Genomic DNA, 57671 nt, shown 5'->3' with positions numbered 1-57671 from the left:
ATGGGAGATGATAGCTTCCAATTGGGCAGGGTTCATTTGGAATAACAGCCCAGCAGGAATAAGGATGACAGGTTTGAAAATCCCATACACCATCGGCATGTCAGAATGCCTGCTGGAAAAGATTTTTACAGATTTGGTAAGGGATAGTTGAAGGCTTATTTGTTCAACAAACCTTAATAATTCATCAGGGACAGGATCGTGTTTTTTCCGATGGAGAGATCTCAGGTCAGCCAGGCCGCTTACAGTTTTGAAGAAAAAAAGGAAAGCTCCTATCATCCATAAATTGACTAAGGTAGGGATGTATTTTTCAATTCTTCCACTCATTATCTGCCAATCTGCTTTGGTTTCATTTTGAAATTCCACTTGATGAATCAGATCAGGATGGGAGTTCAGGTAAGTCCATTCAGCTTCATTTAGTGCCCCCTGTTCAACTGGCAGTCTGGTATCCAAGTGCCAGATGAAAGTAACTAGGGCTGCAATCGGGATCATGAACAGCATTACCACACTTAAATTATATTTGAAGGCGGCTGATTTTTGCTTTAAAATGCTAAGGCCTAGCCACAGCATCAGGCCTATGCCTGCAATCTGCCAAAGGGCATGGATGATCATCCAGCCAAGGGCATAGAGGTAGGGTTCGGGAACCAGGTTTTCGAAGAGTTCCATTATTTGTCTTTTTCCAATTGGTCCAAAAATGCACGGATTTCATCTAATTCATCCTTAGAGGGATTGCTCTGTCCCAAGGCCTGTAAGACCAGGTTTTTGGCAGAGCCACCAAATGCTGTAGCCATAAAATTGCTGACCAGGTTCTGTTGCGTAGCTTTCTCTTCTATCAAAGTATAATACACATGGGTGCGGTTTTGCTCATCCCTGCCCAGCATTCCTTTTCCGTGCATGATCTGCATGATCTTTAGGGTAGTGGTGTACCCTGTATCCTTAGATTCGGCCAATTTCTCGTGAATCTCCCTTACGGTGGCCTTCTTCATTTGCCACAAAAGAGATAAAATTTCCAATTCGGATTCCGTCGGTTTGGTATTCATAAATCTTAGTACGATTCTTTTCGTATAAAGTTATACGAAGGAAATCGTATTTGCAAAAAAAACTTACGATTTTTTTCGTATTTGTTTCCCGTTTAAAGTTCTTTCAAATTAAGACGAAGTATTTCGGAATTTTCTTAATTTGGCAACATGTGTTTACTAGCGTTTAATTGGAACAATCATTCTGAGTACAAATTCATCTTAGTGGCCAACAGGGATGAATTCTTTGAAAGGCCATCGGCCCCTTTGCAATTATGGGATTCGGGCTTTTATGCAGGGAAAGACCTCCGTGCCGGTGGCACCTGGCTTGGCATGCATCCCAGTGGCCGTTTTGCTGCCATCACCAATTACAGAGACCTGAAAAACAAACAGGAGTTTTCCAAATCCAGAGGAGATCTGGTGAAAAATTACCTGGAAGGAGAGATGGATCCCAAGTCCTACTTGGAGGAAATTGAAAAGGAGAAAATGGAGTATGAGGGCTTCAACCTGCTTGTAGCTGACCAAGAGGGACTCTTCTACCTTTCCAACAAAGTGGAGGGAATCCAAAAACTCGGGTCAGGTATTTATGGCCTGAGCAATGCCATATTGGAAACTCCATGGCCTAAATTGATCAAAGCAAAAGAAAATCTCGCCCAACATATTGCAGCTGATTCTTTTGAACCTTTGAGCTTGATGAAAGGTCAGCATTCCAGGGAAACAGATCCTCAGGAAATCCTGCCAGATACCGGAGCTACCCCGGAACAGGAAAAATTGCTTTCTGCGCAGTTTATCAATGTAGGTAATTATTACGGAACGGTAAATTCAACGGTCTTGCTCTGGAAGCATTCGGGGGAAGTGGAGATGATGGAAAGGAAGTTCGATCAAGTGGCAGGAAGCCATCAGGATACCAAAGTCAGTTTTAAAGTGGAAAACTTTTTGGAACAGAAGCAGTCCTAAACCTGTTGTAAAAACATGGAAAATCAAGAGATTTTAGATGTTTTTATCGTGGGAGGCGGCCCAATTGGTCTTGCTTGTGGGATTGAATGTGAGAAAGCTGGTCTCCATTATATTATTGTGGAAAAGGGGGTGTTGACCAACTCCCTTTTTAATTATCCGCTGAACATGACTTTTTTTTCCACTTCGGAGAAGTTGGAAATGGGTGGGATACCCTTTATGTCCATTGCCCACAAGCCTACCCGTACTGAAGCCTTGGAATATTACCGTAGGGTTGCCAAAACCTGGAAACTTAAGATCAGACTTTATGAGGAAGTCCAAAAACTCCGAAAAGAAGAGGGGCTTTTTAAAATCAAAACTTCAAAGGGAGAGTATGTTTCCAAAAATATCATCCTTGCTACAGGATTTTATGATTTGCCTAACTTGATGCATGTGCCAGGAGAGGACCTGCCGAAAGTGACCCATTATTACAAAGAGCCTTGGCCCTACATCGGGCAAAAAATCCTGGTGGTGGGAGGGGGGAATTCTGCCGTGGATGTGGCCCTCGAAACCTGGCGGAAAGGGGCTGAAGTGACTATGGTACTCAAAGACGAAGGTGTAGATCCCAATGTCAAGTACTGGGTAAAACCGGATATTGAGAACCGGATCAAGGAAGGCTCTATCAAAGCCTACACCCATTCTTTGGTCAAGGAAATCCGGGAAAAGGAAGTGGTGATCCAAACTCCAGATGGGGAGGTTACCATTGAAAATGACTTTGTGTTGGCCATGACGGGTTATGTACCCAATTTTGCCCTTTTGGACCAATTAGGGGTACAGTTAAGCCTAGATGAAAAGCGGCAGCCCTGCTACGATCAGACGAATCAGGAGTCCAATGTTCCCGGGGTTTATCTTGCGGGTGTAGTCTGCGGAGGATTGAATACAAGGGAATTTTTTATTGAGAACTCTATCGTGCATGCAGAGCATATTGTGAAGCATATTATGGGGAAGACCGCTTGATTAAACCACAGATGTTTTTTAATAGATAATAATTGTATTTGATTATGGGTGAATTGATTTCCAGAATAACAATTGATCCGAATATATGTAACGGAAGACCTACCATCCGAGGGAAAAGGATTACCGTGCAAACCAGCCTAGAATTTTTGGCTGCTGGAGACTCAAATGAAGATATTTTGTATCAATTTCCAAGTTTAGAACCTGAAGATATCAAGGCATGCCTGGAATTTGGTTCAAATCTTTAATGGTCAATCCGGTAAAGCAAAAGCCACATAAGCATCCCCGGATTTGGTGCCTTTTCCACCCCCACAGGCAATGACCACATATTGTTTCCCATTCACCTCATACACCGCCGGGGTCGCATGACCGGCAGCAGGGAGTTTGGCCTCCCATAAAATTTTACCGGTATCTTTATCAAAAGCCCGGATTTTCTCATCCTTTGTAGCAGCGATAAACACCAGTCCACCTGCTGTGGTGACCGGTCCCCCATAATTTTCAGTTCCGGTTGGGGCAAAACCTTTTGCGGTCAATTCATCAAATTCTCCCAATACAGATTGCCATTTTATTTTTCCGGTATTCATGTCAATGGCGGTCAGGGTTCCCCAAGGGGGCTGTATTCCAGGATAGCCATCTTCAGTCAGCAAGCGGGAATAACCTTGCATGTAAAATTGGGGAGTCAACATCTCTTTACCCCCTTCCAGTTCTTTTTTTGCTCCGGGATCTTCTTTTTCCTCTCCGAATAGATAGGCTATCATGGCTTTTCTTTCATTCTCAGCAATATGGGAAAATGCAGGCATGGCCCCTTTTCCGTTTTTGATCAGATTTTCCAGGCTGTTTTCAGTGTATTTTTTATCCAAACCAATCAATGTGGGAAAGGCGGGGGGATTGCCTTTCCGGTCCATTCCATGACAGTTGGCGCAAAAGTTGGCATAGATGCTCTGGCCCAAACTGGTGGATTTAGGGTTTGCTCCCATGCGTATAACCCAAGGGATTTCATTGGCATTGACATAAAGGGTTTGGGTGAAGGGGTCAAAAGAGGAACCTCCCCATTCTGCCCCACCATCCATACCTGGAAAAAGGACAATGCCGTGTTCATGACTGGGAGGTAGCCACATATGTCCAAACTTTACATTTTCAAGTTTTGTCTTTATGTCAGCTTCCCATTCAGGAGTAAGGCGCAGGATCTCATTTTCTGTGTACACCATACGCATAAAAGGCTCCGGCAGGGTTGGATGGGGCTGTGTAGGCCAACTTTTCTCTCCAGGCAGATTGGATTTGGGAACAGGCCTTTCTTCAATAGGCCAGATAGGTTCACCTGTCACCCTGTCAAATACATACACATAACCCTGTTTGGAAGTCTGTGCTACTGCATCTATCCATTTGCCGTCCTTTTTAATCCGGATAAGATTGGGGTTGGCCGGGAAATCCCTATCCCACATATCGTGGTGTACGGCCTGGAAATGCCAGAGCCTTTTACCAGTATTGGCATCCAATGCTATAAGCGAGTTGGCAAAGAGATTGGCTCCATGCCTGTATCCACCCCAGAAATCGTAGGTGGCTGATCCAGTTGGCACATATACTATTCCCCTTTCTTCATCCAAACTCATTCCTGCCCAGTTATTGGCGCCGCCGATTTTATCCCAGTAAGACGGATCCCATGTGTCGTGTCCGTATTCACCGGGATGGGGAATGGTGTGGAAAATCCATTCTCTCTGCCCAGTCCTGACATTATAAGCTCTGATATGGCCCGGTGCAGCATCCAAACCTTCAGAGAGACGCATCCCCATGATGATTTTGTCCTGATAGATGATCCCAGGGGTATTACTTACCAGTAAAAAATCATCCAAATCCGTATCAAGCTCTTTTTTGAGGTCCACCATGCCTTTTTCTCCGAAGGACTCGATGGGAATTCCTGTCTCTGCATCAAGGGCAATCAAATAATGGGAAGCAGTGAAAAAAATACGCTTGTCATTCCCTTCCTCCCAATAGGTAAGGCCCCGGCTAACCCCTGCCCATGAATTCTCACCTCCCAGGATCTGAAAAGGATTAAATCTCCATATGGGTTTCCCCGTATCGCCCCTTAGGGCAAATACATTTATCTGTGGGCTTACCCCATAGAGAATTCCATTTACCACGATGGGCTGGGTCTGTATCTGACTCCTTTCGGTGGCATCTAAGGTATTAAAAGTCCACGCTACTTCCAGGTTTTTCACATTCTCTTTATTGATCTGACCCAAAGAAGAATACCTGGCAGCATCCTTTGTGCCTCCAAAGTGTTCCCATTTGGAATAGTCAGGGAGAGGATATTGGTCTTTGCCCGTACAGGCAATCATGGCACAGCACAGTCCTGAGAAGAGAGCGAATCGTAAAGGGTTCATCGTTTATTGTTTTAAAACTTTCCAGAAATCTTCCATTAAGGCATCCTGATCTATTTTGGAATAGACCCGAACAGTAAATGATTTGTTTTCAGGAGGGCAGTTTACCAGCAGCATCTCCGAATGTTGGGGCAAAAGATAGGCTCCTACCAAGGCCAGATCCCACATTACCCTTGTTTTATCCTGAGGATTTTGTTCTCTCCATCTGTCCGCCAGGATTTTTTCTATCGGAATATTGTTATTTGTTCTTTCATAGGTTGCTTCCCGGTCAAATTTCAAGGGAAGGGCAGTTTCTATGGGCATAACTGTGATATCCAATCCGGTAAGATCCAACAGGTAATCAAATGCATTGAGATCATTACGGATATTGAATTCGTTTTTACTCCAGGCTCTGGTTTGTTGGTTGTACCTGGCTCCCAAAGCAAAAACCCTGATTTTAGGAAGAATTTCCGGTTCCAAAATGATAGCAGACGCAATATTGGTCAATGCTCCTAGGGTAATGATGTCCAATTTTTCACCTTCGGGGAGGGATTTGACGGTTTGTATGATTTTTTGGGCTGCGGGAGAATCTCTGGGTTCTGTCCCTCCCCAAGCCCGACCGACCTGTCGGTCTGCTCCTTTTGGATGAGGTATATGGGACAAGCCCATGGTGTTAAGAATGAGTTCATTCAGTCTTTGTGAGTCCTCCAGGGTGTTGAGGTGCTTAGTATCATAGGCATTCCATTTTTCGAAAACCAAGAGGTCGGGGTTGTTGAAATGAGCAGAACTCAGTCCCATCACTTCCACAGAAGGCTCTTTCAAAAGCCTGACAATGGCATACAGGTCATCCATCTCATTGCCGGTATCTGAATCCAGCCACACCTTTTGTTTTTGGGAAAATCCGGGATAAGACAAGAAAAGCAACGATAGCAACATTACACCCAGAAAGGACCATTTGATTTTATTTTGGTAACTTTTCATTCTTCCTATTTTTTGTTTTCGATCATCAGAATACTCATTTCATACTGCCATGGGCTGATCATTTCCATCCAGCCTGACCAGTTCATTTCTCCTTTATCCCGGAATTCTCCAGTAAATGGGTTCATCCAACTGACTATGATTTTCCCGGATTCCGGTCTAGGGATGATGACATTGGTCCTTTCTGTTTCCTTAGGGATAAGCATCAGGTATTTGCCTTTATCATCATACAGTCCAAAACCATTGGTAGCCAGGTTGTCATTTCCTCCTTTATCATTGGTAGTCAGTTTAGGAACTGATGGTTTAAATTCATTAAAATTATATTTTTTAAAAAGTCCTGCCAAATGTTTGTAGTAATCATATCTGGGGGAATTAAAATCATGCTTTTCTTCCAAAGCGTCCCAGATCACAATATTCCAGGCTGCATCCTGCCAATAATATGAGCCGTAAACCCCTGCGAAAACGCATTCATAAGTCCTTTCCAAGCAGGTTTCTGCATTGGTGTAGTTACCTAAAAAAGATACATAAGGACCCTGTTCATATCCACCATGTTCAATATTGACAACCGGTTTGCTATGAAACTGTCTCCCCTGAAGCATCAATGAATAAAGATTGGGTCTCCAGCTTTGAATTGATACAAAGTCCACTTTGTCTTCATGCCTGGAGTTGTATTCATAGTCATGTACAGTAACCAGTCTTTTAAAGGCATCCTTTGACCTTACCCTGCTGATGCGTTCATGAAGATAAGGGATATCACAGCGTCCATAATCCAATGCTTCTTTTGAAATATCCCAGATAATATTGTTAAACGCTTGGTACCTACTGATCACATAATCAAAATAAAGATTGTCCGCTTTGCTGTACATGTCAGGCCAATTGACTTTTTTGTTCCAAACATAGATCATGAGGTGGGCATCCAGGCCTCTTTGCTGCATTGCCAAAAACACCCTGTCCAAATGTTGGAATAAAGCAAGATTGAGTTTGTTGAAGTCTGGTGTTTGATTACCCCCTTCAAAAATCCCGTAGTTTGGCCTGCCAAAAAAATACTCCTCAGGCACATTGTCCGCAATTTTCCAACCCACATCGTAAGCGAAAACATTCATCACCACATGGTTGAAGCCATTAGCTGCGATATCATCCAAGATTTTTTCAGTTCTCGGAATGTGCTTGGGATTATGATAGTCCAAAGCAAAAAGCCAATCAAGTTCAAAAGCCAATATAAAGTGGGAAGAGCCATCTTCGTAGACAAATGCCTGTGGGTTTTTATTATCGATTAAGACGGCTCCTTTTTGGTTGGGCCGGGTATTTTCTTTTACCATTATGGAACCCCTGAGACCGCTTAACTCCGGTCTTGTGGAGTAGGTTTCAAAAGTCCAAGCCCCTGATTTTGATGCCGAAAATCTGGAAACCCATTGATTGTTGCCATCAAAAAAACCGGGGACATCCATCTTATCTCCATCGGGACCTGTGTAGATGGCCCCAAAAGTCACATCAAAGGGGTTTTCTGAAGTTTTTGGTTTTGCTTGGAAGATGAAATCGTGAACCTGCCATTGTTCTGTCTGGGCCGTTATTCCCTGACGGTAATTGGATTTTATGACCTGGGCCTGCAAGGGGAAGGAAAAGAGCCAAATGAGAAAGGCCAGATAAATTGAACGGTAAGTCATCGGTAATCAATAGGTTTTTCCTTAAATCTAAGAAAACCCATGCATTTTTTTGTTATTTCTTTGTTCTGGATTTACTCAAAATCCGATGGATGGCAAAAATGAGTAAGCCCAACCCCGTCCACAAAAGCGTATCCCATAATTCCTCTGCCTGACTTCCGGAAAGTAGCCATAGGGTAGCTACTATACCTCCGATGGCCAGGTAATTGCCATAGGGTATCTTGAAATGGTTTCCTTCAGGTTGGATCTGACGTAACCGGATCAAAGCTGCCGATACCATGCCGTATAGGATTAATCTGGAAATCACGGATACAGCCAATGAACTCATAAAACCCCAGACGATTGCCACAAATGCTACCAAAGAAGCGAAAAAAGCAAGAGATACAAAAGGAGTTGCAAAGCGTGGATGGACCTTGCCAAAAAACTTGGGCAACTGATCTTCGAGACTCAAGGCAAAGGGAAGCCTTGAGCCGCTCAATATCTGCACGTTCAAGGTTCCCATGATGGAAATCACCGCTCCAATGGTGATAAACATGCCCCCATACCAACCCATAAAGCCAGAGGCCGCGTCGGCTAAAGGCTTATCAGAGCTGGCCAGATCCGGCAAAGTACCGATGGATACCACTTGGATCATGATATAAAATCCCGCTATAATGGCCGCAGCCGTGATCAGTCCAAAGGGTAGGTTTTTTTTGGGCTCCACAATTTCCCCACTGTTGACCAAGCCTGCTTCAAACCCTCCAAAAGCAAAAATCAACAATAAGGTTGATGCAGAAAAGTCTGACCAAGAGGGTAAAGGCCCAGGTTCAATCAAATCAAAATCGATAAAAAACAGCCCCACTAAGATAAAAACAGCCAAGGGGAAAAGTTTGGCTACCGTCAGAATATTGCTGATTCTTGCTGTGTTTTTGACTCCTATCCAATTGACATAGGTAATCAGTCCTGTGATGAATAGGATCATCCCTATCCGGACCTCTGTTTGGTTGAAGATCTCAGAAAAGAAGGAAAGATATAACACCAATAGATTGATCAAAGTGGCATAGCTAAACAGCCGGGTGAGCATCAATAGCCAACCAATAACAAATGCTGGAATGGGGCCAAAAGCTTTGAGGGTATACAGATAAGGTCCACCTGTCTGCTCAAACCTGGAACTCACCTCTGCAAAAACCAAAATCAGGACCATCATTACCAAGGCGCAGACCAAAAATGCCAGTACTGAATAAATACCGGAAAGGGCAAAGACCTTGGCAGGCAATGCAAAAATCCCTGCTCCGATAACTGAATTGATGATCAAAAATACCAAATCCCATTTCTGGATTCCACGTTTGAGCATAAGTGAAGATTAAATTCCAAAATCAACCGGCCATTAAGTTATCCAATCTTCCCGAAAAGCAAAGCTTCTTTTATCTGAGTAGTCCAGTAAATTGTACGAACCCAAAAAGTCCTGTTAAGTTTTTCGGGATTCGGTCTTGGTTTTTAGAGAGTTTTTGGGATATTTTATGTGATTTTTATATATTAGTCTTCAGATATTCAGGTATTTATGAGTGTTTATAGATTATTTTTTATTCCGGGATTGATTTTCCTTATCATGGGTTGCTCCAAGGAAGATGAGCCTATTGTACCCTCACTTGAACCAATTGAAATGGTAATTGCTGATAATGAGGGTGCGACAGGTTTGGAAATGACCAGTAATAAGGAATTACTGATTTACAACTTTAATCAATTTACCAAACTGAGTCCAAAAGCGGATTACTTGTTTCAGGTAGTACCTACAAAACATGGGATAAACAGCCTAGAGCTGGCTGGGGATATGATAGTGATTGCAGGAAAGGCAAAAGGTGGCGCATTAGGAAATTTGGGGGTATCAGCCTATACCTTGGCGGGATCCAAGTTATGGGAGCTCGAATTTGAAGCCCCAGGGAATGAGATTGTAGAGAGTGTTTCCATCGAATGGTATAATAATCGCCTTTGGCTTTTCTATGTCAGTGGGTCGGAACAAACTGCCGCACCTTATCATAAGAGTATACCCATTACCGAGATCGGTAAGGATGGCGGGGTTTTGTCCAGTTCAGTTAGCCATTTTACGACCAATGTGGATTATTTTGCCAATACTGTTTTGATCCAATCCGATAAAAAATTTCTGATTCAGGGTTCAAGAAAAATTTCACAGGGAAATACGGATGAAGGGATTTTGGTGTTCCAATTTGAAAACCAACAGCTCAAATGGCAAAATGAGTTAGGATTTCCGGGATTTGAGACCATAACCCGTGTGAAAGAAAATGCATCAGGGGGTATTTGGCTTGTTGGATCAAGACAGACAATTGCCTGGGCTGTTGAACTTGATCCACAGGGCAACAAAATTTCTGAAATCAATTTCCAATTGGAAGGTTCGGAAAAGAACTGGTTTTATGATGTGGAATTTACGCCAAAAGGCAATTTATTCTGCGGTTTTACTAGTCAAGGTGCTGATGGTTTCGACCAAGGACTACTGGTTTTGAACAGGCCGGACGGCTCCAATATCTGGCAAAGGTTTGGGGTGATAAACAATCACAATAAGCTTTATGCCATAAGGAAGCGAAACGATGAAGATATAGTTTTTGCCGGAACTTTATTGCAGGATAATTCCAATTTGAGAAAATCGTGGATATTTTCCAGGCCTCTTGATTTTTTCAAGTAATCAAAGGAAATCCACATCAACGCTAAATGGATATTTCATCAGGTATTGCAGGGCTTCTTCAATTTTCAAGTCTTCAAACAATACTTTGTAAAGGTTTTCCGTAATAGGGGCCCGCATGCCTGTACCTTCCACAAAGGCCTTCATCAGACGGATGGTATTGATACCTTCAGCTACCTCTTCCATAGAAGCTTGAATGTCTTCTAATTTTTCGCCTTTTGCAAGGCGGTAACCTACGGTGAAGTTTCTGGACAAGGTGGAATTACAGGTTGCAACCAAATCCCCGATACCTGCCAGTCCTATGAACGATTTAACACTGCCTCCTAAAGCATTTCCAAGGTAAACCAGTTCAACCATCCCCCTTGAGATCAATAATCCTTTGGCATTTTCCCCCAGGCCCATACCGGCAAGCGCTCCGGCTGCTATGGCAATGATGTTTTTTAAAACCCCACTCAATTCAACACCCACTATATCGGAGTTGCCATAGACCTGAAATTTATCTGTTCTCAGTAACCTTTGGCCTTCTAAGATGACTTCGTTGTATTTACTGGCCACTACAGTAGCTGCAGGTTGTCCTTCGTATAATTCCCTGGCCAAGTTAGGACCTGCCAGGCACCCCACCCGGATAGCTACCGTTTCTTTAAGAATCACTTCGCTCATGGTCAGGATGTTTTCACGGGTAATTTTACCTACATCTTCCAAAGTTTGTCCTTCCGGTAAATCGAGGCACAATCCTTTGGTACCGTGAATTACCAGATGATAAGGATAAAGGTAGGGGGAAAAAGAGCGGATAACTTCCTGAAATGCAGCAGATGGCACCATAAAAAAAATGATGTCACATGAATTGCACAGAAATTCCGGGTCAAATGTACCAACGATTCCGGGGTGGATGGGAAGTCCTTCCACCTGATGTTTATGGTTGATCTCATCCACCACTTCGGATCTTCTGGCAAAAGCGATTACCTTGCTTTTCTCCGCCAAAATATTGGCAATGGCAGTCCCAAAACTCCCCATGCCCACTACGCCAATGGATTTTTCTTTAGAAGAGTTTCTCGAGGTCATATCCTATCAATCTGTTGTGGTAAAAATACAATACCGATAAATCCTGTGTCTCTATATTGCCGTTCTTGTTTTTGATCAATGGTCTTTTGGCATGGTACATCCCCACATTGTCCAGACCATGGCTGATAATACTATCAATATCCTGTCTCAAATGTGGAGCTACCTGAAGTCTTCCCTCTGCTTCCAATTCGAAAATTTTATCCAAAACCATCTGACAAGCCTCCCTAAATTCAACGTAGACGATGAAAATGTCCTCTTCAGGCAATCTCAATAAGTTATACAGATCAAGTTTTTTGTTATCCTGCTTGATCATTTGGAAGGCTGTAAAAGCCACTAAATGGGAGCTGAATACCCTGTTGTTGAGATGAAATTCTTCTACTATCCTCCTGCCCAAATGATTGGTGTACTCTTCCTCGCGCTGTGTATCCACTGTAACCGCTCCATTGGAAATAAAATAATCCCTGGTATTTATTTTTCTTCCATGCCGGTCAAAACTGTTCCCAGCATTATCCACATAATTGCCAAGAACATCCATCGCCTTTCCTATTGTCACTGAGATGTCCGAACCTTTGGTAAAGAATTTGACCAGGAATTTTGAAATCTTATAGGAGGTGGAAAACTCATCCCGTTCTGCGTAATAACGTTCCTGACCGGTCATGGTGAGGTATTCCTGGATCAGGCTCGGAGCTTCCAATACAAAGTGGTAATTGATGGTCACGGGTACAATAAATACCTTACCCCCAGCATCATTTTTTGCTTTCTGGTAATTTGCCCTTTGTGCTTCAACTGCCGTGCTCAGCAAACCCAGTTTTAATTTCTTTTCTATCATTCCACTTCTGGAGCGGGTTCCGCCCGGAAAGAAAAGGCTGTGGACTCCCGCCTGAATAGCTTCAGAAGAATAGGTTTTCAGGGTTTCCAGATAAAGCAGGTTTTTCTTTCTCCTGTCTACCTTATAGGCGCCCAGTGCATTCATAAAATAGGCAAAAATGCCAATATTGAAGAGGTTCAGTCCAGCGCCATAAATGAAAGGAGGCAGACCCAACACTGAAATGATCCATCCGATCAGGATACTGTCCAAATTGGAAAAATGGGTAGGAACCATTACAATCGTTCCTTTAGAGGCTAACTCACGGATTTGATCCGTTTCTCCTACAATCTGAATTTTGTCCTGAAGTGTGTATTGGTTGCTGAATAGCGATTTGATCCCTTTGACCCTTGCTGCATTTAAGAGCCTGGCAAACCCAAAAGTAACGATCCTCCTAGTAACTTTGTAGTGCGTATGGATAAAATTACTGGCGATTTCCTCTGCATAGCGCATGGTAATATCCTCCAGAATTTCATGGTATTTTTTCTTTTTCTGCGTCTTGGTCAGTGCACTGTCCGAGCTGGTCTGTACCAAAACCAGTTTTACTTTTCTCCAGAAATCTTTTTCATCATCCGGATCCACGGCCCAAGGGTTCTGTTTCATCCTCAGCTTCTCCCGGTATAGGGTGGTTTCCAACTCCTCCTTTAGCAGGTCAACATTGTTTCCGGTAATCTCCAAAATAGCCTTTTTACTGGCTTCCGCAACCTGCCTGACAAATTCTTTCCTGTTTTTGCTCAGCTTAACCACTGGCCATTCATCCTTTTGGGGGAGAATGGGTTCATACTGATGTTTGATGTATCCTTCCGACAAGGGCAATGTTGTTTTGAGTCAAATGCAAAGATAATAAAAATAGGTTAGGCCTAAATGTGTTTCAATTTATTGCTCAAATCATAAACGATTGGGGCCGTTTCGCGGTTTGAATGTTGAATAATTGATGGTTGGGTTTTGTCCAAGCCTGATTCCATCGTATTATTGTACGCGAATTGTTCTATGAAGCCCGACCTTAAACAGATACAAGCCCCCATACAAACCGAAATGGAGGAATTCGAGAAGAAATTCCGTGACTTTATGAAAAGTAAGGTCAAGCTTCTCGATCATATCACCAATTATATTGTCAGAAGAAAAGGCAAGCAGATGCGGCCTATGTTTGTTTTTCTGACAGCCGGGGTGAGTGGAGGAATAACGGAAGCTTCTTACAGGGGGGCAGCACTGATTGAACTTCTGCATACGGCCACGCTTGTCCATGATGATGTGGTAGATGATGCCAATTACAGGAGGGGCTTTTTTTCGGTCAATGCCCTCTGGAAAAACAAAATAGCGGTCTTGGTTGGGGATTATCTGCTTTCAAGAGGCTTATTGCTCAGCGTGGACAACAATGATTTTGATTTGCTTAAGATTGTTTCCAATGCGGTAAGGGAAATGTCCGAGGGAGAATTGTTGCAGATAGCCAAAGCCAGGAAATTGGATATTACTGAGGATGTTTATTACACCATCATCCGACAAAAAACAGCCAGCCTGATTGCGTCCTGCTGTGCAGTAGGTGCTGCCACTTCTGGGGCAAGTCAGGAAATGATCGAGCAAATGAGGATCTTTGGCGAGAAGGTTGGCATGGCTTTTCAGATCAAAGATGACCTTTTCGATTACGGGGAGGACGAAATAGGCAAACCGCTTGGCATTGATATCAAAGAAAAGAAGATGACATTGCCTTTGATCTATGCTCTGAACAATGCCTCTTGGCTGGAAAAAAGAAAAATCATTTACCTTATCCGAAACAAAAATGAGGATAAGAAAGCTGTTAATGAAGTAATAGCATTTGTCAAAAAATCAGGTGGATTGAATTATGCCACAGGCGTGATGAACAGGTTCTTGGAGGAAGCATTGGATTTGTTGAAATCCTTTCCTGCCTCTGACTACAAAACCTCATTGGAAGGTCTGGTGCGGTTTACCATTGAAAGGAAGAAATGACATCCATATTGTAAGCGAATTAGGGTAGTATTATTAACAATGGGTTTGGCCATGCTGAATTGGTTTAAGCCCTATCCATATAAAAAAGGCTGTTTCAAAAACGATACAGCCTTTTTTTATCCTCAAGGTTCTTACGGCTCAAGCAATAGTTCTTTTATCAGATTTTCATGTTCTTCTACCCAACGGTGGTAATGCCCTCCTGTGCCAGGACCATTAAAACCTGTATGGATTTTTTTCACTTGACCGGACTTATCCAGATAGATCAGTGTTGGAAAAGCAATTATTTGATTCAGGGCAGGTAGAGCTTCTAAAGCTTTTTCTTTATTGCTTTCTCCTGCAATCAAAAAGGTGTACTCAGCCCCCATCCGCTCCTTGGTTTTTCTAACTCTTTCACTGGCATAATCAAAATCTGCTTTGGTTTCAAATGCCAAAGCAATAATCTCAACTCCCTTTGATTTGTTTTTTTTGTACCACTCTGCCAAAAACTTGGTTTCATCCATGCAATTAGGGCACCATGTTCCAAAAAGCTGGACCAGTACTACTTTGTTTTTGAATTGCTCATCTTCCAATGAGACCATTTTGCCATCCACATCAGGGAAGGTGAAGGTGAATTTGTCGAATCCTTCTTTCAGGTAATTCATGGAATAGGCATCAGGAAGCTCAAAAGTTTCGTTTCTTTCAGCAACAAATGTTTCCTGGTATTTTGGGCCGCTTCTGAATTTTCCGCTGATGCTGCCATTGTTTTCTGCCCTGCCTTCAAAATAATACACATGACTTCCATCAAAAGCGCTGAGATAAAACATGTTCCCTTCCACGTTTCCTTCCAAAAACCTGTAATCTCCTAGCTTGGTCAGAAAGGTGCCTGTTAATTTATTGCCTTTTTGCTCAAATAAGGCAATAGCCTCGTAGGACTTACCGTTTCCGTCATCGAATACCGTCTTCCATTTTCCACTAAAATCAAATTCAGGTGTTTGAGTAGTTGGGAACCGGGGCAGTTCCCCTTTCTCTGCAAAGAAAGGGATGCTATATCCTGAGGAAAAATTCTTTACAAACACTCCATGCAGAGTCCCGTTTTCCATCATTTTAGCTTTGATCTCTGCGTCAAATATTCCCATCACAATCCTGATAGAATCTCCCTCAACATATACTTCATCATAATTTAAAACTTCATCACCATTGAGAATTTCTGCCGCCCACTTTTCCCCACTTTTTTTCAGGTTGAGGAAAAAAGGGACTTCATCAGTGGTGATTTCAATACTTGCCCGATAAAGACCTGATAGGTCAAACGCAGTTTTCTGCTCTTTGACACAAGAAAATAGGTTCAAGGTAAGGGAGGATAATAGGATCCATCTAATTTTTTTCTGTAACATAAGGTGATAGCTTGTGCTCGGGCTGTATGGTTTTGAATAAATCTCCACAAATATGGTAGGGTAAAACGAATTCTCCTTCAAGATTTGACCAAAATGCTTAAAAAAAATGATCAATGGTAGGTCGGGGAGTGCTGATTCCCTGGTTTTTGGCTTTTTGAGAGAGAAATTTTGGGAATTTCTCCCACTTTGCTCCATAATTTCCGGGGTTCTTTCAAAAGCTTTAAGGTCACAACCTTGAATTTTGGTCGAAAATCCCCTTTTTGATGAAATTTGAGCGTTTTTTAAAAAGATTATTGCCGTTCGCAACGAACTGAAATTCAAGGAAAAATTATGTGATTTTTTTTGAAAAAAGTTGTGAAAACTCAAACTTTTGGATAGTTTTATAAAAAAGTGGAGAAAAGTGGGAAAAAGTGGTGGATCGTGTGAAACCTTTTCTTACTTTTGTGTTTAAAGCAAACTCAAGATAAGCCCATGGGAATGTTCAACAGTCGGTATGAATGTAAAGTAGATGCCAAAGGGCGTCTGGCTTTGCCTGCCAAGATCAAGGCGGCAATTCCGGAATCCAATGGCAACGAACTCATTCTCCGTCAGGGAGACGATGGCTGTCTTGCGTTGTACACCCAGGTTGAGTTTAAGAAACTTTTACACCAGATCAGTTCTCTTTCGGACCGTGATCCGGTACAAAGGCTTATCAAACGAAGCTTTTTTGAGAGCATGACTGAGGTGGAACTGGATAATGCAGGACGTTTTTTGATTCCCAAAACTTTTATGACATGGGCAGGAATCGACAAAGATGTGATTCTCATCGGCGTCGGTGGTTTTGTTGAAATATGGAGTCCTGAAAAATACCGTCAAAACATTGTCGCCGATCAGGCTGAGCTGTCAAAGTTGATGGATAAATACCTCTCATAACCCATGACAGCTCATAACTACCATATTCCAGTGATGCTAGCCCCTTGCATTGAAGGACTGGCTATTGACCCAAAAGGTATCTATGTCGACCTGACTTTTGGTGGTGGTGGACATTCCAGGGAAATCCTGAAGCATTTAAAGGAAGGTCATTTGTATGGCTTTGATCAGGATGTAGATGCAGAGGCCAATGTGCCGGATGACCCAAGGTTTACTTTTGTACGGGCTAACTTTCGGGATTTTAAAAAATACCTTAGACTGTACGGGGTGACCCAGGTGAATGGGATTTTGGCAGATTTGGGGGTTTCCTCCCATCAGATTGATGAACCCACAAGGGGTTTTTCCACAAGATTTGAAGGTGATTTGGATATGAGGATGAGCCAGACAGGTGGCCTCAGGGCGAAAGAGGTGCTTAATACTTATGAAGAGGGTCGGCTGCATAAAATCTTTGGCATCTATGGTGAGATCAAAAATGCCAAAACCTTGGCGCAGGCGGTGGTAGCGGAGAGGGCGCTTCAGCCATTTACGACTACAGAGAGCTTCAAAAGGCTTCTTCAGAAATTTGCTCCGAGAGGAAAGGAATTCAAATACTATGCACAGGTATTTCAGGCCTTGAGAATTGAAGTCAATGATGAGATGGGGGCCTTAGAGGAAATGCTCTTGCAAGCTGTGGAAGTTCTGAAGCCCGGAGGAAGGTTGGTCATCATGAGTTATCACTCTTTGGAGGACAGGCTGGTTAAAAATTTCATCAACAAGGGCAAGTTTCAGGGAGAAGTTGAAAAAGACTTTTATGGGAATTTGATCAGGCCTCTGGAGCCGGTAAACAGAAAGGCCATCACTGCAGATGCAGAGGAAATCAAAGCGAATAGTAGAGCAAGAAGTGCAAAATTGAGAATAGCGAAAAAACTTTAAGATGAGGGAAAATACATTTAGGAAAAAGATGCAGCAGGGAACTTCCTCCAAGGGAAGCAGGAAGAACATCTTTACCCTGATTGAAGAAAAGCTCAACGTAACTGGTATCCTGGGCGAGGGAATACCGGTGAAGTTTGTGCCACCTTTCCTTTATGTGGCCTTATTGGCACTCATATATATATGGAGTAACCACAGGGCCGAAAACCTGATCAGAAAAATTGAGGTGATGCAGCGTGAAGTGGAAGATTTGAGGGCAGACGTTACCACCTTGGAAGCAGAATATATGCTCAGCAGTAAGCAATCTGAGGTGGCTAAAAAAATTGCGCCTTTGGGAATAGTGGAAATCAGTGAACCGCCAGTAAAGATCAAAGCCAAAAAGTGAATATCAAACGTTCCATAGTACTGAGGGTAAGGATTGCCTTTATGGCAGTCGCCTTGATCGCGGGGGCAATCTTCTATAAGATTGTCCATTTGCAGTTTGTGGAAGGCGAGAAATGGGCGGCAAAATCCGAATCCATCAACTTCCAATACAGACAGGTCAGTGCGACCCGTGGCAATATCTATGCTGCGGATGGGAGTTTATTGGCTACCAGTCTTCCTTTTTATAGGGTAGTGATAGATCCTGTAGTGGCCAAAGAAGAAGTTTATAGGGCAGGAATAGATTCCCTGGCATTTTTACTTTCTTCTTACTACAGAGATAGATCAGCAGATTCTTACAAGAGGATGATTGCAGATGCCAGGGCCACAGGAAAGAGGTACCTGATCCTGAACAGGAAGCAGATCGGTTACCAGGATATGCAGAAAATGTCCCATTGGCCTATTTTCAGGAATGGAAGAAATGGAGGAGGGGTCATTTTCGAGAAGGTGGAAAAACGGTATCGTCCATTCAATAACCTGGCCAGCAGAACGGTTGGTTTTCTTAATGAGGACAAATATGGGGTAGGTATTGAATACAGCTTCAATGAATACTTGGAAGGAAAGAATGGCAGGGCACTTTTCCAAAGAATCGCCGGAGGTTCCTGGAAGCCTGTATTTGATGCAGAAGATGTCAAGCCGGATGATGGCTATGATATTTTCACCACTTTGGATGTCAATATTCAAGATGTGGCAGAATCAGCCTTACTGCGGCAATTGATGAACAAGGATGCGGAATTTGGCTGCGTGATCGTCATGGAAGTGGAGACCGGGCATATCAAAGCCATTGCCAACCTACAGAAAAATAAGAATGGCTTCGGTTATGGTGAAAATTACAATTTCGCCATTGGAGATCAGGGGCTTACTGAGCCTGGGTCCACCTTCAAGCTCCTGAGCATCATGGCATTATTGGAAGAGGGTAAAATAAGTCTCAATGATATCGTGGATACAGGAGATGGTACTTTCCGCTTCTATGATCGGACGATGAGGGATGTGAAACAGGGCGGGTATGGCAAGATAACCATTCAAGAAGCTTTTGAAAAATCCTCCAATGTGGCCATATCCAAATTGGTGGACCAGCATTTTGGCCACAGTCCATCCAAATTTATGGCGTATGTAGAGAAAGTGGGACTCGATCAACCCCTTGGATTCCAGTTGAGAGGAGAAGGCGCTCCCTATTTCAAAAAACCGGGTGAGAAATACTGGTACGGAACTACCCTGCCATGGATGTCAATCGGTTATGAATCCAAATTGACCCCTTTGCATACTTTGACCCTCTACAATGCCGTGGCCAATAATGGCAAAATGGTTAAACCCATGATTGTGCAGGCCATTGCCAAAGGAAATGCTGTGGAGAAAAAATATCAGACTGAGGTAATCAAAAAATCCATTGCTTCAGACAAAACCATCAAGGCTTTACAGGAATTATTGGAGGGTGTAGTGAAAAATGGGACTGCTAAAAATATCTATACGCCTGAGTACAGGATTGCCGGCAAAACCGGAACGGCCCAGAAATTAATCGATGGTAGGTATACACAAAGGTATTACACCTCCTTTGCGGGATATTTTCCTGCTGATAAGCCAAAATACAGTGCGATTGTAGTGATTGACAGTCCCAAAGGATTCAATGCTTACGGAGGAGATGTGTCCGCACCGGTTTTCAAGGAGATTGCAGATAAGATTTTTGCGCAGGATCTGAAATTGAACAAAAAAACGTCCCCTACTACCTATATGGCCCAGGGGGGTAATGAATTCCCCTTCATTCAGGCCGGTAAAGTGGATGAGTTACAATTGATCTGCAACAAGTTTGGGATATCCAATCATTATAACGGGCAAGGGGAAAATTGGGTGAAGTCTGTACCGCAGGTGAAATCCATACAATGGAAATCCAATCCTACCGAAAGTCCGACTGTGCCTGATGTAAGTGGGCTGCCTTTGAGGGATGCCTTGTATGTGCTCGAAAATAAAGGGCTAAGAGTGGTGTATCAGGGCAAAGGAAGGGTGAAAAACCAATCCATAAGCCCAGGGACACCGGTCCAGCAGAATTATGTAATCAACTTGGTTTTAGGATAAATGAAGGCATTAAAAGACATATTGTATAAAGTTTCTTTGACCTCCACCATAGGTGATATGGATGTGGAAGTGAAAGATCTTGTCTTTGACAGCCGCAAAGTCCAAGCGGGATCCGTTTTCATAGCCGTGAGAGGTACCCAGGTTGATGGCCATGATTTTATTGCTGCCGCTTTGGAAAAAGGGGCAAAAAGTATTGTCTGTGAAACCCTTCCGGATCAGCTTCTGGAGCATGTGACCTATGTACAGGTCGTTGATTCTTCCAGAGCTTTGGGTGTCATGGCGGCCAATTACTTTGAAAATCCATCTGAGAAGATGAAGCTGGTAGCGGTGACTGGTACCAATGGTAAAACCAGCACCGTTACGCTTCTTTATCAGTTGTTCAGGGAGATGGGATATAATGTGGGATTGGTTTCGACAGTCGAAAACAAAATCAACGACACTGTAATCCCCGCTACCCATACTACTCCGGATGCCATTGCCCTTCAGTCCCTATTGAAACAAATGGTGGAGGCTGGCTGTACCCATGCATTTATGGAGGCTTCCTCACATGCCATTGTTCAGGAAAGAATGGCAGGACTTCATTTGGCTGGAGCTGTTTTTACCAACATCAGCCATGATCACTTGGATTACCACAGCACTTTTGATGCATATATCAATGCCAAAAAGAAATTGTTCGATGAACTTCCCAAAGATGCCTTTGCCTTGGTCAATGCAGATGATAAGAGGGCTTTGGTAATGTTGCAAAATTGCAGGGCCACCAAACAGACTTATGCCCTTAAATATCCTGCCGATTTCAAAGCCAAAGTGCTTTCCAACACGATTGAAGGCTTAGAGCTTGATATCAACAACAAACAGATCTGGTTCAGGATGATCGGCGAATTCAATGCTTATAATCTCCTGGCAGTATTTGGGGTGGCTGTGCTTCTGGGAGAGGATGAAGAAGAGGTCCTCATGCAATTGTCAAAAGTCAAAGGGGCTCAGGGAAGATTTGATAGGATTTCCATGTACGGAATCACTGCTATTGTGGATTATGCCCATACACCAGATGCACTGGAGAATGTCCTGAAGACCATTCAAGGAGTAAGGACCGGAGGGGAACAGGTCATCACTGTAGTAGGATGCGGTGGCAACAGGGACAGGACGAAGCGTCCGATCATGGCAAAAATTGCCACGCAATTCAGTGACAAGGTGATATTAACCTCCGATAATCCCAGGGACGAAGAACCTATGGCAATACTCCGTGAAATGGAGGCCGGTATTAATCCCGTGGATTTTAAAAAGACCATGATTATCGAAGACAGGAGGGAGGCCATCAAAACTGCCGGAATCCTGGCCAAAAAAGGAGACATTATACTCATCGCCGGCAAAGGCCATGAAACCTATCAGGAAATCAAAGGGGTCAAGTATCCCTTCGATGACAGGGAAGTAGTAAAAGAAGTACTCAATCTGCTGAATAAGAATTAATATATGTTATATCCGATTTTTGAATATTTGGACAAAGTTTTGGATATCCCGGGTACGGGGGTTTTCAGGTATATCTCCTTTAGGGCAGGTATGGCAGCACTGCTGTCACTGATCATCACCATTACCTTTGGAAAGAATATTATTGAGTGGATCAGGAAAAAGCAGATTGGTGAAACTGTCAGGGATTTGGGTCTGGCAGGTCAGGCAGAGAAAAAAGGTACCCCTACCATGGGGGGACTGATGATGATTGCTGGAATCATTGTTCCTACCCTGCTTTTTGCCAATGTCAATAATGTGTACATCATTCTTTTGCTGATCACTACAGTTTGGTTGGGAGGCATAGGCTTTTTGGATGACTATATCAAAGTATTTAGGAAGAACAAAGAAGGTCTTGCCGGAAGGTTCAAAATTGTTGGTCAGGTTACGGTTGGGATTATTGTAGGGGCTACGCTTTACTTCCATGAGGGAGTGGTCGTAAGGGAATTTACCAATCCAATTTCTATTGAGGAAGGTGTGGTTGAAACTCCCGCTTACAAAGATGTGAAAGTGGCAAAAACCACCATTCCTTTCCTTAAAAACAATGAACTTAATTACGAAAACTTCTTTGGCTTCCTTGGAGAGGATTTTACCCCCGTGCTGTATATCCTTTTTGTGATTTTCATCATTACGGCTATATCAAATGGAGCGAATATCACAGATGGTATTGACGGATTGGCTGCAGGCACTTCGGCCATTATTGGCCTGACCATTGCCATATTTGCCTACATTTCGGGTAATGCCATTTTTTCACAGTATTTGAATGTGTTCTTCATTCCGAACTCTGCTGAGCTTGTGATTTTTTGCTCAGCATTTGTCGGTGCCTGTGTGGGATTCCTTTGGTACAATGCCTACCCTGCCCAGGTATTCATGGGGGATACGGGCAGTTTGATGCTGGGCGGTGTCATCGCTGTACTTTCACTTGCTTTGAGAAAAGAGCTCTTGCTGCCTGTTCTGTGCGGGATATTCGTCATCGAAAACCTTTCAGTGATCATGCAGGTGAGCTATTTCAAATACACGAAGAGAAAATATGGAGAAGGAAGAAGAATTTTCCTTATGTCTCCATTGCATCACCATTATCAGAAAAAGAATATACATGAAGCCAAGATCGTGACCAGGTTCTGGATTGTGGGGATTCTATTGGCAATCATCACCTTGGCCACATTGAAATTAAGATAAATGAACAGGAAGATATCCATATTGGGAGCAGGAGAAAGCGGTATCGGGGCAGCTTTACTGGCCAGACAGAAGGGCTATGCCGTATGGGTATCGGATATGGGAGCAATAAGTGCTTCCAGAAAAGAAATTCTTGAAAAATTCGGCATCGCCTACGAGGAAGGCATGCACACTGTGGCTAAGATCCTTGATTCTGATGAAATCATCAAAAGTCCCGGCATTCCTTACAAAGCCCCATTAGTGAAGGAAGCACTTGAAAAGGGTATTCCGGTGATCGATGAACTGGAATTCGCCTACCGCTACTCCAAGGGCAAAGTAATCGCTATTACCGGGACAAACGGAAAGACGACGACTACTTTGCTTACCTACCATCTGCTGACAAAGGGAGGACTGAATGTGGGACTGGCAGGAAATGTAGGCCAAAGCTGGGCAGGGCAACTTGTCGAAGGAGACCGTGACTGGTGGGTCATTGAAACCAGTAGCTTTCAAATTGATGGATTTAGGGAGTTCAAACCGGCCATTGCCATGTTGACGAACATTACACCGGACCATTTGGACAGATATGACTACCAGGTTGACAATTACATCCGCTCCAAAATGTCTCTTTTCAAAAACATGGATGTGGATCAGGCTGCCATATTTTATGCAGAGGACGAATTGAGCAATAAAGGTTTTGGATTGAGGCAGGTAAAAGCAGAGGCTTATCCTGTTTCCCTAAAGGAGATTCAGACTAAGGGGGCATATTTTGACGGTTCAAAACTGAATATTAAGATAGGCGGCAAGCAATTGGAAATTCCCACAGAGGAGATTATCCTCAAAGGCAAGCACAACATGCTGAACAGTATGATGGCGGTAATAGGAGCGTTGTTGGCAGGTGTAGATGAAAAAGCCATCAAAGCGGGTCTGAAGGATTTTCAGAATGCCGCCCATCGCATGGAACCGGTGGCAAATTTGTATGGGATCAGCTTCGTCAATGACAGTAAGGGTACCAATGTGGATGCTACCTTTTATGCTCTGGAAAGTTATAATCAGCCCCTGATCTGGATTGCAGGAGGGGTAGATAAAGGAAATGACTATACTGTTCTTTATCCTTTGGTAAGGGATAAAGTCAAAATGCTGATCTGCCTTGGAGTGGACAATGAAAAACTCAAGTCAGCATTCTCAGGAATCATTCCTGAAATCAAAGAGACCCAAAATATCGCTGAAGCGGTAAGATGGGGGCTGGATTATGGGAAAGAAGGAGATGTGGTATTGCTCTCACCGGCATGTGCCAGCTTTGACCTTTTCAAAAATTATGAAGACAGAGGTGAACAGTTTAAGGCAGCAGTGAACCAATTGAAATTATCAGCAGTATGATGGCATCATTCAAACAATGGATTGACAGAAACCTGAAAGGAGACCCTATCATTTGGGGAATCGTGATCCTTTTGGCGATCATCAGCATTCTGGTGGTATATTCTGCTACAGGCTCTTTGGCATATAAAAAGACCGGAGGAAATACCGAGAAGTACCTGCTTGACCATTCTATGATGGTATTTATGGGTTTGGTAGTTATGTGGGTTGCCCATAAAATACCTTATAAATATTATGGACTTATCGGAAAGTTCCTGCTTTTGGTTTCTGTACCCTTGTTGATCTTTACCTATGCCTTTGGATCTACAGTCAATGATGCCAACCGTTGGTTGACCATTCCGGGGATCAACAAGGCTTTCCAACCTTCGGATATTGCCAAGTTGGCCCTGATAGCCACATTGGCAAGTCTTTTGGCCAAGAAGCAGAGGAATATCGGGGACTTCAAGAAGGCGTTTTTACCTATGATTGTGGTAATAGGGCTGATCACCATGTTGATCGGTTTTGCCAACATGTCAACCGCCCTTCTCTTGTTCTCCACTTGCCTGCTGCTCATGTTCATTGGCAGGGTGCCTGCTAAGTTCATTATGGCGGTTATATTGGTGGGTTTTGTGTTCCTGTCAGCTTCGGTATTTTTAGGACAAAGGGGAGGAACCTTCTTCTCAAGGATTGAGAAATTTGCTTCAGCTGATGAAATCCCATTCCAGGCCGAGCAATCTTTCATAGCCATCTCCACAGGAGGAATTGCAGGCAAAGGACCCGGTAAGTCGGAGCAGCGCAATACCTTGCCCCACCCTTATTCGGACTTTATTTATGCCATAATCATTGAAGAATATGGCTTGATCGGAGGAGCTACCGTGCTATTCCTTTACCTGGCGCTGCTTTATAGAGGTATGCGGATCGTGGCCAATTCCACCAAACCATTTGGTGGTTTGCTGTCAGCAGGGCTAAGTTTTGCCCTGGTCTTGCAAGCCATGGTGAACATGGCTGTAGCCGTAGGCCTGGGTCCGATTACTGGACTTCCATTGCCTTTGTTGAGTATGGGGGGTACATCTCTGGTATTTACCGGATTCTCAGTAGGAATTATTTTGAGTGTGTCCAGAGGAGATCACAGTGACTCCATGGAAGGCTCAGGAGAAGAAAACAGACCAAGGAAAGCATTCCAAACTGCCTAAGAAGTGAAGGAGAACAACAGGACATATCGAATCATCATCAGCGGCGGAGGAACCGGTGGACATATCTATCCGGCCATAGCCATCGCCAATGCCTGGAAGGAGGCACATCCTGATGCTGAGATCCTGTTTGTCGGTGCGGAAGGAAAAATGGAAATGGCCAAAGTTCCAGAAGCAGGATATGAAATTAAAGGGTTGCCAGTGGCAGGTTTACAGAGAAGTCTAAGCCTTTCCAATCTCAGTTTTCCATTCAAGCTTTTAAAAAGTCTTAGGATGGCAAGAGAAATCGTAAAGGCTTTTGATCCAGTAGCAGTCGTCGGGGTGGGAGGTTATGCCAGTGGTCCGGTTTTGTATGCAGCCCAGAAAAAAGGGATACCCACCTTGATTCAGGAGCAAAATTCTTATGCAGGGCTTACCAATAAATTGTTAGCCAAAAGGGCCGGAAAAATTTGTGTTGCTTATCCAGGAATGGAGAAGTTTTTCCCAAAAGAAAAAATCCAATATACCGGGAACCCTGTAAGAAAGGATATTCTGGACCTTTCCGGTAAGAGGGAAAAGGCTTTAGCGCATTTTGGATTGGAAAAGGATAGAAAAACCGTACTTGTCTTGGGGGGAAGCCTTGGAGCCAGGACCATCAATAGGTCAGTATTGGCAGAAATGAAGGCTTTTGAAGATGATGGATATCAGCTTCTCTGGCAAAGTGGGAAATTCTACTATGAGGATATGGCTGAAAAAGTCAAAATCTCTGCCCTGAAACATATCCATGTTAAAGAGTTCATCAAGGAGATGGATTTGGCTTATGCAGCGGCAGACCTGATTGTTTCCAGAGCAGGGGCCTTATCGGTGTCTGAGTTGAGTTTAGTGGGAAAACCTGTGGTTTTTATTCCTTCACCTAACGTGGCGGAAGACCATCAGACCAAAAATGCCATGGCCTATGTCAATGAGGGTGCAGCAATATTGCTCAAAGACGCTGAGGCCATTGGAAAATTGAAAGAGACAGTAGATCCCTTGTTTGCAGATCTTGACAAAGCTGCAGCAATGGGAAAAAACATAAAAAAATTAGCCAAGCCGGATGCAGCAAAAGAAATCGTTCAGGCATTGGAAAGTTTGATCTCATGAATTTAAAGTCCTTACATAGTGTCCATTTCTTAGGTATCGGCGGTATCGGGATGAGCGCTTTGGCCAGGTGGTTTAACCATATCGGAGTCAAAGTAAGCGGCTATGACCGAACCCCATCTCCTCTTACTGCTGAGTTAGAGAAAGAGGGAATGGAGATTTCCTATGTGGACAAGATGGAAACTGTACCGGGAACTGTGCTTCAGGATAAAGCCAATACCCTGATTGTATGGACACCTGCTATGCCCAAAGATTCTGTACAATTGGATTATTTCAGGGACAATTGCTTCCATCTGAAAAAGAGGGCCGAGGTTTTGGGATTGATTACCTCCGGTATGCCGACCATTGCAGTGGCGGGGACGCATGGAAAGACCACAACCTCTTCTATGATTGCCCATCTACTCAAATCAGGCGGAAAGAACATTGCGGCATTTTTGGGCGGATTGACCCAAAACTATAACAATAACCTGATCCTTCATGATGAGGAAGGTGGGGAAGCCACAGTAGTGGTAGAGGCAGATGAGTTTGACAGGTCATTTTTGCACCTGCATCCCAATGTGGCCGTGCTCACCAGTGCCGATCCAGACCACTTGGATATTTACGGAGATGACTCTAAGATGATGGATGGATTTAGGGCTTTTATAGCCTTGCTCCCTGAAAAAGGCCAGTTATATATCCATTACAAGGCTTTTGAAAAATTGGGACTTTCTGGAGGCAACCCTTGGAAAACCACTATCTACGGAAAAGATAAGGGTGAAGTCAGGGCTGAAAATATAAAAGCATTCCCTGGAACTTTCCATTTTGATTATGTGGGTCAATCACAAAGAATAAATGGACTGGAATTGAGGATGCCCGGATTTCACAATGTGGAAAATGCCCTGGCAGCCATCTCCATATCTTTGGATTTTGGCCTGACAGCCTCAGAAATCCAAAAGGGTCTTTCCAGCTATAAAGGAGTAAAGAGAAGATTTGAAATTTGGATTCAGGAAGAGGACAGGGTATTTATCGATGATTATGCCCATCATCCTGAAGAGATTAGGGCCTTTTTGGGTTCTGTAAAGGCTATGTATCCGGATAAAAAGTTGACGGCGGTATTCCAGCCACATCTTTTTACCAGGACTAGGGATTTTGCCAAGGGATTTTCTGAAAGTCTTTCCTTGGCCGATGAAGTGATTTTGCTGGAAATTTATCCGGCACGGGAACTCCCCATAGCGGGTGTTACAGCTTCCATGCTTTTGGAGGGCATTACGTCTCCCCAGAAATCCTTAAAGACAAAAGAGGAGCTTTTGGATTATCTGAAACAGTGCAAAATTGAAGTTTTGGTCACTATTGGGGCGGGGGACATTGATAGATTGGTTGAACCGATTGCAAACTGGATGAAGCAACATGAAAATCAGATTTAGAAAAGGCTTTTTGTTATTTGTGCTCTTGCTGATTCTGGTGGTTTTCATCGGATTTATCGAGAAGAAAAGTGCGGGAAGAAGGCTTGCCGGAGTAGAAGTATATGTAAAAAGTGTGAGCGATGTGTATTTCGTGGACGAAAAGGATGTCCTCCAGACTTTGAAGGCTGAATTTCCCCTTTTGGAACAGGGAACGGCTCTGGCTGAGATCAACCTGTACAATATAGAAAGAAAGGTGGAAAGTCATCCATTTGTCAAAAAAGCGGAAGTATTCTCTGATCAGAAGGGTAATATCAAAGTGGAAATTGAACAGCACATACCGGTCGCCAGAATCAGTAGACCAAGGGCAGCAGATGGATATGTGTCCACAGAGGGAATCATCCTTCCCACTTCCAGTAAATATACCTCCAGGGTCTTGATTCTGTATGGAAATTATGCGGAAAGCTTATTGAATAAGCAAAATCTGGAGGAAGATGCTCCCGAAATGATGGAATTGATCCGGTTTATCCACAAGGATCCATTTTGGAGGGCACAGATCACAGAACTGGAAATACCCAGGAAAGGGGATATTAGACTCCATCAACAAGTAGGCAAGCAGGTGATCGAATTTGGGGATGCCAGTGATATAGAGGAGAAATTTAAAAAAATCAACCTCTTTTATGAGGAAATACTTCCCAAAAAAGGATGGAATACATACAGCAGAGTAAACATAAAATATAAAGGCCAGATTGTTTGTGAATAATTGATGATGCTATGGAAAACGACAAATTTATTGTAGGACTTGACATTGGTACGACCAAAATCTGTGCGGTGGTTGGCCGCAAGAATGAATTTGGAAAACTTGAAGTTTTGGGTATGGGTAAGGCAGTTTCCGATGGGGTAATCCGCGGAATTGTCACCAATATAGACAAGACTGTCAATGCTATTCAAAAGGCTGTGGCAGATGCTTCAGATATGGCAGAAGTGGACATTGCCAATGTGATTGTGGGTATTGCAGGACAGCACATCAAAAGCACCGTACAGCATGGCTCTATCATCAGAAAGTCCAATCAAGATGAAATCACCATCGAAGATGTGAGACGTCTGGCCAATGATATGGAAAACATTGTCGTACCTCCGGGAAATACCATCATCCATGTCATGCCACAGGATTATACCGTAGACTATGAAGATGGCATCAAGGATCCCGTTGGAATGTCAGGATCTAAACTAGAGGCAGATTTCCATATCATCACTGCACAGACCACTGCCATCAATAATATCAACAGATGTGTTAAAAGGGCAAACCTGGTTTCCAAGGACCTTATACTTGAGCCTTTGGCAAGTTCCTTATCTGTCCTAAGTGAAGAAGACAAAGAAGCGGGCGTATGCCTTGTGGATATTGGGGGTGGCACAACGGATATCGCCATATTTTATGATAATATCATACGTCATACAGCAGTAATTCCTTTGGGGGGCAACATCATCACCTCCGATATCAAAGAAGGCTGCATGGTACTGCACAATCAGGCCGAGTTGCTTAAAACCAAGTTCGGTAAGGCCATTGCCGAAGAAGCCAACCCCAATGAAATCGTCTCCATACCTGGATTGAGAAATAGGCCGCCTAAAGAAATTTCCATCAAAAACCTCGCAGCCATCATTCAGGCAAGGATGGAAGAGATCATCGAGCATGTACAAAATGAACTGGTTGCCAGTGGTCACTATAAAAAATTAGCCGGAGGTATAGTCCTTACCGGCGGTGGTGCTTTGCTTTCAGGAGTAGCCCAGCTATTTGAATACATGACCGGGTTGGATACCCGTATCGGCTATCCCAATGAGCACTTGGGCAAGTGCAAGATTGATGAAATCAAGAGTCCAATGTATGCTACTTCGGTAGGATTGGTGCTTGCCGGATTCAAGTCCTTTGACGAAAGGGAAGAGACCTATAGAAAGCGTTATGAAATTGAGGTGGTTGCCAGACCGGAACAAAGGCTGAAGACCAATGAGCTGGCATCCAATATTTTCACCAAAATGAGGATAAAATTGAAGGATATCATCACCAGTGATATCCAGGAAGATAATAATTACTAGGGCTTATCATACCGGGGAGATGATGGGCTTTGCCTATCATTTCCCTTCTTACTGATTTTGAACTACTATTCATTCACCAACATATTTTAAACGTCAGATAACATGAAAGATTACCAGTTCGATTTACCCAAGAACCACAAGTCAATTATCAAGGTGATTGGTGTGGGGGGAGGTGGTTCCAATGCCGTGAACCATATGTACAACATGGGCATCAAGGATGTAGAGTTTGTGGTTGTCAATACCGATGCCCAGGCATTGAAAAGCAGCCCGGTTCCTTTAAAGCTCCAGCTCGGTGCCAACCTTACTGAAGGTCTGGGTGCCGGCGCAAATCCTGAAAAAGGAAGAAGTGCGGCCCTCGAGAGCAAAGAAGATATTAGGACTTTATTGTCCGACAATACCAAAATGGTATTTATCACTGCCGGAATGGGAGGTGGTACCGGTACAGGTGCAGCTCCTGTGATTGCTAAAATTGCCAAGGATATGGATATCCTGACAGTGGGTATAGTGACTGCGCCATTTGTTTTCGAAGGAAGAAAGAAAATGCAAGCGGCCCAACAAGGAATTGAAGCCTTGAAGGAAAGCTGTGACACAGTATTGGTGATTTTGAACGACAAGTTGAGGGAAATTTATGGAAACCTGGCTATCCGTTCTGCTTTTGCCAAAGCTGATAATGTGTTGACTACAGCTGCAAAATCTATTGCCGAAATCATTACCGTACACCAGGATGTGAACGTGGATTTTGAAGATGTGAAGACGGTGATGAAGGATGCCGGTGCGGCTGTGATGGGTTCTGCCACGGAAGAAGGCGATGGAAGGGCTATCAGGGCAGCAGAGAAAGCCATTGCTTCTCCTTTGCTCAATAACGTAGATATCAAAGGCGCTCAGAAAATCCTGCTTTCCATCATGTCCGGGGAGGAAGATGAGTTGTCCATGGACGAACTGAGTGAAATCACTGAATATATCCAGGAAAGGGCCGGTGACAATGCAGATGTGATCTTCGGTCAGGGAATTGACCAGGAGCTCGGTAAAGGTATCCGGGTGACTGTAATTGCTACGGGTTTTGAAATGGGAAAGCTGAGTGAAGTAAGTCCGGCAAAAGAAACTGAAACAAAGATTGAACAAAGGTCTTCAACCGAAGAGCAGGAATCAATAAAAAAAGTGATTGACCTGGAATCAGGCAAGACTTCCAAAGTGGATGAGGACGCATTGGCAGGAGCAGGTCAGACTTTTACCTTCACTTTCCAGAAGCCTATTTTCACTCCTGCCAATGAAGAAAAAAAATCCGATGACTTTAACCAGCCGCTGATCGAAGAGAGAAAAGCTGAGGCTGTAAATAAATTAATCGACCTTGAAGAGGAAGAAGCGGAGACCAGCGAATTTGAGTTTGTACCTGCAGCTTCCGAAACCAAGAAAGTGGTTTTTGAACTTCCTTCCGAGAGAGAAGAGAGACCAGTATTCCCTTCAGAAGAGAAAAAAGAAGAAGCGCCTGCACATTATGGCAACGACTATTATGAGCAGTTGAGACAAAAAGCCATTCAGAAAGCTTATGAGCGTTTTGAGCGTCTCAAGAACCTAAAGTCTTACAACCAAAGCCCTGAAGAATTTAAGGAAAAATTGGAAGTCCCCGCTTTTGTCCGTAAGCAGGTCAAGCTTTCTGATGTGCAGCACAGCTCAGAAAGAAGCATTTCCAGGTTCAACCTGACAGATGAAAATGAGTTCTTGAAGAACAATAGGTTCTTGCATGACAATGTTGATTAACTTCAAAAGTTAATCAACATTTCCGCCTGGGATTGAAGCAATTCCATGTACAGCCTGTTGGTGAGCAGGTTATCTGACATATTTTCCTCAATTTTAGCCAGTTTAATTTTGAGGGCAAGTACATGCATCCCCAGGTAATGGAAGATGTCGGTGAGGTGGCTCAATGCGATGCCACCCCCGCCTATTCCGGAAGAAATACCCACCAAAGCACACTTTTTGTTCCTAAAGGAGTTGGGATAGGTCATGCCGTCTATAAAAGCCTTGAGGACACCTGGAAATGAACCGTTGTATTCCGGAACGATAAAAACAAACTTGTCACCTGTTTTTACTTTTTCATGGAAGGCATTGTATTTCGGATTTTTACCATTCCGGTCATACAAAGCCGAAAACACAAAATCATGGGGCAAATCTATCAGGTTCAAAATTTCTGATTCAGCACCTTTTTGCTTCAATATTTCCTGATAAAGATGGGCTATGGCAAGGGAAAGGGAGTTTTTTCTATTGGTTCCTACAATAATCTTGATCATAGAGAGGGGTTTCAGATCGTATGTTGCTAATTACAAACTCACAAGCCAATTAGTTTCCTATTTGTTCAAAAATTATGGTCAAAAAAACATTATTGCTTACCTTGGGCAAAATTTGAGAGACATGAAGGAAGAACCCAATATGACATACAGCGATCAGATCAAACAAGCTTTTGAGTATATCCGTCAACAATTCGATTGCCCTTTGGAAGTAGGGATTATCCTTGGAACAGGCCTTGGGCAATTGATCCACAATATAGAAATTCAGATAGAAATCCCTTATCAGGAAATCCCGTTTTTCCCGGTTTCCACGGTGGAGAGCCACAAGGGGAAACTGATCATAGGGAAACTTTCGGGAAAATCCGTGGTAGCCATGCAAGGGAGGTTTCATTACTATGAAGGCTATTCCATGAAGGAGGTAACATTTCCTGTAAGGGTGATGAAAATGTTGGGCATCAGACAACTTTTTGTATCCAATGCTGCCGGAGGACTTAACCCCAAGTTTGAAGTGGGAGACCTGATGGTCATCCATGACCATATCGATCTGTTTCCTGAAAACCCGCTCCGGGGCAAAAACCTGAATGAGTTTGGGGTGAGGTTTCCGGATATGTCCGAGCCTTATGACCTTTCCTTGGTAGAAAGTGCTATGAAAATTGGGGAAGCGCATCAGCTTAGGGTACATCAGGGGGTGTATGCTGGAGTTCAGGGGCCCAACCTGGAAACCAAAGCAGAGTATAAATACCTCCGGATCATCGGAGGGGATGCCGTAGGGATGAGTACTATTCCGGAAGTGATTGTGGCCAGGCATATGGATCTTCCTGTGTTTGCGATTTCTGCCATTACCGACCTATGCTATCCGGGAAAAATCAAAAAAGTACGGATAGAGGAAGTATTAGCAGGTGCAGCCAAAGCGGAACCCAGAATGAGTCTGATTATCCGTGAATTGGTCAAGTTGGTATAGGGGAGTATTGGTTAAGTTTTAGCGAAATTGTTTAATAGACTAAGGTTTAAGGCTTAAGTTTTCCACAATTTACCATTACGAATGCATACAAGAGGGTATCTTGTATTTTGTACAAATTTGAATGATGCTAAAAGAAGCTGCGGAATATTTAAGAGACAAAATCTCTTTTGCACCTGAGACGGGAATTATCCTGGGGTCAGGACTTGGTGGTTTGGTCAAGGAGATACAGGTTCTCCATAGGATTCCTTATTGCCAAATACCAGGTTTTCCGGTCTCTACCGTAGAAGGGCATTCCGGGGAACTTGTATTTGGGTATTTGGAGGGTAAAAAAGTAGTTGCCATGAACGGCCGCTTCCATTATTACGAAGGATATTCCATGGAAAAGGTGATATTCCCTCTACGTGTCCTACGCTTGCTGGGAGTACAAAGGTTAATTGTGACCAATGCTGCGGGAGGGTTGAATCCTGATTTTGGGGCAGGGGATATCATGCTTATTGAGGATTTCATCAGTTTACTTCCTGACAATCCCTTAAGGGGCAGGAACCTTGATGAATTTGGGCCAAGATTTCCCGATATGTCCGAACCTATGGATCCGTCCTGGTCCCAAATGGCAGTTGAAGTGGCCCAAAATTGGGATTTACCCTTGAGAAAAGGAGTATATGTGGGAGTACAGGGTCCCAAATTAGAAACCAAATCAGAAATCCGGTACATGCGGATCATCGGAGCAGATGCTGTGGGGATGAGTACAGTGCCGGAGATTATTGCCGCCTGTCAGATGGGCATGAAGGTCATTGCTTTTTCCGTGATTACCAATGAGAGTATTCCAAAAGTTGCCAAGGAATTTACCCATGAAGAGGTAGTTGCCGTAGCCAATCAAGCCGGGGAGAAATTGGTGAGGCTGGTGAAGGGGATAATTTAAATTGGGTATTTTTTTTGGAAAAGTTTAATTTTTTCATTCTTTGAGAGGATTTTTTCAGACAATGACCGTCTAAAACACAAAAATACCCTGCACTGGGTATTTTTTTATTTAAAACTAAACCCTATTTTAATGTCGGGTTAAAATAACGACCCCAACTGTATAACAGATGGGGCCCTCTTAGATGTTTTCACAACGGAATAATCCTTATTGTGAATTGCTTCAAAATGGTTCGACTAATATAGGTGTTAATATGAATTTTTAAAAGATTATGAAAAAAATTTTAGGGTTGGATTTGGGGACAAATTCAATTGGATGGGCGCTAATAGAACATGATTTCGAAAAAAAGCAAGGAAAAATTGTAGGAATGGGTTCAAGGATCATTCCAATGGGTCAGGATGTTTTGGGGGAATTCGATAAGGGCAATTCTGTGTCCCAAACTGCTGAAAGAACTAAGCTTAGAAGCGTTCGGAGACTCAGGGAACGCTATTTGTTAAGGAGGGAACGTTTGAATAGAGTTTTAAATATCCTTGGGTTTTTACCTGCGCACTATGCGGAACAAATTGATTTTAGTGAAAAGCTAGGTAAATTTTTGGAAGGGACTGAGCCCAAAATAGCATATAATAATGGCGATTTTCTTTTCAAGTCTTCTTTTAATGAGATGTTGGATGAATTTAAAATTTCGCAGCAAGGCCTTTTGGAAGGAGAAAGGAAGGTGCCTTATGATTGGACGATTTACTTTTTAAGAAAAAAAGCATTGACTCAAAGAATAGAGAAGGGAGAATTGGCCTGGATAATCCTAAACTTCAATCAGAAGCGTGGATATTATCAATTAAGGGGAGAGGATGAAGAGGAAAAGCCCAATAAGCTCGAAGAATTTTATTCTTTAAAAGTGATAGATATAAAGGTGGATGATTCGCCTAATAAAAAGGGTGATACTTGGTATTCTTTAACGCTTGAGAATGGATGGGTTTATCGAAGGCCTAGCAAAGTCCCTCTAGATGATTGGTTGGGGAAAACTAGGGATTTTATTGTTACAACTGATATAGATGATCTTGGAAATCCAAAACTAGATAAAGAAGGAAATCCGAAAAGAAGCTTTCGTGCTCCAAGTGAAGACGACTGGGGTTTAAGAAAAAAGAAGACCGAAAAAGAAATATTAGACTCCTCCAAAACCGTTGGCCAGTTTATTTATGAAAATCTGCTAGCCAATCCAAATCAAAAAATTAAAGGGCAGCTGGTTAGGACTATCGAGCGGAAATTTTATAAAGATGAATTGAAGCAGATCTTGGCTTCACAACAAAAATTTCATCCCGAACTAAGCGATCCTGATTTATTTGGTGATTGTATAAGGGAATTGTATAAGCATAATCATTCCCATCAGAATTTTCTCGGTAATAAGGACATAGTTCACCTTTTGATTGATGATATTATCTTTTATCAAAGACCTTTGCGAAGCCAAAAATCCAGCATTGGGAATTGTTCATTGGAGTTCAAAACTTTCGAAATAGAAGGGGTCAAAAAGGCAGTTCCTTATAAGGTCACTCCCAAGTCCCATCCTTTATTTCAGGAGTTTAGGTTGTTGCAGTGGATTTCTAATCTCAGGATTATCAGAAAAGAAGATGATAAGGATGTGACGGTGGATTTTTTGGGCACACAGGATAAGACACAGGCACTTTTTGATTATTTGATGGCTCAATCAGAGGTAGATTGCTCTAAATTGATGACATTCCTTTTAACAATGGATGGGTATAAAGGGAAAGATTTAAAGTCACAGGTTGGCAAGTTTAGATGGAATTATGTATATGATTCTGAGAAAGGCGAATCAAAAACGTACCCGGTAAATACAACAAGGGCAGAATTCCTAAAAAGATTAGGGAAGGTTAACGGATTTGGCTTAGAGATGTACACAGAGCAATTTGAAGAATCCCTCTGGCATCTTGTCTACTCAGTTAGGGATAAAATTGAATTTGAAAAAGCGCTAAAGAAATTTGCAAGAAAGAATGGGCTTGAGGTCAATTCTTTTGTGGAAAATTTCAAAAAAATCCCGCCTTTTAAAAGTGAGTATGCATCTTATTCGCTGAAAGCCATTAAAAAACTTCTGTCCTTGATGCGGTTTGGGTCTAAGTGGGTTGAGGAGGTTATCGATGAACAAACCAGACAAAGAATAGAAAAAATCCTTACAGGTGAATATGATCCGGATCTCAAAGATAAGATCAGGGAGTTGTCCAAAGATTTTCAGAGTATTCAGGATTTCCAAGGTCTACCTGTGTGGTTTGCAAGTTATTTGTTATATGGTCGTCATTCGGAAGCCTCAGAATTGATCAAATGGAATTCGAGTGACGAAATGGCACAATATATTCAAGAATTCAAGCAACATTCCTTGAGAAATCCTATTGTTGAGCAGGTGGTACTGGAAACTTTAAGAGTGGTAAAGGATATTTGGGATAAGTATGGATATGGAAAAAAAGACTTTTTTGATGAAATCCATGTGGAGTTAGGAAGGGAAATGAAAAATCCTGCTGAGCAGCGTGCAAGGTTGACCAATCAGATTACCGAAAATGAAAATACCAATTTAAGGATTAGATCATTATTGATGGAGCTTCTTCATGATCCTTCAGTTGAAAATGTGCGGCCTTATTCACCAATGCAACAGGAAATACTTAAAATTTATGAAGAGGGGGTTTTGAAGTCCAATCTTGAGGTACCAGATGATATTCTAAAAATCAGTAAAACTGCACAGCCTTCAAAATCAGATTTGCAGCGCTACAAACTCTGGTTGGAACAAAAATATATGTCACCATATACAGGAAAACCTATTCCTTTAAATAAACTGTTTACTCCTGCTTATGAGATAGAACATATAATTCCCCAATCTAGGTATTTTGACGATAGCTTGAGTAATAAAGTGATCTGTGAATCAGCAGTAAATAAACTCAAGGATAATCTGCTTGGCTTAGAATTCATTAAGAGTTTTCATGGACAAAGGGTTTCCTTAGGGTTTGGTGAGGAGGTCGAGATTTTTTCCGAAATCGCCTACAAGGCTTTTGTTCAGGATAATTATGCTAAAAATCCAGCTAAGAAAAGGAGGCTTTTAATGGATGAATTGCCTGAGCAAATGGTGGAGAGACAAATGAATGATACCCGCTATATCAGTAAATTCATAACATCCATCCTATCCAATATCGTACGGTCTGAGGAAAATGATACCGGGTTCAATTCTAAAAATGTCATTCCTGTAAATGGAAAAATAACCTCAGCGCTGAAGCAGGATTGGGGATTGAATGATGTTTGGAACGACTTGATTCTGCCAAGATTTGAAAGAATGAATCAAATCACAGGGACTACTGCTTTTACTTCTTGGAATGAGAACCACCGAAAATTCTTGCCCACGGTTCCTTTGGAATATTCGAAAGGTTTCCAGAAAAAAAGGATAGACCACAGACATCATGCTATGGACGCATTGGTGATTGCTTGTGCAACGCGTGACCATGTCAACTATCTTAATAATGAACACGCATTGGGTAAGAACTATAAAGGTAAAGAGGAGAAGCAGAAAAGAAGATTTGATCTTAAACAAAAACTATGTTATAAGAAAACTAATGGACACTCCAATGAAAATTTTGAATGGGTGTTTTTGAAACCATGGTATTCCTTTACCCAAGAGGCTAAAGACAGTTTGGAGCGAATTGTGGTTAGCTTCAAGCAAAACCTGAGAGTGATTAATAAGACAAGCAACAAATATTTAAGCTATAAAGATGAGAACGGTAAACTTAGAATTGACAGTCAAGGAAATCCAATTAAAGCTTTGACCAGACAGACGAAAGGAGATTCTTGGGCTATTAGAAAACCTATGCATAAGGATACTGTTTCAGGCATCGTAAGCTTAAGAAACGTGAAATCAGTTTCTCTCAGTGCAGCCTTGGAAAATCCTGAAAACATATTGGACAAAAAGCTTAAAAAGAAGATTGCAGAGCTTGTTAAGTTGAAGTATGACAAGAAACTATTGCTCAAATATTTCAAAGATAGAAACTACCTGTTTGAGGGAAAGGATGTGTCAAAAATTGAGGTTTATTATTTTGAAGAGGATCTAGCTGCTTCCAGAGTGAGTTTGGACACTTCATTCAGTGAAAAGAAAATCCAATCAGTGACTGATACAGGCATCAGGAAGATACTCTTAAATCATTTGTCTAAATATGAGGGTATAAGGGATGAAAAAGGTAAGTTAATTCCAGCTGAAACCTTGGCGTTTACTCCAGAGGGGATAGAAGAAATGAACCAGAATATCCAAGCCCTTAATGGAGGAAAATATCATCAGCCTATTTATAAGGTTAGGACGTATGAGCCAAAGGGCAATAAGTTCCAGGTTGGTTTTGTTGGAAACAAACATTCTAAGTTCGTAGAGGCAGCAAAAGGGACAAACCTATTCTTTGCTATCTATGTAAATGAAGACGGGAAAAGGAGTTATGAGACCATTCCATTTAATGTGGTCATGGAAAGGCTTAAGCAAGGAGAAGGACCTGTACCCTTGGTCAATGAAAAAGGAGATAAATTACTCTTTCATCTTTCACCAAACGAACTGGTTTATGTTCCGGAACATGATGAGGATCTTAATTCTTTAGATTTTAATAATCTTCTTAAAGAGCAAGTAGATAGAATATATAAAATGGTGAGCTCCTCAGGTCCTCAATGCTTTTTTGTAAAACATGATGTATCAACTCCAATTGTTAACAAAGTTGAATTTTCTGCTTTAAATAAAACAGAACGATCTGTTAATGGATTGATGATCAAGGATAAATGTCGAAAAGTTATTGTTGATCGAACTGGCAATATACTTTGAATTAAAATACTCAAGCTATATCTAAAACCCTGCTAATGGAATGGAGAAGGAAAAACAATTATAAGAGTTCTTTCATCAAGTGGCCGCTTTACCAAAGTTCAAAGACTTTGGTAAAGGGACTTTCATATTCATCTTAATGTAAAAAATGGAAATAGGACAATCTAATCATATCTATAACCACGCTAATGGCAGGGAAAATATATTTCTGGAGGAGGAGAATTATAAGTTTTTCCTCCAGAAGTATGCCAAGTACCTCGGCGAAGTCGTAGATACCTATGCTTATTGCCTGATGCCAAATCATTTTCATTTTTTGGTGGGAGTAAGGCCGGACTCAAACCTGTCAGGTTTTCAAAACCTGACAGGTTTGATCAAGCATCCCTCAAAAAATCCAGCTATAAAAGGATTTACAGATTTTTTCAACTCATACACAAAGGCAATCAATAAGAGATTTGAAAGGAAAGGAAATTTGTTTATTCGCGCATTCAAAAGAACTCCAATTCTCGACGAACGTCAATGGCAGGAAACTTTCCTTTATATCCACTTAAATCCAGTGAAACACGGTTTTGTAAAAGATCATCAAAATTGGAAATGGTCCAGCTGGCATGCTTACGAAAACTTCAATAAGCCTTCAAATTTAGATAGAGACTATTTAACCAATTTCTTTGACGGTTGGGAGCATGTACGGAATATGATGGAGATGAAAAAGGAATGGTTGATGAATAAAAATTTGGAATAAGAAATAGTCAGACCTGACAGGTTTTAGAAACCTGTCAGGTCTTTTAACTTAAAAAAACATGATCAAAAGAACCCTCTTTTTCGGCAATCCTGCCTACCTCAGCACCAAAAATGAACAACTGCATATCAGTTTCCCTGAAGCGGATAAGGTTGACAGGACAGTTCCTATAGAAGACTTGGGGATGATTGTGTTGGAAAATCAGCAAATAACAATCACTAATGGACTTTTAGCAAAACTTACCGATCGGAAAGTTGCTATTGTTTCTTGCAATGCACAGCATTTACCGGAAGGTTTGCTCTTGCCCATGCAAGGGCATACTGAACAGACTGAGAGGGTAAGATATCAATTAGAAGCTTCCCAACCTTTAAAGAAAAACCTCTGGCAGCAAACTGTCACTGCTAAAATTAAAAACCAGCATGCGCTTTTGCAGGAAAAAGGAAAGGAGTCCAAGCGCATGGAATATCTTTATAAAAATGTCAACTCAGGCGATTCAGGCAATCATGAAGCCCAGGCAGCGGCTATTTACTGGCAAGAATTATTTGATATACCTGATTTTAACAGAGCCCAGGCAGGAATCCCCCCTAATAATTTGCTCAATTATGGTTATGCGATTTTGAGGGCTGTAATTGCAAGGGCCTTGGTATCTTCCGGTATGCTTCCAGGAGTGGGAATTTGGCATAGAAATAAATACAATGCTTATTGTTTGGCGGATGATATTATGGAGCCTTATCGGCCTTATGTGGACTTGATGGTATCTCATATAGTGGAAACACAGGACGATTATTCAGAACTGAGCACTGAACTTAAAAAGGAATTACTCAGTATTCCTGCTCTGGATGTGAAAATTGACGGTCAAAAAAGTCCCTTAATGGTAGCCGCTTCCCGGACGACATCCTCTCTGTTTGAATGCTTTGCGGGAATCAGTAGAAAGATCATTTACCCGGAATATGGATGAGAAGTATTTTTCAAGACTTAATCAGTATAGGAGTTTGTGGGTTTTAGTTTTTTTTGACCTACCAACCGAAACCCGGAAGGATAGAAAAATTGCCACTTCTTTCCGGAAAAAGTTGCTGGACGATGGTTTTGCCATGTTCCAGTTTTCGATTTATATGAGATTTTGTGCCAGTAGGGAAAATGCAGAAGTTCATATTAAAAGAACCAAAAAGAATTTGCCGCCCAAAGGGAAGGTGGGAATTATGGCCATTACAGATAAACAGTTTGGGATGATGGAGATTTTTTATGGGACAAAGAAGCAGGAGACAGAGCCGCCCTCGCAACAGTTAGAATTGTTTTGAAAAGAGTAGTAAACCTTTTCCAAAGTTCGAAACTTAGGAAAAGTTAAATCAAAGACCTGTCAGGTTTTGAAAACCTGACAGGTCTGTTACCCCTTCTTCCATTTCCTATTATTTTTTATTTTCTATTTTAGCACATAAAATACAGCATACCAGTCACTTAGCGTGGGGTATGCTGTGATTTCCTTAGGAAGATACCATTTTGAAAGCAATTCACAACGGACTTTTGGATGATGTTGATGTTATAACGCTGTGATTTCCTTAGGAAGATACCATTTTGAAAGCAATTCACAACATATCTTGTATTGCTGGATTAACCTAAAAAGCTGTGATTTCCTTAGGAAGATACCATTTTGAAAGCAATTCACAACTACATTGGCTTCTAATTTTTGAGAAGTTGCGCTGTGATTTCCTTAGGAAGATACCATTTTGAAAGCAATTCACAACATATGTTGTATTGCTGGCTTAACCTAAAAAGCTGTGATTTCCTTAGGAAGATACCATTTTGAAAGCAATTCACAACATCATATTGGCAATGGCTTCTCCCGAACTGGCTGTGATTTCCTTAGGAAGATACCATTTTGAAAGCAATTCACAACCTGCTTTCTGATGATGAGGTGATAGCGGGCGCTGTGATTTCCTTAGGAAGATACCATTTTGAAAGCAATTCACAACCCTTAGAGAAAAAGAACTGGAAGAACTCAGCTGTGATTTCCTTAGGAAGATACCATTTTGAAAGCAATTCACAACGCATCTGTCCACCCTCCCCTAACAAGTGCCGCTGTGATTTCCTTAGGAAGATACCATTTTGAAAGCAATTCACAACTTACCCAGACCCAGGGGTTGGAGTTCCAGGGCTGTGATTTCCTTAGGAAGATACCATTTTGAAAGCAATTCACAACAAGCTGACGTACCCGGTACTTCTGCGACTTGCTGTGATTTCCTTAGGAAGATACCATTTTGAAAGCAATTCACAACCCCTTAACCAAAGGAGATCACCTGCCTTGCGCTGTGATTTCCTTAGGAAGATACCATTTTGAAAGCAATTCACAACGAGTTTGCTGATTGCCTTTGCTTTGGATGCGCTGTGATTTCCTTAGGAAGATACCATTTTGAAAGCAATTCACAACTGATGCTTACAAACTGGCCAAGCTCTATAAGCTGTGATTTCCTTAGGAAGATACCATTTTGAAAGCAATTCACAACCAATACTACTGGTGAAACTGTTTTTGAAGAGCTGTGATTTCCTTAGGAAGATACCATTTTGAAAGCAATTCACAACTCCTGAAGCTCTTTTTGGCGGTGCTTGGTGGCTGTGATTTCCTTAGGAAGATACCATTTTGAAAGCAATTCACAACTCAATGCGCATGTGGGATTTGTAGCCATAGGCTGTGATTTCCTTAGGAAGATACCATTTTGAAAGCAATTCACAACAGTTTTTGGAGCATCCGTTCACAGGCAGGAGCTGTGATTTCCTTAGGAAGATACCATTTTGAAAGCAATTCACAACGGATTCAGAACAATAACATCATCCTCTGCAGCTGTGATTTCCTTAGGAAGATACCATTTTGAAAGCAATTCACAACCGCGTCCGACTGGTAGTCGATGGCAAGCAGGCTGTGATTTCCTTAGGAAGATACCATTTTGAAAGCAATTCACAACTGATTACGGGTACTTACAAAGAGGAATATGGCTGTGATTTCCTTAGGAAGATACCATTTTGAAAGCAATTCACAACTTGCACTCGTAGTTACCCCTGTTTTTATGGGCTGTGATTTCCTTAGGAAGATACCATTTTGAAAGCAATTCACAACACAGCCTGAGGAATGCTCATGTAAACAGAAGCTGTGATTTCCTTAGGAAGATACCATTTTGAAAGCAATTCACAACTGGCGAGATATGCTCCTCAGCCAAGTTCGGGCTGTGATTTCCTTAGGAAGATACCATTTTGAAAGCAATTCACAACCAATAACTGGGTATTGGCCGGAGGCATAATGCTGTGATTTCCTTAGGAAGATACCATTTTGAAAGCAATTCACAACAGGATATTGATTGGCAATATCCATGGCAATGCTGTGATTTCCTTAGGAAGATACCATTTTGAAAGCAATTCACAACGGGTGGAAACATAAAGCCACCTCTTTAAGAGCTGTGATTTCCTTAGGAAGATACCATTTTGAAAGCAATTCACAACATGAAAAGTAGTATATGTGCTATGCTTTCCGCTGTGATTTCCTTAGGAAGATACCATTTTGAAAGCAATTCACAACAGTAGTTCCTGACGTTCTTGCTGTCCATGTGCTGTGATTTCCTTAGGAAGATACCATTTTGAAAGCAATTCACAACACATATTGCTTCTCAATCGAAGAAACGAAGGCTGTGATTTCCTTAGGAAGATACCATTTTGAAAGCAATTCACAACATATATTAATCCAAAAAACTCACTTTTTTCGCTGTGATTTCCTTAGGAAGATACCATTTTGAAAGCAATTCACAACAGAAGCCCAGATTGCGGCCAATAAAATTCTGCTGTGATTTCCTTAGGAAGATACCATTTTGAAAGCAATTCACAACTATGGGTGCCAATTACATTCCGGAGGATAAGCTGTGATTTCCTTAGGAAGATACCATTTTGAAAGCAATTCACAACACATAACGTAATATAATTTGTTGTTTCGTTGCTGTGATTTCCTTAGGAAGATACCATTTTGAAAGCAATTCACAACAAGGACAAAAGATTTTTGTTCTAATGGTAGCTGTGATTTCCTTAGGAAGATACCATTTTGAAAGCAATTCACAACAATGAACCTTTGATAAATCCAATGTGATTTGCTGTGATTTCCTTAGGAAGATACCATTTTGAAAGCAATTCACAACAGGGGTTGGCCTCAAAGTCCAATTTTCACCGCTGTGATTTCCTTAGGAAGATACCATTTTGAAAGCAATTCACAACCTGGTAGGGCGCGACAACGTGGGCTGGCTGGCTGTGATTTCCTTAGGAAGATACCATTTTGAAAGCAATTCACAACTTAAGGACGAATCAATCCAATCACTTCGGTGCTGTGATTTCCTTAGGAAGATACCATTTTGAAAGCAATTCACAACGATCTGCGAAAAGGGAATCCAGATCAATTAGCTGTGATTTCCTTAGGAAGATACCATTTTGAAAGCAATTCACAACCTGGGCGGTGTAAGCAATGATAGCAGACAGCTGTGATTTCCTTAGGAAGATACCATTTTGAAAGCAATTCACAACAGCTTCCTCGATCTGCCTTTGCAATGTGGCGCTGTGATTTCCTTAGGAAGATACCATTTTGAAAGCAATTCACAACAAAGCTGCCCTTTCTGCTCCCTAAATCGGAGCTGTGATTTCCTTAGGAAGATACCATTTTGAAAGCAATTCACAACATAAAAATATCTATGTAACCGCCTGATAAAGCTGTGATTTCCTTAGGAAGATACCATTTTGAAAGCAATTCACAACTGCGGGATCAGCCCCATGTCCGCCCCTCCCGCTGTGATTTCCTTAGGAAGATACCATTTTATTCACTGATTTTAATATTTTCAAAGGTGTTCATGATTCTTCCTTTGATTGATTTGAAATCACCGCCTCAAATCTTCTTTCCAATATAAAATGCATAGCCATAATAATCCTTGTATTGGGAATAATACCGAATTTCTTTTCTGATTTCATCGATAAATCCCTTGGCAGTAGGATTGCCTTTGTGTTTGTTTAAAAAATCTTTCTCGAATTTGGTTTGGGGAACATAATAATTGTCTGTCCAACAGTTTTCAGGAAGGATAAAAAATGCTACGGGGATATAGCCGGCCTTTTGGAGTTGGGCGGCTTTATTGGGAATCGTATCAATTTCAGAATAGGCATTGTCCCAATAGTCCTGGATTTCTTTGGGCCTTTCCTCTGTAAACCAGGAAGCCTCGCTTACCGCAATATAGCCTCCTTTTTTCAAAAATTTCTTCCACTCCTTCAATCCCTTTTCAAAGCCTATATTATAAATAGCACCCTCTGACCAAATCAGATCCAGTTCCTCCTCTTGAAAAGGCAGGTTTTCCATGGATCCCGGAACACCTTTTAACCGTTGTTGGAGTTTGAGCTGGGCTACATGGGCATTCAACTGATCAATAAATTTCGGACACTAATCTATGGCGGTGATCTGTCCAGGTGCATGTTGGGCCAAGATCATGGTCTGACCTCTTGTTCCGCAGCCAATATCGGCAATCTTGGTCTCGGGCTTCAGGTTGTCATCCAGAAGCAGGCAATTGAAATTTAAAAAAGTATTTTTGCCTAACCGGGTATTTTTCCCGTAATAACAATAAAAAGGTGCCTCAATTCATACTCCTTCCCCTACTTCTCCCAATAATTCATTCAGCAATTCGGATTTTCTCCCGAGGTTTCTTGAACTCGTCTGATTGAATTCCAGCAGGAGCGCTCTGGCAATATGATATCTCTCCAGAAGCTCTGGATCCCGGCTGTTGTAAACTTCTCCCGCGAGCATTTTTTCTTTTTCTGATTTGGACATCTGTATTGCAGATTAAGAGTAAAAAAAAAGTTCTTCCAAGATTTTCCTTGGAAGAACTTATACTCAGTAGGTTTTTTAGACCGTCATGATCTCTGCCTCTTTTTTGCTCAGCAGGTCATCAATTTTGGCCGAATATTGATCCGTGTATTTCTGGACCACATCTTCTGCCCTTTTGACTTCATCTTCAGGTGCTCCGTCTTTTTGGAGTTTTTTGAGTGAGTCATTGATGTCTTTTCTTACAGTCCTAACGGAAATTTTACCGTTTTCACATTCTTGTTTGGCCTGTTTTACCAAGGTTTTTCTTCTTTCCTCTGTCAAAGGTGGTATGGTCAGGATTACCATTTCACCGTTATTTTGAGGGGCCAGACCCAGGTCGGAATTGATAATGGCGCGTTCAATTTCGGAAATCAGGTTTCTTTCCCAAGGTTTGATAGCCAAAGTCCTCGCATCTGGGGTGGTGACAGAAGCGACTTGCTGAAGCGGGGTAGGGGAGCCATAATAAGGCACCATAATTCCGTCCAACATATTGGGCATGGCCTTTCCGGCTCTGATTTTTACCAATTCTGCAGCAGTATGATCTACTGCTTTTTGCATCATCTCTTTGGCTTCGTCCAGGAATAATTGAATCTCTTCCATGTGTTACTGGATTATTTTGAAGTTATTAATGTTCCTATATCCTCACCAGCTACAATCTTTTGAAGATTGCCCGGTTTATTCATATCAAATACCACAATAGGCAGGTTGTTTTCCTGACATAAAGTAAACGCGGTCATGTCCATGATGTTCAGGTTTTTTTCATAAGCTTCCTGAAAGGACAGTTGTGAATATTTTGTTGCTGTTTTGTCTTTTTCAGGATCAGCAGTATAAACCCCATCTACCCTTGTTCCCTTCAATACCACATCGGCTTCAATTTCAATCGCCCTCAGGGAGGCTGTGGAATCCGTGGTAAAATAGGGGTTACCAATACCTGCTCCAAAAATTACGATCCTTCCTTTTTCAAGGTGTCTGATGGCCCGTCTTCTGATGAATGGTTCGCAGACACTTTCTACCTTGATACCGGACATCAAGCGGGTAAACATACCGTTTTGTTCCAAGGCGCTCTGCAGGGCCATGGCATTGATCAAAGTGGCCAACATGCCCATGTAATCTCCCTGAACACGGTCTATACCTGTTTTTTCTGCCTGTACCCCTCTGAAAATATTACCACCTCCGATTACAATGGCGATTTCTACGCCCAGGTCTTTCACTTTTTTGATTTCCTGTGCATATTGTTCCAGCCGGTTGGAATCAATGCCGTAGTTTTTTTCACCCATCAATGCCTCGCCGCTCAGTTTGAGTAATATTCTGTTGTATTTCATTGTTGAATTAGGTAATTGAAAAAGGAGTTTGGATTGAACTTGTCGATTGATAAATCCGACAAATATAAGTGCTTCATCAGGAAATCTGAAAAGACTACCTTTAAAATTGGATGAGTACCTGATTTTTTTCTACACTGTCCCCTTTTTTGATTTTGATGGATTTGACTGTTCCATCTCCCGGGGATTTCAGGATGTTTTCCATTTTCATGGCTTCCAATATAAGGACTGGATCTCCTTTTTTTACGGTATCACCTTCCTGCACCTTGATATCGAAGATCAGGCCCGGCATAGGTGCTTTGATGTCCTTAGCGGAATTTTGGTGCTGCATGTTCATGCCAAGCTTTTCCAAAAGAAGATCAAATTTATCTTTCAGTGTCACTTCGCAGGGTTTATTGTTCAGCTTCAACTTGATGGTTTTATTTTCCTGGTCTACATGCACCACTTCAAGATTAAACGACTTCCCGTTTTGAAGAACGTGATAGTGTCTATCCCTGACTTTTGAGATGCTCCAATCCAGGATTTTTCCGTTTACCAAATACTGATCCTTGGACTTTTCTACCTCAAAGACTGAATTTTTAATGCTTACTGAATACATTTCTATTATTTTGCGCTAAGATATACGATAAATCTTTAAAAACCATTTTCATGAGAATCTGGAAGCCAAAACTGAGTTTGCTCCTTTTATGGTTTGTTTTTTGGTCCTGTCAAAGTACCAAAAACACATTGGTAAATAATGAAATCCCCCCACAGGAGCTCGCTGCTGCGGATTTACTTGAAGAAAGCAATAAAAAGCAGGACTTGATCAGGGGGCTGGAAAATAAGATTTCAGCCTATCAGGAAACCAGAAGAAGAGATTTTGACCTCTTGCATACCGCGTTGGACCTGTCTTTTGATTATGAAAAGGAATTGGTCCATGGGCAGGCGGAACTCTCCTTGAAACCTTATTTTTTTCCGCAAAACGAACTGGTATTGGATGCCAAAGATTTTGAAGTCCACAATGTCTGGATGATGGGAAAGAAAGAGGAGGAGGCACTGAATTTTAGCTACAATGGAAGACAGCTTACCCTTTATCTTCCCACAACCCTCACCAGGAAGGATACAATCAAGGTGAAAATAAAATACACTGCCCATCCCAATGAAAATGCCGGAGGTGGAAGCAAAGCCATCACGGATACCAAGGGCCTCTATTTTATCAATGCAAGAGGTGAGGAAAAAAATAAACCTACCCAAATTTGGACCCAGGGAGAGACAGAACACAATTCCAAATGGTTCCCCACAATTGACTCACCCAACGAAAGGGTGACACAGGAATTAAGGTTGACGGTAGATGCCAAGTACCGAACCTTGAGCAATGGCCTTTTGAAATCAAGTAAAGCGAATGGAGATGGCACGAGAACAGATCATTGGGTAATGGACCTCCCCCATGCGCCTTATCTGGCAGCGGTTATAGTAGGAGATTTTGTGGAGGTGAAAGATAGCTGGGAGGGCATGCAGGTCAATTATTATGTTGAAAAGGAATTTGAGAGCGGGGCAAAAAAAGTTTTTGGAAATACTCCGGAAATGATCGGTTTTTTCTCCGAGATATTGGGAGTTAAGTATCCCTGGCAGCGCTATGACCAGGTGGTGGTGCGGGACTTCGTATCGGGTGCTATGGAAAATACCACCATTTCGGTTTTTATGGAAGAGCTTAACCTCAATGAGCGGGAGGCAATTGATTCAGAATGGGACGGTATCATTGCCCATGAGCTCTTTCATCAGTGGTTTGGCAATTTGGTTACCAATGAATCTTGGGCCAACCTCACCTTGAATGAAGCTTTTGCCAATTACTCCGAATACCTCTGGTATGAGTACAAAAACGGCAAGGATGATGCGGACATGCATCATGTATCAGAAATGGAGCAATACTTGGATGAATCCAAAGAAAAGCAGGTGGACCTGATCCGGTTTTACCACGAAAATGGGGAGGATATGTTTGACAGCCATTCTTATGCCAAAGGGGGAAGGATATTGCATATGTTAAGAAGGCATCTGGGGGATGACGCTTTTTTTGCTTCTTTGAACCATTACCTCACCAAACATGCCTTCAAGGCAGTGGAAGTGCATGACCTCAGGTTGGCATTTGAGGAAGTGACAGGTATGGATTTGAATTGGTTTTTCAACCAATGGTTTTTGGCGTCGGGACATCCTATTTTAGAATATGAAGTAGATTACAGCCAGCCCGAGAACCTGCTCCTGACCGTTGCCCAGCGTCAGGACCTGAGCAATACACCTTTATATAGGATACCATTTAAAGTGAGTTGGTACCATGAGGGGAAACGCTTTGAGAAAGAACTGGTCTTGGATAAAGCCTGGCAGCAGTTTGCTGTAGATAATGGTGCACCGGTAACCGAGCTCTATGTGGATGAAGCAGCTGAAATATTGGCAGAAAAGGTTTCTTACAGAGGGAAGCAGCATTTTATCAATCAATACAGAACCTCAGTTTTAGGGCTTGCCCGCTATGAGGCACTGGACAGTTTGGCCAGCATGTTTGCTGAGGACAAAGATGTGGCTGAATTGATGGGCAAAGGGTTGGAGGACGGATTTTGGGCCATCAGGGAATTGGCCATCATGAAAATTTCCTTACATCCGGAATGGCTGCTTTTCATTGATAATCTGGAGGAGAAGTTGTTTGAGATTGCAGAAAATGATCCAAAGAATACCGTTAGGTTAGGAGCGATAGAACTGCTTGCCCTGATAGACGGGGAAAAGTATTCCCCTTCGTTTTTGAGGTGGATGAACCATCCTTCTTATTATGTGGCGGGAGCAGCTTTGGGGGCCTATCTAGAGACCGAAGAAAATATCAACCGGGAAGAAGTGGCGGCCAGGTTCATGGAGGAAAAGAACATCCGGATGGTAGTAGCCCTTGCCAATTATTTCATTGCAGAAGAAATCCCTGGTAAGGGAGGCTGGTTTCATGAAAAGTTGGATCAGATCCGGGGTCAGGCTTTGTACTACTATTTGGGGTATTATGGGGATTATTTCGCCAAGCTACCCGGGGAGGGTTCGGAGCTGGCGATTGCCAATCTCCTGAAGTTGGCAGGAAGTCACAGGGCCAATTATGTACGTATAGCAGCATTTATGGGGCTTTTTGCCTTTGTCGAAGAGGCAGGCGTATTGGACAGTGCCCGGCAAATTTGGCTGAAGGAAGAGGATGAAATGGCGAAAAGGTACATGGAGTTTTTCCTGTCATCCTACCTGGATGAAAATTAATTCCTTGATTTTTATTGGATTAAACCTGACCTGAAAAAAATCCTATGAAAATTTTCACCATAATTTTGAATGTTTACGAAAAGGGTATAATTTTGCCATCCGTTAAGAATACTAAAAGCTGCTAGCGCTTCAAATTCTTGGCAAAAAATCAGTTGGGGGAATACCAAAGCGGCCAACTGGGACGGACTGTAAATCCGTTGACTTATGTCTTCACAGGTTCGAATCCTGTTTCCCCCACAAACTTGAATGAAGTCTGAAAAGGCAATAACATAGAGTTTCAAAAGCGGGAGTAGCTCAGTTGGTAGAGCGGCAGCCTTCCAAGCTGCAGGTCGCGGGTTCGAGCCTCGTCTCCCGCTCTATGCTTTTTATAGCATATTAATGTTATCAGCCGACGTAGCTCAGGGGTAGAGTACTTCCTTGGTAAGGAAGGGGTCACGGGTTCAAATCCCGTCGTTGGCTCTTCAACATTTGAAAAATTTAAACAAATCATATCTTTAACTAAAACAGAGGATTTTCACGCATGGCAAAAGCAACCTTTGACCGTTCCAAACCGCACGTAAATATCGGTACGATTGGTCACGTAGACCATGGAAAGACTACTTTGACTGCTGCCATCACTGCAGTATTGGCTAAGCAAGGTCTTTCTGAAATGAGAGATTTCTCTTCTATCGACAACGCTCCAGAAGAAAAAGAAAGAGGTATCACCATCAACACTTCTCACGTAGAGTATCAAACTGCTAACAGACACTATGCCCACGTTGACTGTCCAGGTCACGCTGACTACGTGAAGAACATGGTTACAGGTGCTGCTCAGATGGACGGCGCTATCCTTGTAGTTGCTGCTACTGACGGACCTATGCCACAAACTAGAGAGCACATCCTTCTTGCCCGTCAGGTAGGTGTTCCTGCTCTTGTAGTGTTCTTGAATAAAGTGGACATGGTTGATGATCCTGAACTTCTTGAACTTGTTGAAATGGAAGTAAGAGAACTGCTTTCTTTCTATGAGTTTGATGGAGACAACATTCCAGTGATTGCTGGTTCTGCTCTTGGTGCACTTAACGGTGAGCCTAAGTGGGAAGAAACAGTTATCAAATTGATGGAAGCTGTTGACAACTACATTCCGCTTCCTGAGCGTTTGATCGACAAAGATTTCTTGATGCCAGTTGAAGACGTATTCTCTATCACTGGACGTGGTACTGTTGCTACTGGTAGAATCGAAAGAGGTATCATCAACTCTGGTGATCCTGTAGATATCATTGGTATGGGTGCTCAAGGTTTGAAATCTACTGTTACTGGTGTGGAAATGTTCCGTAAGATCCTTGACAGAGGTGAAGCTGGTGACAACGTTGGATTGTTGTTGAGAGGTATCGAGAAGTCTCAGATCAGAAGAGGTATGATTATCTGTAAGCCTGGTTCTGTAACTCCTCACGCACACTTCAAAGCTGAAGTTTACGTATTGTCTAAAGAAGAAGGTGGACGTCACACTCCATTCTTCAACAAGTACCGTCCTCAGTTCTATTTGAGAACTACTGACGTAACTGGCGAAATCAAACTTCCTGAGAATGTGGAAATGGTTATGCCAGGTGACAACGTAACTATTGAAGTGACCTTGTTGAACGCAGTTGCTTTGGAAAAAGGTCTACGTTTCGCTATCCGTGAGGGTGGTAGAACAGTAGGTGCCGGTCAGGTAACTGAAATTCTTGACTAATCATTGAGATACATATAAATCCAGATGCGATCCTGATTTTTTTGGGATCGCATTTGTTTCTTAATCCTTATCTAGCTACCTTTGCGTTCCTTTTGGGAACCAAATATTCTACGGGCATAGTTCAATGGCAGAATAGCGGTCTCCAAAACCGTTGATGGGAGTTCGAATCTCTCTGCCCGTGCAAATAATGAAGTGAACCATGAATATTAAAAGTTTTGTCATCGAATCCATTGACGAAATGAAGAACAAGGTTACTTGGCCTTCTTATTCGTTTTTACAAAACAGTGCCGTGTTGGTCATTGTGGCTTCTCTGATCTTCGCACTAGTAATTGGTGTGATTGATCTTGGGTTCGAGAATCTGATGAAGTGGTTTTACGATCTGTTCTAATCGAATTATAATTACTGATGGCTGAACATAAGTGGTACGTACTTAGGGTGGTGGCTGGACAAGAAAAGAAGACCAAGTCTTACTTGGACAATGAAATTGTCAGGGCCAAGCTTCAGGAATACATTCCTGAAGTATTGATTCCATCCGAAAAGGTTTACGAAATGCGCAATGGCAAAAAAAGAGTGAGGGAAAGAAATTTTTTCCCAGGCTATGTTTTGGTCAATGCGGATTTGAGCCACGGTGAGGCCAATCACGTAATTACAAGTATCCCGGGTGTGATCGGTTTCTTAGGTTCAAACCAAGGGGGAGCTTCCAAAACCCCTGAACCATTACGACAGTCTGAAGTCAACAGGATCTTAGGTCGTGTTGAAGAGATTGATGAGTTTGCGGAGAAACTCGATACGCCATTTATAGTCGGAGAGACCGTAAAAGTAATGGACGGTCCCTTTAGTGGTTTCTCGGGGACAATAGAAGAGGTGTTTGAAGACAAAAAGAAACTGAACGTAATGGTTAAGATCTTTGGTCGGAATACGCCTGTTGAATTAAACTTTATACAAGTAGAAAAACAAGATTAAGAAATGGCTAAGGAAATCACTGGTTATGTGAAATTACAAGTGAAAGGTGGCCAGGCAAACCCATCGCCTCCAGTAGGTCCAGCTCTTGGTTCCAAGGGTCTGAACATTATGGAGTTCTGTAAGCAGTTTAATGCCCGTACCCAAGATAAAATGGGACAGGTATTGCCTGTTTTGATTACTGTTTTCTCTGATAAGTCTTTCGAATTCGTAGTAAAAACTCCTCCGGCTGCAAACATGCTATTGGAAGCTGCGAAAGTGAAAGGTGGATCAGCAGAACCTAACAGGAAAAAAGTAGGTTCCGTTACCTGGGATCAGGTAAGGGAGATTGCTCAGGTTAAAATGCCTGACTTGAACGCTTTCAAAGTGGAATCTGCCATGAAAATGATTGCAGGTACCGCAAGAAGTATGGGTATCACTGTTTCTGGTAAAGCTCCTTGGGAGGAATAATCAAAATACTATGGCTAAGTTAACAAAAAAGCAAAAAGAAGCTCTTTCTAAGTACGACCCAAGCCAGCAGTACTCCCTAGAAGAAGCTTCTTCCATTGTAAAAGAAATCACCAATGTAAAATTTGATGCTTCTGTAGACATCGATGTACGCTTGGGCGTGGATCCTAGAAAAGCAGATCAAATGGTGAGAGGTGTAGTGGCACTTCCTCATGGTACCGGTAAGGACGTGAGGGTATTGGTACTTTGTACACCTGACAAAGAAGAAGAAGCTAAGGAAGCTGGTGCAGACTATGTGGGTCTTGACGATTATATTGCCAAAATTGAAGGCGGTTGGACAGATGTCGATGTGATCATCACCATGCCTAATGTAATGGCGAAAGTTGGTAGACTAGGTAGAGTTTTGGGTCCTAGAGGTTTGATGCCAAACCCTAAGTCCGGAACTGTTACTTTGGAAGTAGGTAAAGCAGTTAAGGAGGTGAAAGCCGGTAAAATCGACTTCAAAGTTGATAAATTCGGTATCATCCATGCAGGTATTGGTAAAGTATCTTTTACCCCTGAGCAAATTCAGGATAACGTAAAAGAACTGATCAATACTATCGCTAAGTTGAAACCTGCTTCTTCTAAAGGTACATATTTCAAGAGCATTCACCTATCCAGTACAATGTCTCCTGGAGTGAAAGTAGATAAAGGAAGTATTCAAGGTATTTAATCATGACTAGAGAAGAAAAAGCACAAATAATCGAAAGTCTTACCGAGAAGTTCAAAGAAAATCCATACTTCTATATCACAGATGCTTCTGGATTCACAGTAGCTGAGGTAAATGCTTTCAGAAGAACATGTTTCGAGAGAGGTGTAGAGTACAAAGTGTATAAAAACACCCTGATTGCGAAAGCTTTGGAGACCCTTGACGGTGACTACAAAGGTTTTGCAGACAAAACTTTGAAAGGATTCTCCGGTATCATTTTCTCTAAAGAAATCGGTAACCTTCCAGCAAAAGTATTGCTGGATTTCAGAAAAAAACAAGGTAAAAAAGAGTATAGACCGGTTTTCAAAGGTGCTTACATCGATTCAGATGTTTTCATTGGTGAAGCGAACCTTGAAATGTTGTCTACGCTTAAATCTAAGCAGGAATTGCTTGGCGATCTACTTGGATTGCTTCAGTCCCCTGCTAAAAACCTTCTGGCAGCTCTTCAAAGCGGTCAAAACAACATCACTGGTGTATTGAAGACCCTTGCTGACAGAGAAGAAAAATAAGTTTATCAAATCATTCAAAAAACAAATTAAATAAGAAATAAAATGGCAGATCTTACACAACTTGCAGAACAGTTGGTTAACTTGACTGTAAAAGAAGTTAAAGAATTGACAGATATCCTTAAAGATCAGTATGGTATTGAGCCTGCTGCAGCTGGCGCCGTAATGGTAGCTGCTGCTGGTGGAGCCGGTGCTAGTGAAGCTGCTGCTGAAGAAGAAAAAACTTCTTTCGACGTAATTTTGAAATCTGCTGGTGCTCAGAAACTAGCTGTTGTGAAGCTTGTTAAAGAATTGACTGGTCTTGGCTTGAAAGAAGCAAAAGAACTAGTTGATGGAGCTCCTAAAGCAGTGAAAGAAGGTATCGCTAAAGATGAGGCTGACGCATTGAAGAAGTCTCTTGAAGAAGCTGGTGCTGAAGTAGAAATTAAGTAATTTGAATAACCTATCCTTCCTTTAGGATATGGTTATACGAACAGACCTGACTGAATAGTCAGGTCTTTTCCTGTTTGTGCTCAGGTATAAAATTGCACTATTTCAAGCGAAAATTGTCGCTTTTGGTTATTTATTTTCACTAAAAACATATACTGCCTTGGCTATCCAGAATCAAACCGTAAGGAAAAGTTTCTCATCAATAAAGGTAGTCAAAGACTATCCGGATTTCTTAGATATCCAATTACAATCTTTTAAAGACTTTTTTCAGTTGGACACTCCTGCTGAAAAAAGAAGACAGGATGGTCTTTTCAAGGTGTTTTCTGAAAACTTCCCTATTTCTGACTCCAGGGAAAATTTCACCCTTGAATTTATTGACTATACAGTAGATCCTCCAAAATACAGCGTAGAAGAATGTATTGACAGGGGATTGACTTATTCGGTGCCGCTAAAAGCAAAGCTAAGATTGCTTTGTCATGATGAGGACAATGAGGATTTTGAAACCATCGAACAGGAGGTATTCTTAGGAAACCTTCCTTACATGACGGAAAAAGGCTCCTTTGTCATCAATGGTGCTGAAAGGGTAATCGTTTCCCAACTTCACAGATCTCCTGGTGTTTTCTTTGCCCAAAGTAAACACACCAACGGTACCAAGTTATATTCTGCCAGAATTATTCCTTTCAAAGGTAGCTGGATAGAATTTGCTACTGACATCAACAATGTCATGTATGCTTACATTGACCGTAAGAAGAAGTTTCCGGTTACTACCCTGTTGAGAGCTATAGGATTTGGTTCTGATAAAGAAATCCTGGACCTATTCGGGCTTTCAGAAGAAATTGAGGCAACCAAAAACAACCTCAAAAAAGTATCCGGAAGAAGGCTTGCTGCCCGTGTATTAAGAACCTGGGTGGAAGATTTCGTGGATGAGGATACCGGAGAGGTGGTTTCTATTGATAGAAATGAAGTTTTGTTGGAAAGGGATTCCGTTCTGACAGATGAAGATATTGAATTGATCCTTGATTCAGGCACTAAATCCATCATTCTCCATAGAGAAGATGTGAATGTGGCTGATTTCTCTATTATTTATAATACCCTGCAAAAAGATAACTCCAACTCTGAAAAAGAAGCTGTGGAGGTAATCTATCGTCAGTTGAGAAATACTGAGGCTCCCGATGAGGCTACTGCCCGTGAGGTGATCCATGGCCTATTCTTCTCTGATAAGCGTTACGATCTGGGTGAAGTAGGTAGATATAGGATCAATAAAAAATTGGGTCTTGATATAGATCCTCAAAAAATCGTTTTGACTACTGAAGATATTATCAGTATCGTGAAATATCTGATCGGTTTGATCAACTCGAAAGCGGTAGTGGATGATATCGATCACCTTTCCAACAGAAGGGTAAGAACAGTAGGTGAGCAACTTTACAGCCAATTCGGTGTCGGTCTTGCAAGAATGGCAAGAACCATCAGAGAAAGAATGAACGTCAGGGACAATGAGGACTTTAAACCTGTGGACCTTATCAATGCCCGTACGCTTTCTTCTGTGATCAACTCCTTCTTTGGCACCAATCAGCTTTCTCAGTTTATGGATCAGACCAACCCTCTTGCTGAATTGACGCACAAGAGAAGGCTGTCTGCCTTGGGACCAGGTGGTCTTTCCAGAGAGAGGGCAGGATTTGAAGTAAGGGACGTTCATTACACACATTACGGCCGTCTTTGTACGATCGAAACACCGGAAGGTCCAAACATTGGTCTGATCTCTTCACTTTGTGTTCATGCCAAGGTGAACTCTATGGGCTTCTTGGAAACTCCTTACAGAAAAGTAAAGGACGGAAAAGTAAGTATGGATCCTTCTGATATTGTTTTCCTTACTGCTGAGGAAGAGGATGACAATAACATCGCACAGGCAAATGCGCCTTTGGACGATGAAGGTAACTTTATCAACGAAAAGGTAAAAGCTAGATTTGAAGGTGACTTCCCTGTTTTGGAACCTAAAGAAATCAGCTACATGGACGTTGCGCCAAATCAGATTGTATCGGTAGCTGCTTCTTTGATTCCTTTCTTGGAGCATGATGATGCCAACCGGGCATTGATGGGATCCAACATGCAGCGTCAGGCTGTTCCATTGTTGAGGCCTGAGGCTCCGATAGTAGGTACTGGTTTGGAAGCTAAAGCCGCGACTGATTCCAGAGCACTTATCCTTGCGGAAGCTGATGGTGTAGTAGAATATGTAGATGCCAACAAGATTACCATCAAATATGATCTTTCTGATGATGAATTGTTGGTGAATTTCAGTGATCAGTACAAAACTTATAACCTGATCAAGTTCAGAAGGACCAACCAAGATACTACGATCAACCTTTCTCCTTTGGTGTTGAAAGGTGACAGGGTAACCAAAGGCCAGGTTTTGGTCGAAGGTTATTCCACAAACAAAGGTGAACTTGCCTTGGGTAAAAACCTTAGAGTTGCGTACATGCCTTGGCAAGGTTACAACTTCGAGGACGCCATTGTAATTTCTGAAAGGGTAGTAAGAGAAGATATCTTCACTTCCATCCATATTGAGGAATTCCAGCTTGAGGTGAGGGATACCAAGAGAGGTGAAGAAGAACTGACTTCAGAAATCCCTAACGTATCTGAAGAAGCAGTGAAAAACCTGGATGAAAATGGTATCATCCGAGTGGGTGCTGAGGTAAAAGAAGGAGACATCATTATCGGTA

The 57671-nt window shown here is 42.2% G+C and carries 49 protein-coding genes, 4 tRNA genes and 1 CRISPR repeat array (2 of these 54 cut by a window edge); of the genes, 38 read left to right on the top strand and 15 right to left on the bottom strand.

The window, feature by feature from the left end; all coding sequences use genetic code 11:
• A protein-coding gene (locus BC751_RS01010) for a M56 family metallopeptidase (protein WP_130273919.1) crosses the window boundary here: on the bottom strand, positions 1-663 show its 5' end (the start). It extends 1248 nt beyond the left edge of the window; 663 of the gene's 1911 nt are visible here — the first part of the coding sequence; the start codon lies at positions 661-663; the stop codon falls past the left edge of the window.
• Positions 663-1037 carry a BlaI/MecI/CopY family transcriptional regulator gene (locus tag BC751_RS01005; protein ID WP_130273918.1) on the bottom strand — a complete coding sequence of 125 codons (375 nt, stop codon included), beginning with the start codon at positions 1035-1037 and terminating at the stop codon, positions 663-665. The genes BC751_RS01010 and BC751_RS01005 overlap by 1 nt, the downstream gene beginning before the upstream one ends.
• Positions 1038-1184: 147 nt before the next feature.
• Here BC751_RS01005 and BC751_RS01000 point away from each other — a divergent pair, with 147 nt between their 5' ends.
• From BC751_RS01000 to BC751_RS00990, 3 genes are read left to right on the top strand one after another with little or no spacing between them, the layout of a single operon-like run.
• Entirely contained in the window at positions 1185-1970 is a 786-nt protein-coding gene (locus BC751_RS01000) for an NRDE family protein (protein ID WP_130273917.1), read from the top strand.
• Between the two features lie 15 nt (positions 1971-1985).
• The gene (locus tag BC751_RS00995; RefSeq protein ID WP_130273916.1) at positions 1986-2963 is read left to right on the top strand and encodes a YpdA family putative bacillithiol disulfide reductase; all 978 of its coding nucleotides are present in this window, start codon (positions 1986-1988) and stop codon (positions 2961-2963) included.
• A gap of 44 nt (positions 2964-3007) precedes the next feature.
• Positions 3008-3208 (top strand): DUF433 domain-containing protein, encoded by a 201-nt coding sequence (locus BC751_RS00990; RefSeq protein WP_130273915.1) that lies wholly within the window; start codon positions 3008-3010, stop codon positions 3206-3208.
• 3 nt (positions 3209-3211) lie between these two features.
• Here BC751_RS00990 and BC751_RS00985 read toward each other — a convergent pair whose 3' ends face one another.
• Genes BC751_RS00985 through BC751_RS00970 form a run of 4 tightly spaced genes read right to left on the bottom strand, consistent with a single transcriptional unit; the run spans position 3212 to position 9289 of the window.
• Complete coding sequence (locus BC751_RS00985) at positions 3212-5341, bottom strand: outer membrane protein assembly factor BamB family protein (protein ID WP_130273914.1); 2130 nt, start codon at positions 5339-5341, stop codon at positions 3212-3214.
• 3 nt (positions 5342-5344) lie between these two features.
• A complete protein-coding gene (locus BC751_RS00980) occupies positions 5345-6298 on the bottom strand; it encodes a nucleoside hydrolase (RefSeq protein ID WP_130273913.1) in 954 nt (317 codons plus the stop codon).
• A gap of 5 nt (positions 6299-6303) precedes the next feature.
• Entirely contained in the window at positions 6304-7959 is a 1656-nt protein-coding gene (locus BC751_RS00975) for a DUF5060 domain-containing protein (protein ID WP_130273912.1), read from the bottom strand.
• Positions 7960-8011: 52 nt separating this feature from the next.
• Complete coding sequence (locus BC751_RS00970; protein ID WP_130273911.1) at positions 8012-9289, bottom strand: APC family permease; 1278 nt, start codon at positions 9287-9289, stop codon at positions 8012-8014.
• Between the two features lie 207 nt (positions 9290-9496).
• On the opposite strand from BC751_RS00970, the gene BC751_RS00965 reads away from it, so the two are divergent.
• Positions 9497-10633: a hypothetical protein gene (locus BC751_RS00965; protein WP_130273910.1), complete on the top strand. Its 1137-nt coding sequence runs from the start codon at positions 9497-9499 to the stop codon at positions 10631-10633.
• On the opposite strand, the gene BC751_RS00960 is transcribed toward BC751_RS00965, so the two are convergent.
• Both BC751_RS00960 and BC751_RS00955 read right to left on the bottom strand, forming a co-directional pair.
• Positions 10634-11692, bottom strand: coding sequence for an NAD(P)H-dependent glycerol-3-phosphate dehydrogenase (locus tag BC751_RS00960; protein ID WP_130273909.1), 1059 nt, complete (start codon positions 11690-11692; stop codon positions 10634-10636).
• Positions 11670-13367: a 1-acyl-sn-glycerol-3-phosphate acyltransferase gene (locus tag BC751_RS00955; protein WP_130273908.1), complete on the bottom strand. Its 1698-nt coding sequence runs from the start codon at positions 13365-13367 to the stop codon at positions 11670-11672. Before BC751_RS00955 ends, BC751_RS00960 begins: the two co-directional genes overlap by 23 nt.
• Positions 13368-13547: 180 nt before the next feature.
• Between BC751_RS00955 and BC751_RS00950 the strand changes: the two genes are divergently transcribed.
• The gene (locus tag BC751_RS00950) at positions 13548-14522 is read left to right on the top strand and encodes a polyprenyl synthetase family protein (protein WP_130273907.1); all 975 of its coding nucleotides are present in this window, start codon (positions 13548-13550) and stop codon (positions 14520-14522) included.
• Positions 14523-14653: 131 nt separating this feature from the next.
• On the opposite strand, the gene BC751_RS00945 is transcribed toward BC751_RS00950, so the two are convergent.
• A complete protein-coding gene (locus BC751_RS00945; protein WP_130273906.1) occupies positions 14654-15892 on the bottom strand; it encodes a TlpA disulfide reductase family protein in 1239 nt (412 codons plus the stop codon).
• Positions 15893-16363: 471 nt separating this feature from the next.
• On the opposite strand from BC751_RS00945, the gene mraZ reads away from it, so the two are divergent.
• From mraZ to ftsZ, 13 genes are all read left to right on the top strand, one after another.
• The gene (mraZ, locus tag BC751_RS00940; RefSeq protein WP_130273905.1) at positions 16364-16804 is read left to right on the top strand and encodes a division/cell wall cluster transcriptional repressor MraZ; all 441 of its coding nucleotides are present in this window, start codon (positions 16364-16366) and stop codon (positions 16802-16804) included.
• Between the two features lie 3 nt (positions 16805-16807).
• On the top strand, positions 16808-17713 hold the full coding sequence (gene rsmH / locus BC751_RS00935) for a 16S rRNA (cytosine(1402)-N(4))-methyltransferase RsmH (protein WP_130273904.1): 906 nt from the start codon (positions 16808-16810) through the stop codon (positions 17711-17713).
• Between the two features lies 1 nt (position 17714).
• Positions 17715-18095 (top strand): FtsL-like putative cell division protein, encoded by a 381-nt coding sequence (locus BC751_RS00930; protein WP_130273903.1) that lies wholly within the window; start codon positions 17715-17717, stop codon positions 18093-18095.
• Positions 18092-20200, top strand: a complete 2109-nt coding sequence (locus BC751_RS00925) for a penicillin-binding protein (protein ID WP_130273902.1) — start codon at positions 18092-18094, stop codon at positions 20198-20200. Before BC751_RS00930 ends, BC751_RS00925 begins: the two co-directional genes overlap by 4 nt.
• Positions 20201-21664, top strand: a complete 1464-nt coding sequence (locus tag BC751_RS00920; protein ID WP_130273901.1) for a UDP-N-acetylmuramoyl-L-alanyl-D-glutamate--2,6-diaminopimelate ligase — start codon at positions 20201-20203, stop codon at positions 21662-21664. It begins immediately after the preceding gene.
• A gap of 3 nt (positions 21665-21667) precedes the next feature.
• Complete coding sequence (gene mraY / locus BC751_RS00915) at positions 21668-22879, top strand: phospho-N-acetylmuramoyl-pentapeptide-transferase (protein ID WP_130273900.1); 1212 nt, start codon at positions 21668-21670, stop codon at positions 22877-22879.
• Positions 22880-24232, top strand: a complete 1353-nt coding sequence (gene murD / locus BC751_RS00910; protein WP_130273899.1) for a UDP-N-acetylmuramoyl-L-alanine--D-glutamate ligase — start codon at positions 22880-22882, stop codon at positions 24230-24232.
• Positions 24232-25401, top strand: coding sequence for an FtsW/RodA/SpoVE family cell cycle protein (locus tag BC751_RS00905; protein WP_423191590.1), 1170 nt, complete (start codon positions 24232-24234; stop codon positions 25399-25401). Before murD ends, BC751_RS00905 begins: the two co-directional genes overlap by 1 nt.
• A 3-nt stretch (positions 25402-25404) precedes the next feature.
• Positions 25405-26517 (top strand): undecaprenyldiphospho-muramoylpentapeptide beta-N-acetylglucosaminyltransferase, encoded by a 1113-nt coding sequence (gene murG, locus BC751_RS00900; protein ID WP_130273897.1) that lies wholly within the window; start codon positions 25405-25407, stop codon positions 26515-26517.
• Positions 26514-27917 carry a UDP-N-acetylmuramate--L-alanine ligase gene (gene murC, locus BC751_RS00895; RefSeq protein ID WP_130273896.1) on the top strand — a complete coding sequence of 468 codons (1404 nt, stop codon included), beginning with the start codon at positions 26514-26516 and terminating at the stop codon, positions 27915-27917. Before murG ends, murC begins: the two co-directional genes overlap by 4 nt.
• A complete protein-coding gene (locus BC751_RS00890; protein ID WP_130273895.1) occupies positions 27901-28656 on the top strand; it encodes a cell division protein FtsQ/DivIB in 756 nt (251 codons plus the stop codon). Before murC ends, BC751_RS00890 begins: the two co-directional genes overlap by 17 nt.
• Positions 28657-28667: 11 nt before the next feature.
• A complete protein-coding gene (gene ftsA, locus BC751_RS00885; RefSeq protein ID WP_130273894.1) occupies positions 28668-29984 on the top strand; it encodes a cell division protein FtsA in 1317 nt (438 codons plus the stop codon).
• 102 nt (positions 29985-30086) lie between these two features.
• Entirely contained in the window at positions 30087-31742 is a 1656-nt protein-coding gene (ftsZ, locus tag BC751_RS00880; protein WP_130273893.1) for a cell division protein FtsZ, read from the top strand.
• A 2-nt stretch (positions 31743-31744) separates the two neighbouring features.
• Here the strand turns inward: ftsZ and BC751_RS00875 are convergent, their stop codons facing one another.
• Entirely contained in the window at positions 31745-32269 is a 525-nt protein-coding gene (locus tag BC751_RS00875) for an NADPH-dependent FMN reductase (protein WP_130273892.1), read from the bottom strand.
• Between the two features lie 121 nt (positions 32270-32390).
• Between BC751_RS00875 and BC751_RS00870 the strand changes: the two genes are divergently transcribed.
• The 6 genes from BC751_RS00870 (at position 32391) to cas2 (ending at position 41014) form a co-directional block, all read left to right on the top strand.
• Positions 32391-33227, top strand: coding sequence for a purine-nucleoside phosphorylase (locus BC751_RS00870; RefSeq protein ID WP_130273891.1), 837 nt, complete (start codon positions 32391-32393; stop codon positions 33225-33227).
• 121 nt (positions 33228-33348) lie between these two features.
• On the top strand, positions 33349-34146 hold the full coding sequence (locus BC751_RS00865) for a purine-nucleoside phosphorylase (protein WP_341272813.1): 798 nt from the start codon (positions 33349-33351) through the stop codon (positions 34144-34146).
• 268 nt (positions 34147-34414) lie between these two features.
• The gene (cas9, locus tag BC751_RS00860) at positions 34415-38983 is read left to right on the top strand and encodes a type II CRISPR RNA-guided endonuclease Cas9 (protein WP_130273890.1); all 4569 of its coding nucleotides are present in this window, start codon (positions 34415-34417) and stop codon (positions 38981-38983) included.
• 145 nt (positions 38984-39128) lie between these two features.
• Entirely contained in the window at positions 39129-39719 is a 591-nt protein-coding gene (locus tag BC751_RS00855) for a transposase (protein ID WP_130273889.1), read from the top strand.
• Positions 39720-39777: 58 nt separating this feature from the next.
• Positions 39778-40674: a type II CRISPR-associated endonuclease Cas1 gene (cas1, locus tag BC751_RS00850; protein WP_130273888.1), complete on the top strand. Its 897-nt coding sequence runs from the start codon at positions 39778-39780 to the stop codon at positions 40672-40674.
• Positions 40667-41014: a CRISPR-associated endonuclease Cas2 gene (cas2, locus tag BC751_RS00845; RefSeq protein WP_130273887.1), complete on the top strand. Its 348-nt coding sequence runs from the start codon at positions 40667-40669 to the stop codon at positions 41012-41014. Before cas1 ends, cas2 begins: the two co-directional genes overlap by 8 nt.
• A 171-nt stretch (positions 41015-41185) precedes the next feature.
• Positions 41186-44495: a CRISPR direct-repeat array (repeat unit 46 nt; unit sequence GCTGTGATTTCCTTAGGAAGATACCATTTTGAAAGCAATTCACAAC).
• Between the two features lie 127 nt (positions 44496-44622).
• On the opposite strand, the gene BC751_RS00840 is transcribed toward cas2, so the two are convergent.
• On the bottom strand, positions 44623-45084 hold the full coding sequence (locus BC751_RS00840; RefSeq protein ID WP_242617322.1) for a class I SAM-dependent methyltransferase: 462 nt from the start codon (positions 45082-45084) through the stop codon (positions 44623-44625).
• Positions 45085-45108: 24 nt separating this feature from the next.
• Here BC751_RS00840 and BC751_RS21990 point away from each other — a divergent pair, with 24 nt between their 5' ends.
• Positions 45109-45300 carry a hypothetical protein gene (locus tag BC751_RS21990; RefSeq protein WP_207226977.1) on the top strand — a complete coding sequence of 64 codons (192 nt, stop codon included), beginning with the start codon at positions 45109-45111 and terminating at the stop codon, positions 45298-45300.
• A 60-nt stretch (positions 45301-45360) separates the two neighbouring features.
• Here the strand turns inward: BC751_RS21990 and BC751_RS00835 are convergent, their stop codons facing one another.
• From BC751_RS00835 to BC751_RS00820, 4 genes are all read right to left on the bottom strand, one after another.
• Positions 45361-45549 carry a maltose acetyltransferase domain-containing protein gene (locus BC751_RS00835; protein ID WP_130273886.1) on the bottom strand — a complete coding sequence of 63 codons (189 nt, stop codon included), beginning with the start codon at positions 45547-45549 and terminating at the stop codon, positions 45361-45363.
• Positions 45550-45624: 75 nt separating this feature from the next.
• Entirely contained in the window at positions 45625-46185 is a 561-nt protein-coding gene (frr, locus tag BC751_RS00830) for a ribosome recycling factor (RefSeq protein ID WP_130273885.1), read from the bottom strand.
• A gap of 11 nt (positions 46186-46196) precedes the next feature.
• Positions 46197-46907, bottom strand: coding sequence for a UMP kinase (pyrH, locus tag BC751_RS00825; protein WP_130273884.1), 711 nt, complete (start codon positions 46905-46907; stop codon positions 46197-46199).
• Positions 46908-47007: 100 nt separating this feature from the next.
• Positions 47008-47502 (bottom strand): acyl-CoA carboxylase biotin carboxyl carrier protein subunit, encoded by a 495-nt coding sequence (locus tag BC751_RS00820; protein WP_130273883.1) that lies wholly within the window; start codon positions 47500-47502, stop codon positions 47008-47010.
• Between the two features lie 50 nt (positions 47503-47552).
• On the opposite strand from BC751_RS00820, the gene BC751_RS00815 reads away from it, so the two are divergent.
• From BC751_RS00815 to rpoB, 13 genes are all read left to right on the top strand, one after another.
• Positions 47553-50156, top strand: coding sequence for a M1 family metallopeptidase (locus BC751_RS00815; RefSeq protein ID WP_130273882.1), 2604 nt, complete (start codon positions 47553-47555; stop codon positions 50154-50156).
• 154 nt (positions 50157-50310) lie between these two features.
• Positions 50311-50393: transfer RNA gene (locus tag BC751_RS00810), tRNA-Tyr, on the top strand.
• A gap of 46 nt (positions 50394-50439) precedes the next feature.
• A tRNA-Gly gene (locus BC751_RS00805) sits at positions 50440-50512 on the top strand.
• A gap of 31 nt (positions 50513-50543) precedes the next feature.
• Positions 50544-50615 (top strand) — tRNA-Thr (locus BC751_RS00800).
• 61 nt (positions 50616-50676) lie between these two features.
• Entirely contained in the window at positions 50677-51864 is a 1188-nt protein-coding gene (gene tuf, locus BC751_RS00795) for an elongation factor Tu (RefSeq protein WP_130273881.1), read from the top strand.
• A gap of 110 nt (positions 51865-51974) precedes the next feature.
• Positions 51975-52045 (top strand) — tRNA-Trp (locus BC751_RS00790).
• 18 nt (positions 52046-52063) lie between these two features.
• Entirely contained in the window at positions 52064-52252 is a 189-nt protein-coding gene (gene secE / locus BC751_RS00785) for a preprotein translocase subunit SecE (RefSeq protein WP_130273880.1), read from the top strand.
• A gap of 17 nt (positions 52253-52269) precedes the next feature.
• Positions 52270-52827 (top strand): transcription termination/antitermination protein NusG, encoded by a 558-nt coding sequence (gene nusG / locus BC751_RS00780; protein WP_106566656.1) that lies wholly within the window; start codon positions 52270-52272, stop codon positions 52825-52827.
• Between the two features lie 3 nt (positions 52828-52830).
• Positions 52831-53274, top strand: coding sequence for a 50S ribosomal protein L11 (rplK, locus tag BC751_RS00775; RefSeq protein ID WP_130273879.1), 444 nt, complete (start codon positions 52831-52833; stop codon positions 53272-53274).
• Between the two features lie 10 nt (positions 53275-53284).
• Positions 53285-53983 (top strand): 50S ribosomal protein L1, encoded by a 699-nt coding sequence (gene rplA / locus BC751_RS00770; protein WP_130273878.1) that lies wholly within the window; start codon positions 53285-53287, stop codon positions 53981-53983.
• Positions 53984-53985: 2 nt separating this feature from the next.
• On the top strand, positions 53986-54528 hold the full coding sequence (rplJ, locus tag BC751_RS00765) for a 50S ribosomal protein L10 (RefSeq protein ID WP_130273877.1): 543 nt from the start codon (positions 53986-53988) through the stop codon (positions 54526-54528).
• Between the two features lie 42 nt (positions 54529-54570).
• Positions 54571-54957, top strand: a complete 387-nt coding sequence (rplL, locus tag BC751_RS00760; protein WP_130273876.1) for a 50S ribosomal protein L7/L12 — start codon at positions 54571-54573, stop codon at positions 54955-54957.
• Positions 54958-55114: 157 nt separating this feature from the next.
• A protein-coding gene (rpoB, locus tag BC751_RS00755) for a DNA-directed RNA polymerase subunit beta (RefSeq protein WP_130273875.1) crosses the window boundary here: on the top strand, positions 55115-57671 show its 5' portion. The gene runs 1319 nt beyond the window's last position; the window shows 2557 of its 3876 coding nt (coding positions 1-2557); its start codon is at positions 55115-55117; the stop codon falls past the right edge of the window.

It is taken from the genome of Cecembia calidifontis, from assembly GCF_004216715.1.
In the GTDB taxonomy this organism is placed as follows: domain Bacteria; phylum Bacteroidota; class Bacteroidia; order Cytophagales; family Cyclobacteriaceae; genus Cecembia_A; species Cecembia_A calidifontis.
Note: the sequence above shows the minus strand (reverse complement) of the source record. Positions and strands in the feature narration are given on the sequence as shown.

Coding starts and splice junctions, on each gene's coding strand:
- BC751_RS01005 (WP_130273918.1), bottom strand. CDS start 1,037: ATGAATACCAAACCGACGGAATCCGAATTGGAAATTTTATCTCTTTTG.
- BC751_RS01000 (WP_130273917.1), top strand. CDS start 1,185: ATGTGTTTACTAGCGTTTAATTGGAACAATCATTCTGAGTACAAATTC.
- BC751_RS00995 (WP_130273916.1), top strand. CDS start 1,986: ATGGAAAATCAAGAGATTTTAGATGTTTTTATCGTGGGAGGCGGCCCA.
- BC751_RS00990 (WP_130273915.1), top strand. CDS start 3,008: ATGGGTGAATTGATTTCCAGAATAACAATTGATCCGAATATATGTAAC.
- BC751_RS00985 (WP_130273914.1), bottom strand. CDS start 5,341: ATGAACCCTTTACGATTCGCTCTCTTCTCAGGACTGTGCTGTGCCATG.
- BC751_RS00980 (WP_130273913.1), bottom strand. CDS start 6,298: ATGAAAAGTTACCAAAATAAAATCAAATGGTCCTTTCTGGGTGTAATG.
- BC751_RS00975 (WP_130273912.1), bottom strand. CDS start 7,959: ATGACTTACCGTTCAATTTATCTGGCCTTTCTCATTTGGCTCTTTTCC.
- BC751_RS00970 (WP_130273911.1), bottom strand. CDS start 9,289: ATGCTCAAACGTGGAATCCAGAAATGGGATTTGGTATTTTTGATCATC.
- BC751_RS00965 (WP_130273910.1), top strand. CDS start 9,497: ATGAGTGTTTATAGATTATTTTTTATTCCGGGATTGATTTTCCTTATC.
- BC751_RS00960 (WP_130273909.1), bottom strand. CDS start 11,692: ATGACCTCGAGAAACTCTTCTAAAGAAAAATCCATTGGCGTAGTGGGC.
- BC751_RS00950 (WP_130273907.1), top strand. CDS start 13,548: ATGAAGCCCGACCTTAAACAGATACAAGCCCCCATACAAACCGAAATG.
- BC751_RS00945 (WP_130273906.1), bottom strand. CDS start 15,892: ATGTTACAGAAAAAAATTAGATGGATCCTATTATCCTCCCTTACCTTG.
- mraZ (WP_130273905.1), top strand. CDS start 16,364: ATGGGAATGTTCAACAGTCGGTATGAATGTAAAGTAGATGCCAAAGGG.
- rsmH (WP_130273904.1), top strand. CDS start 16,808: ATGACAGCTCATAACTACCATATTCCAGTGATGCTAGCCCCTTGCATT.
- BC751_RS00930 (WP_130273903.1), top strand. CDS start 17,715: ATGAGGGAAAATACATTTAGGAAAAAGATGCAGCAGGGAACTTCCTCC.
- BC751_RS00920 (WP_130273901.1), top strand. CDS start 20,201: ATGAAGGCATTAAAAGACATATTGTATAAAGTTTCTTTGACCTCCACC.
- mraY (WP_130273900.1), top strand. CDS start 21,668: ATGTTATATCCGATTTTTGAATATTTGGACAAAGTTTTGGATATCCCG.
- murD (WP_130273899.1), top strand. CDS start 22,880: ATGAACAGGAAGATATCCATATTGGGAGCAGGAGAAAGCGGTATCGGG.
- BC751_RS00905 (WP_423191590.1), top strand. CDS start 24,232: ATGGCATCATTCAAACAATGGATTGACAGAAACCTGAAAGGAGACCCT.
- murC (WP_130273896.1), top strand. CDS start 26,514: ATGAATTTAAAGTCCTTACATAGTGTCCATTTCTTAGGTATCGGCGGT.
- BC751_RS00890 (WP_130273895.1), top strand. CDS start 27,901: ATGAAAATCAGATTTAGAAAAGGCTTTTTGTTATTTGTGCTCTTGCTG.
- ftsA (WP_130273894.1), top strand. CDS start 28,668: ATGGAAAACGACAAATTTATTGTAGGACTTGACATTGGTACGACCAAA.
- ftsZ (WP_130273893.1), top strand. CDS start 30,087: ATGAAAGATTACCAGTTCGATTTACCCAAGAACCACAAGTCAATTATC.
- BC751_RS00875 (WP_130273892.1), bottom strand. CDS start 32,269: ATGATCAAGATTATTGTAGGAACCAATAGAAAAAACTCCCTTTCCCTT.
- BC751_RS00870 (WP_130273891.1), top strand. CDS start 32,391: ATGAAGGAAGAACCCAATATGACATACAGCGATCAGATCAAACAAGCT.
- BC751_RS00865 (WP_341272813.1), top strand. CDS start 33,349: ATGATGCTAAAAGAAGCTGCGGAATATTTAAGAGACAAAATCTCTTTT.
- cas9 (WP_130273890.1), top strand. CDS start 34,415: ATGAAAAAAATTTTAGGGTTGGATTTGGGGACAAATTCAATTGGATGG.
- BC751_RS00855 (WP_130273889.1), top strand. CDS start 39,129: ATGGAAATAGGACAATCTAATCATATCTATAACCACGCTAATGGCAGG.
- cas1 (WP_130273888.1), top strand. CDS start 39,778: ATGATCAAAAGAACCCTCTTTTTCGGCAATCCTGCCTACCTCAGCACC.
- cas2 (WP_130273887.1), top strand. CDS start 40,667: ATGGATGAGAAGTATTTTTCAAGACTTAATCAGTATAGGAGTTTGTGG.
- BC751_RS00840 (WP_242617322.1), bottom strand. CDS start 45,084: ATGGAAAACCTGCCTTTTCAAGAGGAGGAACTGGATCTGATTTGGTCA.
- BC751_RS00835 (WP_130273886.1), bottom strand. CDS start 45,549: ATGTCCAAATCAGAAAAAGAAAAAATGCTCGCGGGAGAAGTTTACAAC.
- frr (WP_130273885.1), bottom strand. CDS start 46,185: ATGGAAGAGATTCAATTATTCCTGGACGAAGCCAAAGAGATGATGCAA.
- pyrH (WP_130273884.1), bottom strand. CDS start 46,907: ATGAAATACAACAGAATATTACTCAAACTGAGCGGCGAGGCATTGATG.
- BC751_RS00820 (WP_130273883.1), bottom strand. CDS start 47,502: ATGTATTCAGTAAGCATTAAAAATTCAGTCTTTGAGGTAGAAAAGTCC.
- BC751_RS00815 (WP_130273882.1), top strand. CDS start 47,553: ATGAGAATCTGGAAGCCAAAACTGAGTTTGCTCCTTTTATGGTTTGTT.
- tuf (WP_130273881.1), top strand. CDS start 50,677: ATGGCAAAAGCAACCTTTGACCGTTCCAAACCGCACGTAAATATCGGT.
- secE (WP_130273880.1), top strand. CDS start 52,064: ATGAATATTAAAAGTTTTGTCATCGAATCCATTGACGAAATGAAGAAC.
- nusG (WP_106566656.1), top strand. CDS start 52,270: ATGGCTGAACATAAGTGGTACGTACTTAGGGTGGTGGCTGGACAAGAA.
- rplK (WP_130273879.1), top strand. CDS start 52,831: ATGGCTAAGGAAATCACTGGTTATGTGAAATTACAAGTGAAAGGTGGC.
- rplA (WP_130273878.1), top strand. CDS start 53,285: ATGGCTAAGTTAACAAAAAAGCAAAAAGAAGCTCTTTCTAAGTACGAC.
- rplJ (WP_130273877.1), top strand. CDS start 53,986: ATGACTAGAGAAGAAAAAGCACAAATAATCGAAAGTCTTACCGAGAAG.
- rplL (WP_130273876.1), top strand. CDS start 54,571: ATGGCAGATCTTACACAACTTGCAGAACAGTTGGTTAACTTGACTGTA.